The following is a 48,682-nucleotide window of genomic DNA, read 5'->3' as shown; positions in this document are numbered from 1 at the left end:
TTACAGATTTGTAAATATATTCAAAGCATTCGTCAAACACGGTACTAGTTTAAATAAAAAATGTTCTTACAGATTTGTAAATATATTCAAAGCATTCGTCAAACACGGTACTAGTTTAAATAAAAAATGTGCTTACAGATTTGTAAATATATTCAAAGCATTCGTCAAACACGGTACTAGTTTAAATAAAAATGTGGTTACAGATTTGTAAATATACTCAACGCACTCGTAAATGTAATTTCGATCGTTTGACTAAACAGCTTCACCGAAGTGCGTCAAACACGGTACTAGTTTAAATAAAAATGTGCTTACAGATTTGTAAATATACTCAAAGCACTCGTAAATGTAATTTCGACCGTTTGGCTAAACAGCTTCACCGAAGTTAGCCAAACGCAATATTAACTGCCGATTAAATTTCTTCTTTTATACGTTCGATCAGATAATGGGGATAGCCCATTGAAGCCATCATGTGCGTGATGATAATTCGTTTTCTCCCCGTATTGGCATTGGTTATTACCCAAAATGGCGTATGGGGAATGTTACGGGGTTTGCTGGCTTTAAATAAATGCTGCTCTTCCTCGCTATCCGCTGCCAATAAAGCATTTAAATTCCGGCCGAGATAATCCCGAGTGCGTCCTTTGGTTTTATCCGCAGCTTCTTCAAACGCATGGGTATTTTCGTAATACATAGTCGCCAGTAACATCATAAATTTATTAGTAACAACGGCTTCTGTCTTAAATACTTCACTATCAAATAATGCATTAACACCGTGAGCAAGCGATGCTGGCAATGAGCTATTCTCACTGTTATTATCACAAGGCGTAACCGTCTCAAAAAGAGGGGACTCATCTTTAACAGTTTCTTGACGGGGAGGTATTGATGCTACGGATGAGGTCATTGAGGGCGGATTGCCTGCAGATGCATCAGGCAAAGATAACAATCTGCGCAGAATCTGCGAGGGTGTTTCTCCAAAGGCTTCTATATTAGCCAAAATATATTTATAAAGGTCATCTTCTATCTCTATATTCTTCATTCTTTCACCATGCGATATTCACCACTTCACTAGTTATTTTGCTTTATTCTATTCTATTTCAATCGAAAAATTAAAAAAATTCTTAAAAAGATTACTAATAACAAATTTTACATTGGAAATGCGCTTTCCTAAAAAATAAACCGCTGCTATTGAGATCATATTAAACCAAAAAAAACATTGTTTTTTTGATCTATCTTGTTTCTTCTTAAAAAGGCCAGTGTTTGTTGAATTCAACTATTTTCATGGGCCATAATGCAATATTTTGCTCATTTACAGATGATCTGCAAACATTATTATTTCTCATATGTAATAATGTTTGCCCGTATATTTAGCTTTAAGAAAAAATCCGATGATCCTTAATTACCGACAGAAAAAATCGACTTTACCTGAATCAAAACAATCATCTGAATACATTTTCATCATACACGGATTATTTGGCAGTTTATCAAACCTCTCTGGTTTGGCGAGTGAATTACAAGAGCTGCATCACACTATTTCTGTTGATTTGAGAAACCATGGTAACAGCCCCCATGATGACTCGATGACTTATCATGAAATGGCGGCTGATATCTTTGCATTAGCCGATCATCTTAATATTGAACGCTTTTCTATTGTCGGTCATTCGATGGGTGGTAAAGTGGCCATGGCCTGTGCTTTATTAAATCCGCTGCGGGTTAATAAAATAGTCGTCGCGGATATTGCCCCTGTCACTTATCCGGATAAACATAATGATGTTTTTGTCGGCTTAAAGACGCTTACCAGGGAACCAATAAAAAACAGAAAAGAGGCGGATTTAACGTTAAGTACTTCTATTACAACACCTGAAGTTCGTCAATTTTTACTTAAGTCGTTAATAAAACGCGGAGAACACTATAATCTGCTGTTTAATTTAGCAGCACTCAGCGCAAACTATGCGAGCATTAGAGCCTGGCCGGAATTCAATAATATTTTTAACCAGGAAGCGCTGTTTATAAAAGGTGAAGATTCTGATTATATCCGCCCTGAATATCAGCCTGATATCTTAAAATACTTCCCCAAGGCCAAAGCTAAAATGATTAAAAATACCGGTCATTGGTTACATGCCGAGAAACCCAAGACCTTTAATAGGTTAGTGAAAGCGTTTTTCAAATGAAAGAACAAAAGCATTGTTTGCCACGGCGCAGCAAAGTGCCCAAAATCTTACTCCCAATAGCCCAAGGTATATGTTATATTCCCTCCTCTTTTTTGAATGGGGGTTAATGTGTTACAGGAATATACTGAACAGATTGAGACAATTGGCCTTTATGGATTTTACCTCCTCCTTTTTTTATTTATAGGGCTTTCCATTCAAGATGTATTAAAGCGTGGTAATGTTCCTAAATTTGGTCGCCAAGTGGTTTGGGCAGTGCTTTTTTTTGGTTGCATCGGTTTTATCGCCAAAGCAATTATCGAAATAATCTGGACTAGCAGAGGTTTTGGTTAGTAACAAAAAAATAGACTAATACACTGAACTAATGATTTATTATTTATCTATTAGTTGATCCTATTAGCAGAACATAGCAGTTTTAGGTAAAATAATGGCAAAAGAATCATTTGATCGCATAACACACGATCTTTTTGCTGATGAGGTGCGTCCAGGCAGACCGAAAAGCAATCCCTATTGTCGTCAAGTGCAGCTTAAGATTAATAAGAAGAAGCAGATACTACGGGACAAGCAAAAAGGTTTAAAACGTATTGAGTTAAAAGTTGATAGTGAATTATTTGAAAAACTAAATGAGCTATCAAAAAAGCAAGAAATTAGCCGTGGAGAGTTAATTAACCAGTTACTTCACGAGCTATTAATTTAATTTATAAATAAAGGTAATCGACTATGGCTAGCGTAGGTATTTTTTTTGGTAGTGACACGGGCAACACAGAAGCTGTTGCTAAAATGATCCAAAAAGAGTTAGGTAAAAAATTAGTTGAAGTAAAAGACATAGCAAAAAGCACCAAGGAAGAAATTGCAGAGTTTAGCCTGCTTCTATTTGGTATTCCAACTTGGTACTACGGTGAAGCGCAGTGTGACTGGGATGATTTTTTCCCGGAATTAGAAGAGATTGATTTTAACGACAAGTTAGTTGCTATTTTTGGTTGTGGTGATCAGGAAGATTATGCGGAATACTTTCTTGATGCGATGGGTCAACTCGGTGATATAGTAGAAAGCAAAGGTGCTATTATCGTTGGTCACTGGCCCATAGCGAGCTATGATTTTGAAGCATCAAAAGCGCAAATCGATGATGACAATTTAATCGGTCTCGGCATTGATGAAGATCGCCAGCCTGAATTAACCGCTGCCCGTGTAAAAGAATGGTCAAAACAGGTTTATGATGAAATGTGTCTTGCTGAACTTGCAGATTAATTATTAGCAGCTCAAACACCAGGAATCCAGCATGTCGATAGAAAATGATGCACTAAAAGAAGCCGGACTAAAAATAACCTCACCACGAGTGAAGATTTTGGGTTTATTACAACGACCCGAAAATCAACATATCAGTGCCGAAGATCTCTACAAAAAATTGCTTGAACAAGGCGATGAAGTGGGTGTGGCGACGGTTTATCGAGTATTAAATCAATTTGACGATGCAGGAATAGTCACTCGCCATCATTTTGAGGGTGGAAAATCTGTCTTTGAACTTGCCAATCAAGAGCATCATGATCACATTGTCTGTTTAACCTGCGGAGAGGTGATTGAGTTTAATGATGATCTAATAGAAAAACAGCAAAAGCTCATTGCCGAAAAATACGGTATTAAGTTAACTAACCATAGTCTTTACCTGTTCGGTGAATCCATTGATGGTAAATGTAAGCACCAAAAATAGCGTTGATTTATGATATTTAAAGCCCCGTTTAGTCTATGCTAAACGGGGCTTTTTGATAAATAATAAGTTAGCGGATCTTACGTATTAAGATTCTGGAATTACGTTTAAGGTTATAAAGCTCTTTTTTAGCAGCAGGTAACTGGTTGAGCTCAGCAAATTCAAATCCCCGTTCTCTAAACCAATGAATACTTTGTGTGGTCAAAACGAAAATAGACTCTAATCCCAATTTCCTTGCTTTGCGCTCGATATGCGCCACCAGATTATCTGCCCTTGCACCTCTTCGGTATTCAGGATGACTGACTAAACAAGCCAGTTCGCCCATTTTTTCAGCAGCAAAGGGATAAAGTGCAGCACAGCCAATCACCATGCCGTCTCGTTCTACAATTTGAAAATAAGCAATTTCATTCTCTAACAGTTCACGCGAACGTTTGACTAAAATGCCCTGTTCTTCCAGAGGCCTTATCAGTGCCAATAGGCCACCAATATCGTCAATAGTGGCGGTTCTTATTCTCTCATAACTCTCTTTTACTATCTGAGAGCCAACCCCGTCACGGGTAAAAAGCTCTTTTAATAAAGCGCCGTCTTCGTAATAACTGATCAAATGACTGCGTGCCACACCGGCTTTACACGCCGCTAGCGCTGCACGTAAAAAGCGTAATGTACCCGAAGCCTGTCCGGACTCCAGCTCCATTAAATCAACGTGCTGTTGTGCTTGCTCTGGTAATAATTCAGTAATGACCTCTCCCTCATCATCCAGCACCCCGATATTAGAGCAAAAACCGATTAATTTGTCAGCTTGTAAGCCGACCGCAACCTGTGTCGCCACTTCTTCAGCCAGGAGATTAAAAACCTCACCGGTGACCGAATAACCAAGAGGTGAAATAACCGGAATAGCGCCTGCTGCAAGTTGTGTTCTTATACCTACAACATCAATTTTTCTGACCTTGCCCGCATGGCAGAAGTCGATACCATCTTTGATCCCTATTGGCTGTGCGGTAACCACATTGCTGATCACCGTGCGTATCGCAGCACCCTGCATTGGCGAGTTAGTCAGCCCCATTGATAATCGTGATTGTAATTCAATCTGCACCGCACCAACAGCCTGCTTGATAAGGGTTAGGCTTTTGTCGTCGGTAATACGCAAATCATCGACAAATTGACTGGTGTGACCATTTAAGTCTAACTGTTTTTGAATTTGCGGTCGCACACCATGCACTAAAACAAGCTTCACGCCTAAGCTGTTTAATAATGCTATATCATTAATAATATGCTGGAAATTATCCGTTTCTAAGGCTTCTCCCCCGAGCATCAGTACAAAGGTTTTGCCCCTATGTGCATTAATATAAGGAGCCGAATTACGGAACCAATCCACCAACTGTTTTGAATCTTGTAGCATTTCCATTTCAATACCTGTTTAAGCGCCTATGGGTATTATATTATCAATCAGTCTGCAGAAATGCATTAATATTTAATGAATGTCGTTCATTAGCGATACACTTTGGGAAATCTGCCGGGTTGTTGGCACGGTGGTTATTGCCAAATGTATTAAAGATGCGCTGTTCTGCCGTTTTGTTATTCTGATTATCATGTTACATTAGATAAAACTAATAATAGGGTAAAATAATGATCGTTAAAAATATTCTTAAAGTGCTCACTTTAGTATTATTTAGCAGCTTTTGTCATGCACAAGTTACACAGATAGAACCACAACAACTTATTCAGCAGATAGAAAATGAAAAGTTGTTAGTTATTTTTGATGTGCGCACAGAAGATGAATATAATCGAGGACATATTAAAGGCGCAATTAATATCCCCTATAACCAATTACTCAAAAACCAGGACAAGATAACGGCTTATAAAGACCAGCCGGTGATTCTGTATTGCCACTCTGGAAGGCGCGCAAAAATTGCAGCTGGCACCTTACAGAAACTGGGATTTACAAAACTTATCGACTTAAAGGGGCATATGATTTTATGGGAACAATTACGCTACCCGCTGGTTAAATAATTGCTTTACTCTCCCCTTTATAACTCATTAGGCTTCTTTGTCCGTCGCAAATACAGGCAGGGAAAGGTGCCAGTAGATAGCACACAAGCGTAATGATAATGTTCCGCTGATTGCAATGATCATTGCTAAAATGGGCGTAAATTCAAGATATTTACATAACACAAACAATACTCCACCCAGAATAGAAGCCGTAGCATAAATTTCTTTTTGTAAAACAAAGGGTATTTGCCCGCTTAACAGATCCCGAATCATACCGCCCACCACCCCGGTTATACATCCCATGCCAATAGCGACAGGTCCGCTAAAACCTAATGCCAGTGCTTTTTGTGCACCCACAATAGTAAATATTGCCAGACCAAAGGCATCCAATATAAGCAGCAGATAAGGGGGAGCCCGATGAATATGCTTTAACCAGAAAACAGTTAAAATAGCCGTCATTAAAATCACATAGATATAATTATTATCAACGATCCAGAATACCGGTGTTGCTCCCATCATCATATCGCGAAGCGTGCCGCCACCTATTCCCGTCACACCTGCAAGCACAATAATACCAAAGGGATCCATGCGTAACCGAGTCGCAACCAGCACACCTGAAACGGCACAGGAGGTCACACCAATCATATCGGCAATATAGATAAATTGTCCTAACATATTAAACTATCCCTTATATTATTCTCTATTTTGTAAAATTCGCACCGCATTATATACATAAACAGCTTTCAGGTGCTTCGTTAGTTGGGTTTATTTCGGCAGGTTTTTGCAGCACCAAGCGACCTTACTTTAAGGGGCTGTTGGCCCTAGACTTTTTTGCTTACCCTGCGCTTAAAAGCAAGCAGGTATTTTGCTGAATTAGCACCAATCATTAATAAACAAGGGGTTAAAACAAGCGTCAACAGGGTTGCAAAGGTCAACCCTCCCGCAATCGCAGTCGCCAGTTGAGCCCACCACTGCGTAGAAGGTGCACCAAACTCAATACTGCGGGTAAAAAAATCAAGGTTAACTTTTAAAACCATGGGCATCAAGCCCAAAATAGTGGTGACAGTGGTCAGTAATACCGGTCTGATCCGCTGTGCTCCGGTTCTTAATATGGCATTTTCGGTCGTTGTTTCAGTGTTTTTTAAAACATTATAAGTATCAATTAAAACAATATTATTGTTGACCACTATCCCGGCCAACGCAATAACACCGATCCCCGACATCACTATGCCAAAAGCACTTTGGCTTAAAAATAATCCAAAAAAGACCCCCGTGGTAGAAAAAACAACCGCGCTCAAAATTAAAAAGGCTTGATAAAACGAGTTAAACTGCAGTACTAAAATCAGCGCCATCACGGCTAAGGCAACTATAAAAGCATTTTTTAAAAACGCGGCAGCTTCCTGTTGATCTTCATTTTCGCCACGCACTTTCAAACTAATACGAGGATCCAGGGCTAAACCAAGTAACTCTTTTTCAAGCTCCGGTAATATAAGACTTAAGTTATAACCCTCGGCCATGTCTGCACTTACGGTCATCACAATGCGGCTATCCACTTTTTTTATTGAGGATTGTTTTACGGAAGGAATAAGCGCCACAAAATGACTGACCGGCACCTGCCCTGCAGTTGTTTGTAATCGCAGTGCCGAAAGTTTACTTAAGGTTCTTTCATTTTCCGGATAACGGACTCGAATATCTAACTCGTCATCAACGTCATCGGGACGGTAACTGCCGAGCATTAACCCGTTGGTTAAAAACTGCACGCTGCTTCCCAGCAAGGTCGCATCAGCGCCATAACGCGCTGCATCGGCGCGATTAATGATAAATTGCCATTCAACTCCGGGTTTTTCACCATCATCTTCAATATTAACAAAATACGCTTTTTTGAGCAGCGCATGGCGAATTTTATCGGCATTTTCCGCTAGCAGTTCCGGGTACCTTGAGCCTATTTCTATTTGCAGGGCCTTGCCCGTGGGCGGGCCTGACTGATCTTTTTTTATCTCAATCTCAACCCCGGGAAGATTTTTTGTACGCTCAAGCAGATCGGCAATAATGTCAGTTGCACTGCGCCTGTCTTGCCAATCAACTAAATTAATCCGCATACGGCCAATCGATTCCCCGGTGGAATCACCCGTCTTGAGGTAAAGCGTATCAATTTCATCCTGCAGCGGTAATATTTTTTGCTCTATGACAGACATAATTTGATCTTGTTCATGGATTGAAAAATCGCCATAGGAACGCACTTTAATATTAATACCCGACGGCTCAACTTCCGGAAAAAACTCTACGCCTAAATTTGCTTTTGCAAACAAAATAACGCCGGAGATGGCAATAACAGTAGTTAAAAATAAGACTATCCAGGGACTTTTAATGGCTTTATTAAGTGTCTGCACATAAAAACCGGTAAAACCGCTTAACTTTAATAAATCACCGTTTTCTGCCAATAACGCATTGTTTTTTTCTTTTGTCGATAATAAGCGTGGTTTTCCAAAGACACTGCCCAGAACAGGCACAAAGATCAGCGCCATCGCCAGAGATGCCGACAGGGTTGCAATTAACGTCAGAGGCAGATACTTCATAAATTCACCGGTAATACCGGGCCAGAACAATAATGGGGCAAAAGCTGCCAGGGTAGTTGCTGTTGATGCAATAATAGGCCATGCCATGCGTTTGGCTGCCTTAAGATAAGCACTATGACGGGGTGTCCCGGCGGTCATCTCCCGATCGGCAAATTCGGTGACCACGATCGCCCCGTCAACTAACATACCCACCGCCATAATCAGCGCAAATAACACCACTATATTAACCGTGATGCCGGACATCCAAAGCACTAGAATGCCGGTTAAAAAGGAGCCGGGAATAGCTATTCCCACCAAAGCCGCCGTTCTTACGCCAAGAATGGCGACAATCACAATAACCACTAATAATACCGCGCTAAGGACATTATTTTGCAGGTCGTTAAGCATGCTTTTTACATCTTTTGCGCGATCTCCTGCGTAACTTATACGGATATTATTGGGCAATAGGGCTTCATTCTCTACAATAAAAGCTTTCACTTTATCCACGGTAGCAATGATATTTTCACCCGGACGTTTAACCACTTCCAGAGAAATAGTCGGCAAACCATTCACTCTGACAAAACCCGACGGATCTTTAAAGGTGCGGCGAATTTGAGCAACGTCAGCAAAGGTAATCACCCGGTCAGCGCTTACCTTAATCGGCATCTCCATCACATCTTTAATGGTTGAAAAAACTGAGGGGACTTTAATTGGGAAACGCCCCTTACCGGTATCCATGATACCGGCGGCAACGAGGCGGTTATTGCGGGAAACCAGAGTGTAGATATCGTTCATATTAAGCCGGTAACTTGCCATTAACAGCGGATCAACTAAAATCTCCACCATCTCTTCACGATCGCCACCTATATTAACCTCTAAAACTTCTGCAAAGCCTTCAATATTATCGCGCAGCGTTCGTGCCAGCGTCACCATCGCCCGCTCCGGTGCGCTGCCGGATAATAAAATAGTCAACGCGGGATTTTCCGTTGCCAAGGTCACTTGCTTAACGATCGGCTCATCCCCTCCCTGCGGCAATTTACCCTTTGCCTGATTGACCTGTTCACGCACATTGGTCAACGCATCTTTGATATCAGTCCCCACATAAAACTCCAAAACAATCGAAGCATAATCGCTGCTGGCCGTGGATTTCATCTCCTTGATTCCCTCAATGCCGCGCAATTCCTGCTCTAGGGGACGTAGCAATAAACGCTCGGCATCTTCCGGTGAGATCCCCTCATGGTGAACAGATATATATATAATAGGAATAGGCACATCGGGTTCAGCTTCTTTAGGAATATTAATATAAGCGGAAAGACCCGCGGTCAATAAAAAAGCTAACAACATTAAGACCACGCGTTTACGTGATAATGTTCCTTCAATAATCCCCAGCATGATTATTTCTCCGCTATCGTCGCCTGCACGCGGTCGCCCGACTGCACAAACCCCTGCCCTAGAGTAATGATATCGACTTCACTCACAAAACCCGTCAACCAGACACCATTAATATCGGCCTCAACCAGCTCAATTTTTTTAAAAACAACCTGCTCATTCTCTACTAACTTAACCCCTAAATTTCCCTCTTTATCCAATGCTAAAGCGGCAGGCGAGAGATAAATCGCTGCGACAGAATAAAGAGGAATAGAGAGTTGCGCACTAATGCCGGAAAATATATTCCTATGCGGATTGGCAAACTCCGTCTCAACACGAAAAGTACTGCTTTGCGGATCAGACACCGACGCTATATAGGTCAATTTACCGGTTAATAACTCACTCGATAATAACGTTGCTTGAACTTCTTGGTTTAATCTTAATTGCTTCACATAATGTTCAGTGGTATCGCCGCGGAAAATGATAGGGTCGGTATTTTCAATACTAAAAAGAGGATCTCCTACTTTGACATAATCCCCCTGTTCAACAAATTTTTCCTGCAGAATGCCCGTCAAGGGCGCCACAATCTGAGTGCGTTTTAACATTAAATCCAATAACGCAACCTCGGATTTGACCGCTAATAATAAACTTTTTGCTTCCGCTAAACGAATATCAGCTTGTAATCCTTTGGCATATAACGATTTGACTGCGTTATAATTTAACTGCTTTTCATATAACAGGGCTTTAGCCTGTTCAAGTCTGAAAGGTAATTCGTTTTTATCTATCTCCGCCAAGTTATTTTTAATGTTTACATAGTCGCCCTTTTCAGCATAAGTTTTACGGATTAAACCTGCAACCTCGGCCCTCACTGTTACTCGACTTTCAGCTTCACTGCGTGCATATAAGGTTAATGACTTAGTCATTTGTTGAGGGATAAAATGGGTTATTTGCACTTGTGGAAGTATTTCTTGTGGTTTTTTTTCTGTTGCAGGAGAGCTGCTTTCCCCGCTGCCGGAAAACATCCATAAAAATAATAAGACGCTGATAAGCACAGCCAGCCAATAAGGACGCAACGAAAAAAAATGGACAATACGAGCAAACATAAGAGAGCCTCAATTTTACTAACAACTTATAACTTAGTTGATAAAAAAACACTGCGCGAGTTAATAACCGAGAAAGGCTAAGAATGAAGTCATGTTTTTATTAGGAAGGGTCTTGTTATTGGAATAGAGCCGATCTATTAGTTAGGAATAGCATTATTGGAATGGCAGTAATGACTGAAGAGGCAGAACTGGTTTAGGCCCAATCTACCTCAAGATGCAAATTCAGCAGGTCCGGAGGTAATCAGATTCAAGGTATGAAGTGAAGGTATGGTTATAAAGGTTACATTGAAAAAGAAGAACCACAACCGCAAGTCGCCGTTGCATTTGGGTTATTAACAAAGAATCGAGATCCTTCTAAGCCGTCGGTGTAATCAACAATACCACCGACTAAATATTGCAAACTCATGGAATCGATTAATAAAGTAACACCGCTATTTTCGATTAATGTATCACCTTCATTTACTTTCTCATCAAAAGTGAAACCATATTGAAACCCGGAACAACCACCACCGGTCACGTAAACACGTAATTTTAATGCTGGATTTTCTTCTTCGGCAATCAGTCCTTTGACTTTATTTGCAGCACTGTCGCTGAAATAGATTGGCATTGCCATTTCGACTTCGGATGTCATCGTAACCTCTTATAATGTGTAAGCATGACTAACATTATCCAGTACCTGACTAATTAGTTCAAGTATTAACTCAATCAAATAAAGTTAAATTATCTTCCTTTAAAAGAGCTGAAAAAGTTATTAAAAATTATCGTTGGTTACGCTCGAGATGAACCATTGCTTTGCGCACCTGCTCTTGACGTTTCTGGCGCATTGAAAGTCGCATTGTCCGTTCTAATAATTGCGTATAAATTGGACGTCCGCCAAGCGTTTGCGCGACCATAGTAGCGCCTAAACAGGTCACTATTAAAGGTAGAATCATCTCATAATTACTGGTCATTTCAATCACTAACAATATTCCGGTAATCGGGGCACGGACCGATGCGGCAAATAACCCGCCCATACCGGCAATCGCAAACCTGCCCGGCTCAGTCACAAGTTCGGGAAATAAAGCATGGCATGCGAGCCCAAATAACATACCAAATAATGTTCCCAGAGCTAAGGTCGGTGCAAAAACACCGCCTGGCGCACCTGAGCCAAAACTGGCTAACGTTGAGATTATACGAAATACAAAAATAATCATCAGAGCACCGGAAAGATAATGTCCGCCGGCGACCTTGGGAATCAACTCCATACCGCCATAAGCTAACTCCGGTTCGATCACCGATAAAGCGCCAAAAACGGCTCCCAAAAACAAACCCACGGCAACAAAACGCCAACGTTTGTTCTGGTGTACAAACAGATACATATCTTGCGTTGCAAGCAACATCTTATTAAATAAAAGCCCAATCACACCAAAACAAAAACCTAACAGTAAATATAACCATAATGCCATTAAATCGGGATGTGAATAGCGTATTACGCTGATCACCGCATCTTGACCCGACATAAAGCGCATCACTATGGTTGCCATTACAGCGCTCATAAAAACACTTTTAGTGGAGGTTAAACTGTAGTTAAATTGTGAACGCATCTCTTCGATAACAAACATAATACCTGCAAGCGGGGCATTAAATGCAGCGGCTAACCCACCCGCCGCACCGGCAGCCAAAAGCGCCTGAGCATCTGCTTGATCTACTTTGAAAATGTCAGAAATCATGCGCCCGATATTAGCGCCCAATTGCACCGAAGGCCCCTCTCTTCCCAAAGCCATACCACTGCCGAGCGCAAATAGGCCGCCAAAAAACTTCACCGGAATTACTCTTTTCCAACGCACCGGTCGCATTCCTTCCATTGCACCTTCTATTTCCGGAATACCACTGCCGCCCGCTTCCGGTGCAAATCGATGGGCAAGGTAAAAAGCAAAACCTGCCATAACTGAAGAGATCGGGATAGCCACTATCCACAGCGGGATATTAGAGTCACCATAGGAAGCAATTAAGTCTAAGCGTTCTGCGTTGATCCAGAAAATACTATGGTCAAAAAGTGCCGAAATAGCGCCCGCTAAAGTACCGATAATGGCAGATAACCAGATCAGTAAGGCACTGCTTTTACGGGTGAAAAAATGAGTAATAAATCGCTTTGGAAGACTGGAAGGGACGGTTTTTTTTTGATTCATTAAATAAAGACAACTATTTTTAAGATAAAAAAAGTGCGACTCATCGTTCAAAATCCTCAAACGTGAACACAAGGTAAACATTATATAAAAACATTCCCCTAAAATAATATGATTTAGCTCAAAAAACAACTTATCAGGGTAATAAATAACAAATTAATCAGTAACTAAAATAAAAAATGCCAATTAACTCTCATATATACTTAAAGAGAGGATTTGTTATCATAGCAGACTAATTTAATGATCTTTGATAGGACTTTTATGAGCATCTCCCAGCAACTTTTCGATCGCGCCCAGACAATTATTCCAGGAGGCGTTAACTCTCCGGTTCGCGCATTCAATAGCGTTGGCGGTGGCCCTCTATTCATTGAAAGAGCTCAGGGTGCTTATATTTATGATGTTGATAAAAAACCCTATATTGATTATGTCGGCTCATGGGGTCCAATGATTTTAGGACATAATCATCCGGATATAAAAGCGGCCGTTATTGCTGCTGCTGAAAATGGTTTAAGTTTTGGCGCTCCTACCGAAATAGAAATTATCATGGCGGAAAAAGTAAAAAGTTTAGTGCCGTCAATGGAGCTAATGCGCATGGTTAGCTCAGGGACAGAAGCCACCATGAGTGCCATACGTTTGGCACGCGGTTACACCGGTCGCGACAAGATTTTAAAGTTTGAAGGTAATTATCACGGCCACTCTGATTCATTATTAGTAAAAGCCGGATCCGGCGCACTGACATTAGGCCAGCCAAGCTCTCCCGGTATTCCGGCGGATTTTGCAAAACATACCCTGACAGCAACCTATAACGATTTGACCTCGGTGCAGCAACTATTTACTGAGTATAAAGATCAAATCGCCTGCATCATCGTCGAGCCGGTTGCCGGTAACATGAACTGTATACCTCCTCAAGAGGGGTTTTTACAGGGACTGCGAGAAATCTGCGACGCTAATGATGCCTTATTAATTTTAGATGAAGTCATGACCGGTTTCCGTGTTGCGCTGGGCGGTGCACAGGCTTATTACGATATCAAACCGGATTTAACCACTTTGGGCAAAGTGATCGGTGGCGGCATGCCGGTTGGTGCCTTTGGCGGCAGTAAAAAAGTGATGCAGCATATAGCGCCTACGGGCCCGGTATATCAAGCGGGCACACTGTCGGGCAACCCGATTGCGATGCATGCCGGTTTAGCGGCTCTGACCGCACTTGATACGCCGGAATATGCACAGCTTGCTATAAAAACAGAAAAATTAGCTTTAGGTTTGCAGCGCGTTGCCAAAGAAGAAAATATCCCCTTAGCGGTCAATTATGCGGGTGGCATGTTTGGTTTCTTCTTTACCGAAGAGAAGCAGGTTAGCAATTTCACCCAGGCTTGTGCCTGTGATGCAGAAAGATTCAAAAAATTCTTTCACTTGATGCTCGAACAGGGTATTTATCTTGCGCCCTCTTCCTTTGAAGCCGGATTTTTATCGTTAGCCCATAGTGATCAGGATATCGACGATACTATAATGGCCGCTAAAAAAGCATTCTCAATGCTCTAAAATGGATAAGCGCTTCTTAATCTGGACTGTAAGTTTTCAAGCAAATGATCAGTTCTTCGAACGCTATGCGATGAAATCGCATAAAAAGCGGTTTTTATCGGTTAGGATCTATTGATCCCTGGCCGATAAAATTGCTTTATTTTCTCTTATAAGATCATTTGTCTTTTTTCCTTACAACGCATTTACGTTATAATGAGCGTTTTTGCATTCCAATAAACAGGGTCGTTCCACATGAGTAATCTATTAGATTTAAGCTTAGAAGGTGTTGAAAAACTACCTCTGGCTAAATTTACCGAGGATGCCTATCTCAACTATGCCATGTATGTGATCATGGACAGAGCACTGCCGCATATTAGTGATGGTTTAAAACCCGTTCAAAGACGCATCATATATGCCATGTCTGAACTGGGATTATCGGCACTTTCCAAGCATAAAAAATCAGCCCGTACTGTCGGTGATGTATTGGGTAAATACCATCCCCATGGTGACAGCGCCTGTTATGAAGCCATGGTATTAATGGCACAACCCTTCTCCTATCGTTATCCTTTAATAGATGGACAAGGTAACTGGGGGGCACCGGATGATCCTAAATCCTTTGCTGCGATGCGTTACACCGAATCCCGTTTATCGGCGTTTTCAGAATTATTACTCTCAGAAGTATCCCTGGGTACCACGGATTGGAAACCCAATTTTGACGGCACCATGAAAGAGCCGGTATTATTACCGGCACGTTTACCGCATATACTGTTAAATGGTATCAGCGGCATTGCCGTTGGTATGGCAACCGATATTCCGCCGCACAACGTTCGCGAAGTCGCTGCGGCTTGCTGCCATTTGATTGAACATCCCAAAGCAAATCTGGATGATTTAATGGCTTTTGTGCAGGGACCTGATTATCCCACTGAAGCTGAAATTATCACCCCTAACAGTGACATAAAGAAAATTTACGAAACCGGTCGGGGCAGCTTCAAAAGTCGTGCCGTCTATACCGTAGAAAACGCTGAAATAGTTATTACGGCCCTTCCCCATCGTGTGTCCGGCGGCAAAATTCTCAAAGAGATAGCCAAACAGATGCAGGATAAAAAATTACCCATGATTGCCGATTTACGCGATGAATCTGACCATGAAAATCCGACCCGATTAGTTATTATCCCGCGCTCCAATCGAATCGATATTGAAGGATTAATGCACCACCTGTTTGCTTCAACGGATTTAGAAGTTAATCATAAAGTTAACCTTAATATGTTGGGCTTAGATCAGCGTCCACAGGTTAAAGGCTTGGTGAAAATATTAAACGAGTGGTTAGTGTACCGGATGAAAACCGTGCGTCGCCGCTTGCAGTTTCGATTAGACAAAATTTTAGCGCGCCTGCATATTTTAGAAGGTTTATTAGCCGCCTATTTAAACATAGATGAAGTCATTGAAATCATTAGAACCTATGATGATGCAAAGGCGGAACTAATGTCCCGCTTTGAGCTCTCTGACATACAAGCACATGCCATTTTAGAAATTAAACTTCGCCAACTCGCCAAGTTAGAAGAAGTCCAAATCCGTGCGGAAATGGGGACGCTTAGCGATGAGCAAACAAAATTAGAGCGTTTATTAAGCTCAGAGCGACGTTTAAATACTCTGGTAAAAAAAGAAATTCAGGCAGATGCACAAAAATATGGCGACGATCGCCGTTCTCCGCTGATTGAACGTCTTGAAGCAAAAGCACTTACTGAAAAAGAGTTAATGCCCAGTGAAACCGTGACTGTGGTCTTATCAACCCAGGGTTGGGTGCGCTCGGCCAAGGGATTTGATGTTGACGCAGAGGCATTAAATTACAAATCGGGTGATGAATTCCTGACCAAGACACTAGGACGAAGTAATCAAAGCTGTATCTTTATTGATGCCAGCGGCCGCGCCTATTCATTGGACGTACACTCCCTGCCATCCGCTCGTTCACAGGGTGAGCCGCTAACGGGACGATTTAATCAAAATGAAAATGTTCCTTTTGTGTGTGCATTGATTGGCGATGATGAGGATCGTTATCTTATCAGCAGTGACCATGGTTATGGATTTATTGCCAAATTTAGCGATATCAACAGCCGCAACAAAAATGGTAAAACGCTCATTAATCTGACTGCCAACGCGCAGTTAATGCCCCCTAAAAAATTGACCGGTGCCGACGATGACTGGTGTTTAACCATCAGCAATGAAGGACGTTTATTACTCTTTCCGGTAAACAGTTTACCCAGCCTGAGTAAAGGTAAAGGAAACAGAATGATCAACATCATCTCTGCCAAAGCGACTAAACGTGAAGAGTTTGTTACTATGCTGGAAATTATCCCGCAGACAAGTTCGGTCACGCTACACGCGGGAAAACGTAAACTTACTTTAAAAGCCAGTGAGTTAGCACATTATCAAGGTGAACGCGGCCGACGTGGTAGCAAACTGCCGCGCGGTTTACAACGTGTAGATAAAATCGAAGTTATTGAAGCAGCGCCACTACATCCAAGAGACTCTTAATATTATGTTATTTATAATCCGCGCCATAATGCTTTTAGTGATCATTATACTGATGACCCTTTATTCATTATTTTATTGCTTATTCAGCCCGCGCAATCCCAAGAACACTTATCATTTTGCCATATTATTTGGCAAACTATCCTGGTTGTTCGGCTTAAAAGTGACTATACGTATTCCTGAAAGTGCCAAAAATAACGGCTCGGTGGTGTACCTTGCAAATCACCAGAATAGCTATGACATGGTCACCGTATCCGGTGCTATGCAGCCCGGCTCAGTGACTATTGGTAAAAAAAGCCTGGTGTGGATCCCCTTTTTCGGAATCATCTACTGGCTAACGGGTAATATATTGATTAACCGAAATAATAAAAACAAATCACGTAATACTATTAACGAAGTAGTAGAGCAGATGCGCGCTAAAGACTTGGCTGTATGGATATTCCCCGAGGGTACCCGCAGTCGCGGTCGTGGTTTATTACCTTTTAAAATGGGGGCATTTCATACGGCATTACAAGCCGGTGTCAATGTTGTACCAACGGTAACTTCAAATACCCATAATCAGGTTAATCTAAACCGTTGGAATAATGGTGAAGTGATTGTTGAAATGTTAGATCCCATTGATATTACCCAGTATAAAAAACGTGAAATAAGACGTTTAATGGAAGACTCTCACGCTATTATGTTAAAAAAATACCAGCAATTAAATCAAGAAGTAAACCGCCCTGATACCAACTCAGACAGCAGCGATTAAGAGGAATTAACAATGGAAAAAGCATTAAGTTTAGAAGAGTTACTGGCAGAACATCGCGAAGAAACGGAAGAAATTGTAGAAGCTATTTTAGAAGATGGCAGCAATCCCGATGCGGTGTATATGATCGAGCATCATCTTTCCTGCAGCGATTTTGATCTTCTCGAAAAAGCCGCTGTTGCCTGTTTTAAAAAAGGTTATGACGTTACCGATCCTGAAGAATGTGAATTAGAAGATGGTTCAATCATTCTAAGTTTTGATGTGACCGTGGAAATGAATTTAGATGAAGAAGCAATTATGGAAGATGTTGAAAAGTTAGTAATACTCGCACAGTCACTGTCCATTGATTATGACGGCTGGGGAACCTACCCGGAAGAATAAAAATGTGTCGACAGCGCCTTCATTGCAGAACAACTTTGGACTTGATTTAAGTCCAAAGTTGTTAATTCCGGCGCCACTATAAATCAGATATGTCCTTTTAATTATTTATCAAGTTTCCTCCCTTTGACCATCTTCACCCTGCAACATAATAATTTAATTAAACAATATTATTTTATTCGTTTGACTTTGCAATCCTGACATCTATTCTCACAGATTAACGTCACCACTCAGGTGACCTCATTTTACTCTAGGAACTGAAATGAAAAAAACAACTTCACTTGATGATCTTCGTGATTGCTACAACGTGCGCCACTGGGGTCAGGGCTACTTTGATATTAATGATCAAGGTGATGTTTACGTCGCACCTAAAAGTGGTCATCCAGAGCAGACTATTATTATCAGTGAGATTGCCGCAAAAATACAGGCACAAGGATTATCTCTTCCTGCTTTGGTGCGTTTTCCGCAAATTATCCATCAAAGAGTGAATGGTTTGTGTGAAGTCTTTAACGATGCCATCGAGCAGTATCAGTATGATCAAAAATATTTATTGGTTTACCCTATTAAGGTCAATCAACAGCGTGAAGTTGTTAATGAAATTTTAGCCAGTCAGGACAATAAAGAAGTTAAACAGCTTGGCCTTGAAGCCGGCAGTAAAGCCGAATTATTAGCGGTACTCGCGTTGGCACAAAAAGCCTCTTCGGTGATTGTCTGTAATGGTTATAAAGACAGAGAATATGTCCGTTTAGCACTGATCGGTGAAAAACTGGGCCATAAAGTACATCTTGTTTTAGAAAAAATGTCTGAACTGGAAATGATTTTAAGTGAAGCAAAAAACCTCAATGTAGAGCCACGCTTAGGGATCCGCGTGCGCTTGGCATCACAGGGTAAAGGTAAGTGGCAGGCAAGTGGTGGCGAAAAATCCAAATTCGGTTTATCCGCGTCACAGGTATTAAAGGTGCTGGATATTCTAAAAGAACACAATAAACTTAATACCTTACAGCTGGTTCATTTCCATTTAGGTTCACAAATTGCAAATATCCGCGATGTCCGTTTAGGGGTCAGTGAAGCGGCCAGATTTTATTGTGAATTACGCGATTTAGGAGCTGAAATTAAATGCATGGATGTCGGCGGCGGACTAGCCGTAGATTACGATGGTACGCGCAGTCAATCTCATAATTCAATGAATTACAGCCTGGCGGAATATGCGAACAATATCGTTTATACCATAGGTGATATTTGTAAAAGCTACGCTCAACCGGTGCCGATGATCATTTCCGAATCAGGACGCTCGCTGACAGCACATCATGCGGTATTAATTTCCAACGTGATTGGTGCTGAGTCTTATGCGCCGGAGCAATTGATAAAACCCCAGGTGGACGATTCGCTGCTGCTCAAAAACATGTGGCAATCCTGGGAGCAATTACATACGCGTAATGACGATCGCGCACTGATCGAAATTTACCATGATACGCAAAATGACCTTGCAGAAGTGCACAGCCAATTTGCGTCGGGCTTAATTAACTTGTCACAACGTGCATGGGCTGAGCAGGTCAATTTACGTGTTTGTTATGAACTGAACGCGTTAATGGATAATAAAAACCGTTTCCATCGTCCTATTATCGATGATTTAACCAATAAATTAGCCGATAAATTTTTCGTTAATTTTTCACTGTTTCAATCACTGCCGGACAGTTGGGGAATCAATCAGGTTTTCCCGATTTTACCCTTAAACAATTTACAATCTACACAAAAAAAGCGGGCTATTTTACTCGACATTACCTGTGATTCCGATGGCGCAATTGAGAGTTATGTAGACGGTCAAGGCATTGAAAGCACTTTATTAGTGCCACAATGGCAGGCAGATAAACCCTATTTGATGGGCTTTTTCCTGGTCGGGGCTTATCAGGAAATTTTAGGTGATATGCATAATTTATTTGGCGATACACACAGCGCGGTGGTAACGGTAAACGATGCCGGTGAAGCTGAACTCACGGAAATAAATGAAGGTGACAGCGTTGAAGATATGCTCAGTTACGTAAATTTAAATGCCGAAGAGTTCAAACAAACCTATGCGCAATTAGTGAATAGAAAATTACCCTTTGAAGAGCGCGAAAGTGTCATTAATGAATTAATCACCGGTTTACAGGGTTATACCTATTTAGAAGATTTTTAGGGTGGAAAAACGATGCTAATGAATGCAATTTTTAACCAGGTGGATAATTCCATTTACTCAAATGCGATGACTTTTTTGCGTCTGCCGATGCCGGTCGATCCGCTTTCTGCGCAGGCTGATATTGCGGTCTTAGGTTTACCCTTTGATTTAGCCACAACGGGACGCTCCGGGGCTCGCATGGGGCCAACGGCAATCCGTCAGGCATCAATCAATCTGGCATGGGAGGGTAAACGCTTTCCGTGGAAATTTAATCTTCTCAAAGAAACCAAGATCATTGATGCCGGAGATTTGGTTTACAGCACCGGGGATGCTAATGAGTTTACCCAAAAAGTGGAAGCGGCAGCAACGCAGTTACTGTCTTCCGGAAAAACCGTTTTATCACTGGGAGGGGATCACTTTGTGACCTTACCCCTGCTGCGTGCTCACCATCAAAAATTCGGGAAAATGGCCCTGATACATTTTGATGCGCATACGGACACCTATAATAACGGCAGTGCTTACGATCATGGCACGATGTTTTATCATGCGCCCAATGAAGGTTTGATTGATCCGCAAAAGTCCGTACAGATTGGCATTCGTACGGCTTATCATCAAAGCGGTCACGGTTTTAATGTGATTGATGCCCCTCAAGCGAATGATATGTCCGTGGCGCAGATAACCTCTTTGATTAAAGAGAAAGTCCAGAACATGCCTGTGTATCTTACCTTTGATATTGATTGTTTAGATCCGGCCTTTGCCCCCGGTACGGGCACGCCTGTCTGTGGCGGATTAAGCACAGATAAAATATTAAAAATATTACGCGCATTAACGGATATCAATATTATCGGGATGGATGTAGTGGAAGTTGCACCCGCCTATGATAATAGCGAGATCACCGCATTAGCGGCGGCGACAATAGCAGTGGAGTTGCTGCATTTGTGGACGATAAAAAATAAACACATCGAATAACACGCATTAAGCGCTTAAATAAAAAATAAAATCCGATGATGCCTATTAACGTTATCTATTATCGGATTTTATTTGTTCCAAACGATATTGCGTTTAGTCAGTTAACTCTTGCGCTTTCTCAAATAAGGAATTTTTCAATACCATGGCTTCAATTTCCAAACCATATAAATCTTCATCCCAGTTAAGACCTGCAAATACCTGCTGCTTCTGCATTCCATCCAACCAGGACTCTATAAAGACAGACAGCGAAATTTCCTGAACCTGATAGTTAGCCCATTCTTCATTTTGTAATTTTTTAGCCAATGCGGCCTTCGACCAGAACAGATAAACAGCCGTTGCATCTTTATTATCATGAGCATGGCAATTAGCCCAACCTTGCGTTTCTTCATATAAACCGAATAATTGCCCTTCTGCAGTTACCTGCTCAACAAACTTTTCCGCATTTTTTAAATATTGCTCTTTCATCTTATTTCTCGATATTTTCTTGAGTTGTCTTGGTCAGATCAAGCTTATCCTGGTCAAGCTTTTTTTCAAACTCAGCAAGCTTTGCTTCCATCTCTGCCAGTTTTTCACGCGTGCGTAATAAAACATGGGTTTGCACATCAAACTCTTCACGGCTAACCATATCTAGCTTGCCCAATTGTGCTTGTAACACCTGTTTGATTTTACGATCCGCTTCTTCGCCAAAACTTTTTACACCAGCAGGCATAGCATCACTTATCTGTTTAGCTATCTGTTCTAATTTTTGAGGGTTAAACATGGTTTCTCCTTAAATTTGAACTCCATTGTAAACTGGCCCTTTGTTAAATTCTATGTAAATTTATCAAGCATTCACCAATCATTTGGAGAATCACCAAAGCGTATACCCACAAAAAAATAACGTGATCAAATTCAAAAATACATTAATTAAGGCAAACCTAATTAAGCAAATACAACTAAAGATTGATCTAATACAGCTTTTGCTTAATTAACTGACGGCACAATCATAACAAGCGCTTATTCGCTACTACTATTGAATTATATCTCCTTACCGGCATATGGAAATAGCTATGAAATACAAACTTTTTTTATCCGTAATACTGCTAATCTGGCCTGGATTTATCTTTGTTTGCAATGCAGAAAACGCTCAACTGCCCGATCAACAACGCGCCACAATGACCGCTGATCATTCAAAATTTGAGTCTCTGGATCAGGATTTTGATTATGCGCCTGATGTCACGGAAGCCTGCCTTGAATGTCATACGGAAGCGGCCAAACAGGTCCATCAAACCTTTCATTGGAAGTGGGCTGCCAAGGTTGACGGGAAAAAGGTTGGTAAAAGCCAAAATGGCTTTAATAACTACTGTGTTGCCGCACGAGGTAATGCAAGTTGTACGCAATGTCATGCGGGTTATGGCTGGCGTAACGATGACTTTGACCTTGAAGCGGAAGAAAATGTCGATTGTTTAGTCTGTCACGACGGCACAGGCACCTACAAAAAATCAGCGGCTATGTCCGGCCATCCCTATTATGAAGATACCCAGTTAGGAGACTTCCTGCAACCGGCTGTTGATTTAAAAGCAGTGGCGCAAAGTGTCGGCGCGCCTAAACGGGAGAACTGTTTAGCCTGCCATGCTAACGGCGGCGGTGGCAACGGTGTTAAACATGGTGATACCGATATGTCACTGGTTGATCCGGTGCATTCCCTTGATGTTCATATGAGCCCTGAAAAACTTAACTTCAGTTGCCAAACCTGTCATAAAACCAGCGGCCATGAGATTGCAGGTCGCTACAACGGTAAAGCATCCTTTATCGATCATAAAAAAGATATGGGCCGAATTGAGCGTGATGGCAAAAATGTCTCCTGCGAATCCTGTCACGGTACAAAACCCCATGAAATTCGCGAGATTGATAATCACACTGCGAAAGTCGCTTGTACCTCTTGCCATATTCCGGAAATGGCGCGCGGCCCTTACCTCACAAAATTAAGCTGGGACTGGTCGACGGCAACCAAATTAAAAGACGGTAAACCTTTTACGGAAGAGAAAATTTTCGACGGCGTAGAAGCGCACAGCTATATGAGTATAAAAGGATCCTTTACCTGGGGACGTAATGTGACACCACAATATCGCTGGTATAAAGGTGAGTTAAAACAGAAAACCCTGCAAACCGTCATTGACCCCAGTGCGGCGCCCATTGATATTAATCCGCCAACGGGGGATTACAACGATCCCGATGCGCGAATTTGGCCATTCAAAGTGCATCGGGGCAAGCAGCCCTATGACACCCAATTTAATCGTATTTTACCGATTAAACTATACGGCAAAAAAGGCACTGGCGCGTTATGGACTGAGTATGACTGGGAGAAAGCGTTAGCGGCAGGTGCGCAAAGTAATGAAGTCGAGTTTAGTGGAGAATTTGATTTTATTGAAACCAACGGTTTCTGGCCTATTAAACACATGGTAGCCCCGGCAAAAGATGCGCTTAAATGTGTCGCTTGCCACTCTCGAGAAAGCCGTTTAGCGGGTTTAAATGATTTCTACCTGCTCGGACGAGATAGTAATAAGTGGGTTGAACTGTTTGCTTTACTGGCCGTGGTTGGCGGACTGGGCGGTGTTGTCGGGCATGGTGCTTTACGTTATATAACCACTCGCAGAATAACAAAACGCAGAAAAAAAGCACAAAAACAACAGGCTGATTCACAGGGAGAGCACCATGAGTAATACAAAAAGCAGTAAAATCGTAGTGATTTTTAAACGTTTTGAACGCTTTTGGCACTGGGCTCAAGCTTTGATGATTTTAATCTTACTATTAACCGGACTGGAATTACATGGACTGTTTCAGTTGTTTGGATTTGCGCCTGCCGTTGCAGCGCATAACCTCATTGGTTTCGTCTGGACCGGGTTAGTGGTACTTATTTACAGTTGGATCTTAACCACCGGAGAGTGGCAGCAATATTTCCCCACTCTAAAAGGGGTCGAGGGGACGTTACGTTATTACTTTTACGGCGTATTTAAAGGTGAAAAACATCCCCACCATATGACCGTCGACGATAAATTTAACCCGCTACAACGCTTGGGTTACATTGCTATTTTGTTTGGTCTGTTGCCATTGCAGGTGTTAAGCGGTTTCGCTTTTTATTTCTTCCCTGATTTACGGACGCTCGGAGTGATAGGTCAGGTTGACTTGATTGCCATTTTTCACACCTTTAATGCCTACGCCCTGCTCAGTTTTGTGGTCATTCATTTATACATGATCACTTTCGGCGAGAAATTATCAACGCACATAAAAGCAATGATTACCGGAAAAGAGAAAATTGAAGAGTAACTAATTTTAAACACACCAAGGAAATCGATATGAAAAAACTAATTATGCTCACACTGGGTTTAATACTGACCTTTAATGTGTCTGCCGACGCCGCGAAAGGACAGAAATATTACCTGAAATACATGCGCCCTCATTTTGAGATAAATGGCCAGGAATTTGCCAGCCAGCACCTTAAAGTTGAGTGGAAGCACCTCTTTAAAAAAGATTCTAAACGATTTATTAAGGAATACACAAAAAAATACCCGCAGTCAGCTGAATTTTTAAACAGTGATATTTTTCAGAAAATAGCCCCGGATGTACAGGATTTTGCAACTAAATATGCAGCCGACAGTGGTGAGCTCGCGACCTGTAATTAAAACAGGAAATTTGTTATTTAGTTGAAACTTTTAAAAATGAATTGATTATAGCAACAGCATAGTTGCCTGACATATTTTTAATATAATAAGGAATAAATACTATGAATAATAAATTAACCGTTATTGCAGCGTCCTTACTGGTCGCTTTTTCCGCGCCCCTTTTTGCCGATCAGGCTGAGGATATTGCAAGCTTAAAAGAACAAGTCAGGGAATTACAGAAAAAGGCGGGGGGCAACAATTTAAAATTTAGTGCGGATTACCGCGTTACCATGGACAGCATTGAATATAAGATGGCCGATGGGACAACGGCTAAAAACGACGGATTACTGTCTAACCGTCTGGAGATCGGCATGGGTTACCAGCCCTTTGATAACCTGGTTTTTCACGGTTTACTCTCCTATAACAAAGCCTATGGTGAAAGCTTAGGTGAAACTGGGATGGGTGATTTTGACTGGGTTACTAATGAAAACCTAAGTGATAACGGCCTTAATGTAAAAGAAGTGTATATGTTATATCTGGGTGATCAGTTTTTCGGTAACGAGCAAATCCCCTGGACAGCAAGTCTCGGCCGCCGCCCTTCTACTAATGGTTTTATCGCCAACAACCGTGAAGGTTACGATCAGCCAAAATCCCCGCTTGGGCATTCTATCAACGTGGAATTTGATGGTTTAAGCATTAGCGCGAAACTGGATCAGATTACCGGCGTGAGCGGCATGGATGCGAAGATCTGCGCAGGCCGCGGTCTTAGCTCCGCCACTTTTCCAAGATTTTCCAGTACAGGCACGGACTATGCGGATAGCGACGGTGGAATTGATAATATTGATATGATTGGTTTTATTGTCACACCCTATAATAACGGTCAATATGATATTAAAGCGCAGTATTATTTTGCTAATAATATGATCGGTTATGATAAAGATAATACGGCCGCAGGATTCCAGGACTTTGGTAACCTTCAGAATATGACCCTGTCGATGCAGGTAAACGGCGTCGGGGAATTTATTAATGATTTCCTGGATGATACGGTGTTGTTTGCATCCGCTTCTGCATCTCAGACCCTGCCTAAGGATGGCATGGCGATGCTCGGTTCAACGGATAAAGAAATCGGCTACTCATATTGGGTAGGCGCAACCTTCCCGGCTTTTTTTGAGGGAGATCGCTTTGGTTTGGAATACAACCACGGCTCGAAATACTGGCGTTCATTCACTTACGGTGAAGATACCTTAATAGGCTCAAAAATAGCGGCACGCGGTGATGCCTATGAAGCCTATTATAATATTCCCATCATAGGTGAATCACTGTACTTCCAGCTGCGTTATACCTACATTAACTACGATTACACCGGCAGTAACGGCTTCTTTGGCAGTGCAAGCGGCACACCAACGGCAATGGCTGACATTGCGTCTGGTTATGGCGGTTATTATGTAGAGAGTGCTCAGGATCTGCGCGCGATGATCCGTTATAACTATTAATATCAGCCATTAAAGATCATCTGCAACACTGTAATATTAAGGCATAAGCAACTTTTAGTGAAAACCTTGTTTATGCCTTTTTGGTTGTTGCACTAACACCAAACAATAAAAGTGCTTTTTAGCTTTTGATGCAAACTTAGTCAAACATCTTATCACCAATCTGATCGATAAATATTTTACATTTTATCAGGGTTAATTCGGCGGTTTTTTCACTGCTTGCCTGACAATCAGAGCGGATAAACTGATGCTGTTTAAGCGCTTCACCTGCCCCTTTTTCGATCGTGGCGGCAACACGAAACTGACCGTTATCTTTCATTGGTTGCGGCGTAATCTTAAAACCTTTGTATTCAAGCGTTGGAAAAACCGCAGCGGGAGCCGGTTTGCTGCTAAATGATTGCGCTATTTTTTTAAAAAATCCCATTTTATATTCTCATTTTTATCTGTTTTAATAAAATCAGAAGCTTCTGACATTGCCCTGATCAACACTTCTTTCAATTAACGCTGGAAGCTATTTTACATATTATCTTCACGCTCGGTAATGCATTCATAGGATCCCATGTCGAATGCCCGGCAAATCCACGGGCGCAGCTCGTAAATACTGCACATTAGAGTATTACGATCTAACGCGGCGCACCAACCATCTTCTAAACGATGCATGGTTTCACTGCCCCACTCGTCTCGTGCAATATACTCTTCAGGCACGCCGGTATCTGAAATGATCATCACTTCCAGCCGGCAACAGCAAGCCTGACAATTACTACAGCTTATTTCGGCCGGCGCGATGTTTGTAACTTCGATCTTGCTCATAAACGGATACCCTTATTTCAATGACTAACAGAGTAACCGAAAGCAACTCGTATATCGACATGCAAATACTTTGCTCATAGCAAAGGAATTAATGAAGTGAGCAAGTATTGCACGGGAAAAATTAACACTAACAAGGCGTGAGTTGCAGAAGATAGTTGTTCTCACTTCCAAATTCACAACACAGTTAGAGTTGATTTTAACAAGCTAGACTGATCACCTTTTTAGTTCTTTTGGTATTAACCTTCGACACAACCGATGAAAGCACTGATTAAGGCTTCATTTACTCGAGTTTTATAACAGCAAATTCCTAAATCAAAAGACTGCAGACGGACCGGGGTAAATATATTTTTGACCCGATCCCGCACCGGGCTATTTTCAACCACCACATCGGGCGCAATACCCACACCACAGCCCAATGCAACCATACTGACCAAAGCTTCATGCCCGGCCACCGTGGCATAAATTTGCGGTTTACCGATTTTTAAGAGTCGATACCAATTATCAAAACGACGTCGAATAGCACCGTGCTCTGGCAAAATAAAGGTAATATTTTGCCAGTCAATTTTGCTTTGATTCACCTGCTGCGTGACCGCACAGGGAGTAGTTGGCGCAATAATCGAGAGCGGTATTTCGGCCAGTTTTATAAAGTGCAAACGTGACGATAAATTATCCGGATGCGCGGTGATTGCAAAATCCACCTGTGCACCTAAAACCTGATCAATCGCCCGTTCACTGTCCCCGGTGCTGAGCTTTATTTCAACCTTAGGATGTAAGCGTCGAAAACGTTCTAAAATGGGCGGGAAATGGCTATACACCGCAGTCACTGAACAATATAAGTTGATCTGCCCTTCCAGTTCACTCTTACTCTGATTAATAGTGCGTTTTAACAGCAGCCACTGTTCAATCTGCTGCATTGCATAATGTTTAAACAGACTTCCTGCTTCGGTTAACACCACCGAGCGATTGTCGCGAATAAACAGAGCCGTACTTAACTCCTCTTCAATACGTTGAATATTACGGCTCAGGGTCGACGGGCTAACGTGCATCGCCTGTGCCGTTTTAGAAAAATGCAGGCTACCGGTCAGATGCATAAAAAGTTGCAGAGATTTAATATCCACTTATTGACTGTCTTCTATAATAGGAAGATCGTCTCGACTTCCCCATTCAGCCCATGAGCCATCATATACCCCAATATTTTCATAACCTGCGAGGCTCGCAGCCAGTGCTAAAATACAAGCCGTTACTCCCGAACCACAACTGAAAATGACCCGTTGTTCTTTTCCTGAAATGGCCTCAAAAATCAGCGCCAGTTGATAAGCATCCTTCATCTTATTATTTTCAAGGACGCTGCTTGAAGGTAAATTTTTCGCATTAGGCATATGTCCTACGCGTATACCGGCTCTTGGATCGGCCTGTTGTCCCGAAAAGCGTGCCGCTGGGCGGGCATCAATAACATTCTCCTGAGCACTGCCCGATGCGTGCAATACATCCTCGGTCGTACAGATCCGCGCCTTTTGATAGTTGGCGATAAAATCGCCCTGCACAGCAGGCCGGCTGATATTTCCACTTTCAATGGGTAAGGATTTTTCTAACCAGGCAGGAAAACCACTGTCCAATACTGCGATATTTTCAAATCCCATGGCTTTAAACATCCACCAGACGCGCGGGCTGGAGAATATCCCCACGGTATCGTAAACAACAATGGCGCTGTTTTGGTTGATCCCAAGGTTTTGTACCGATCCTTGAAAGTCCGATTCGCTGGGCATCATATGCGGCAGGCTGCTGCTCTGCAGACAAATCTCACGGTCAAAATCAAAAAACAGCGCACCGGGTATGCGCTGCTTCTGGTATTCTAATTTGCCATCACGTTTGACGCTGGGCATATGCCAGCTACCGTCTAGAATAACCAGATCAGGATGACTAAGGTGTTTTTCTAACCAGTTTATTGAAACCAGCGGGCCAGGTATTTTTAACGATGGCATAATAATTCCTTGTGTGAGAGATAGTGGCGAGTTCAAAATGAGAACAATAATAACGTCTTTTTGAAAATGGATTTGTCGAACATCAATCCACTCTTGTTACTCTAATGCTATGTTTCATTATCTGCAACACAGTATTGTAAATATATCATTTTGTGCAATATAAGTTATAGGCTATAGTGGTTGTTGAAAATTAAAAGCAATTATTTTTATGCTTTAATCCCTATCAACTATATTTGGAGTGTCAAGCAATGGCTAACTATTTTAATACTCTTTCTCTACGTGAGAAGCTAAATCAACTGGGTCAATGTCGTTTTATGGATCGTAGTGAATTCACTGACGGTTGTGAAGCTTTAAAAGGTAAAAAAGTAGTCATTATTGGTTGTGGTGCACAGGGTTTAAACCAAGGTTTAAACATGCGCGATTCTGGTCTTGACGTATCTTACACGCTGCGTGCACAAGCCATTGCTGAAAAACGTCAATCATGGAAAAATGCCACTGAAAACGGCTTTACCGTTGGCACCTATGAAGAACTTATTCCTGAAGCGGACCTTTTATGTAACCTGACACCAGACAAACAGCATACAGCGGTTGTTGGTGCGGTCATGCCGTTAATGAAAAAAGGCGCAACACTGTCTTACTCGCACGGTTTTAACATCGTTGAAGAAGGTATGCAGGTCCGTGAAGATTTAACCGTTATTATGTGTGCGCCTAAATGTCCAGGTTCTGAAGTACGTGAAGAATACAAACGTGGTTTTGGTGTACCAACACTGATCGCGGTTCATCCGGCAAACGACCCTCAAGGTCACGGTTTAGCATGGGCTAAAGCATACGCAAGTGCAACGGGTGGCGATCGCGCCGGTGTGCTTATGTCATCATTTGTTGCAGAAGTTAAATCTGACCTGATGGGTGAGCAAACTATCCTTTGCGGTATGTTACAAACTGGTGCAATTCTTGGTTATGAAAAAATGGTTGCCGACGGTCTTGAGCCTGCGTATGCATCAAAACTGATTCAATACGGCTGGGAAACGGTAACAGAAGGTATGAAATACGGCGGCATCACTAATATGATGGATCGTTTATCAAATCCTGCAAAAATCAAAGCATTTGATATGTCTGTAGAGCTGAAAGAAATTTTACGTCCGTTATTTAACAAGCATATGGACGACATCATTGAAGGTGAATTTTCCCGCACTATGATGGAAGACTGGGCAAATGATGATAAAAATCTTTTACAATGGCGTGCAGCAACAGCAGAAACCGGTTTTGAAAAACAGCCTGCAGGCGATATGAAAATTGATGAGCAAGAATTCTACGACCACGGTATTTTCCTGGTTGCTATGATTAAAGCGGGTGTTGAACTGGCCTTTGAAGCGATGACAGCTTCCGGTATCATTGCCGACTCTGCTTATTACGAATCACTGCATGAAACACCGCTGATCGCTAATACTATCGCACGTAAAAAACTTTACGAAATGAACGTTGTTATCTCAGATACGGCAGAATACGGTTGTTACCTGTTTGACCATGCCGCTAAGCCGCTGCTTGCTGATTTTGTTAAAGCATTAAACCCTGAAATGTTAGGTAAAGCTTTAACAGTGAAAACTAACTCGGTTGATAATGCGCGCCTGATCGAAGTTAACGAAGCAATTCGTTCTCATCCTGTAGAAATCGTTGGTAAAAAACTACGCGGTTACATGACAGAAATGAAAACTATCGTGACAGTTTCTTAATAAACTCACTTTGCTTAAAAAAAAAAAAGCCAGAATTTAATTCTGGCTTTTTTATACCTGCAATTTAATCAATTTTATTTAACACCAATTCCACTAATTAGTTATTCTAATTATAAGATTAATAACAGAGACTAAAACGTAGTTTTATGTCTAGCTTGCATGTGTTTTAACAAGCATAAATGGGCATGAATTTAATGGATTTGGTATAAGCCAATAATGCCATTAGCGCCATGATCACAGTAAACATCCTCTCCCTAAAGATAGTCATACCAAACGCATTAATAAAATGATCTGATTTACTATTTAAAATTGATCATGATTTTAATGGCTGTCTTATTTGAACGCCAACTAGCACCAACCATGACAACAAACGCATAGCTCGTAGGGTGCATTCTATGCACCGATTTTCGCTGTCCGCGGTGCATAGAATGCACCCTACCGATAACACCATATCAAATTCATACCAACACCCGCCCTATAACCTTGCGCTTCAAACGGAAATTTAACTCAGGGTTATCGCCTCTTTTTGTGGATTGAACTTATTCATTACCTTAGCACCAAGCATGTGTATCTCATGGTGAATGAGTAACAGTGATGGAATAAGCACCAGGGTTATCAAGGTGGCAAACAAAATGCCATAACCCAGAGCAGCCGCTGCCGGAATCAAAAATTGCGCCTGCACGGATGTTTCACTGAGCAGTGGAGCAAGGCCTGCAAAAGTGGTAAAGGAGGTTAACAGTACCGCTCTTAGTCGGCTGGTACAGGCTGTATATATAGCGTCTTTCACCGCCATGTTTTGTTCTTTTCTCAGCTCGTTATAACGGGACACCAATAACAGACTGTCATTAACTACCACTCCGCTCAGCGCCAACACACCGTTTAAAGAAAGAATACTGATGGTCAGATCATTAAACACATGCCCTAAAATAGCCCCCACGATACCAAAGGGGATAGCCATCATAATAAGCAGCGGCTGGGTATAAGATTTTAACGGGATTGCCAGCAATACATAGATAGCAATAAGCGCTATTAAAAACATATTGCTCATGGAGCTGGTCGTCTCAGCCTGATGCTCGGCTTCCCCGGCGAAATCAATCTGCAGGTTTGAATACTTTGCCATTAGTTCAGGGACAAGCTGCGCTTGGATCTGCGCCACTAACTCATTCGAGGCGATCACCTCTTTATCAACACTGGCGGTCAGATAAACCGCTCTTAAATTATCAATACGGGTGATTTCTGACGTCTGATACTCGCTATACACTTTAGCCACACTGCTTAAGGGCAACACAGTGCCATCTGAGGCTCTGATCTGCGCATCCATAATATCAGCAAGTGTTTGCCGTTGTACCTGCGGATAGCGTACATTAACATCAACTTCATTGCTGTCTCTTTGAAAGCTCTGCACCGTGGAACCACCAAATGCGCGCAGGATTTGTGTCGCCAAGCTCGCGGTATCAATGCCCATTGAGCGCCCCTGCTCGGTCAATTCAAAGCGATACTGTGGCTCTCCCGGACTCATGTTATCATCAATGCCACTCACTCCATCGATGCTCTGCAGCTTAGCTTTCATCGCCTTACCCGCCGCGAAGACAGTTTCGCTATCCCAGGCTTTTATCTCCACTTTAAAGGTATCACCCATGGATTTCTTGGATTCGATACTTAACTTTTTAACGCCTTCAGGATTACCTGCTAAGCGCTTCCACTCTTTGATAAGTTCAGTTGATTTGTACACACCGTCGCTATCAAGTTCAATCATGATATTGCCGCTATCGTCACCTTCCGCCGTAACCTGCAGGTTTAAAATTTCACTCTCTTGTTTCCCGTACTTAGCCATCAGATTGGCATCCGCCTCAAGCGCGGTACTTTCAAGCCACAGCAAGCTGCTTTTGGTCTGCCCGAAACTGGCATCATCGTACATAGAGATTTCACCGCGTACCGTGTCCCCGGCAATGTCCGGGAAAAACGAGACTCTAACCTTACCGGTCAGCGGCAGTCCAACCACGAACACAAAGACAGATAAAAACAAAATCAACACGGCATAACGGTATTCCATCGCTATCCCGATCACTTTTGCATAAATCTTGCGGCTAAACCATTGCAAGCCAGAATCAGCACCGTGCTGAATGTGCGACCAGATACCTTTCCCAGACTCTCGGTGGGTATTAAGATGGGCAAGGTGAGAAGGCAGAATAAGCTTTGACTCAATAACCGAAAGCAGCAGACAGATCATCACAACGGTACCGAATTGCGAATAGATCTCCCCCATCCGCCCTTCCACATTGGAAATGGCAAGAAAAGCAACCACGGTGGTCAATACACCAAAAATAGTCGGTACCGCCACTTTTAATGTGCCGCGCACGGTACTGCTGATGGTGTCGCCCTCTTCCTTGCGGGTTGAATAAATACTCTCGCCGACGACGACGGCATCATCGACCACTATCCCCAGCGCCATAATAAAACCAAAGGTGGTCATCTCATTAATGGTTAAACCGGCATAGCTGTCGGTCATAAAATAAAGGGTGCCGAAAAACACAAAGGGCAAACCGGCCGCAACCCAAAAAGCGACCCTTAAATTCAAAAAAATTGCCAAAATAATAAAAACCAGCGCGATCCCTGACAATGCATTTTTCATTAACAGGCTAAGCCTGTCTTTAATCAGGGTACTGGAGTCATACCAGGTCGTGAGCTTGACGTTTTCGGGCAGATAATTGCTGGCATTCCAGTTATCAACAACTTCATTCGCCTGCTCGACGATTTTGGTAATATCGCCGTATTCGTCCATTACAATCTCAATGCCCATGCCGCTTTGCTGATTAAAACGCGAAAAATTAAAGGTATCCTCGGCAAAGGTGTCTTGTACGTTGGCAATATCACCCAGATAGATATTGGTGCCATCGGCTAAGGTCAGCAGACGGATATGCGCAAACGCCTGCTGCTGATAAGCCTGTTGCGAGACTTTCAGACGCACCGCTTTTTCACCGTTGCGCAAACTGGACGTTATGGAACTGGCAGATTCTGCATTAATCGCATCGGAGACATCGGATAAGGTCAGTCCATAGGCCTGCAGCTTAGCTTCATTAAGTTCGACGGAAATCATGGGATCCGCTTTTGCTGTGATCGAAAGATCGCGAATAGCGGGTTTAGTGAGCAAGTCTGATTTCAGCTTTTCTGCCAGATTTTGAAAAGTGGCTCTATCGGCATCGCCATAAAGCTGTACCCAAATCGCATGATCTGCTCTCGTAGCCTGTTCAATGACCGGATTGTCCGCTTCAGAGGGAAAATCATTGATGGCATCGACTTTAGTTTTAATATCACTGAAAAGTGTCTCTAATGGGTAGTCACTGTTTTTTTCGACCACCACCGTACTGCCACTGGCGTTCGAGGTCGAGGTGATAGCGTCGATACCGGCAACACTTTCCAATGCTTCCTCTATTTTTATGGCTATCCCCTCTTCAGCCTGATCAGGATCACCACTGTCATAACTGACCGAGATGGTCACTCTGTCGGGAGCGAGACTGGGGAAACCTTCTTTACGAAGCTCATTAAGCGACATCACCCCTAACACTATAATGGTAACTAAGAGCAGATTGGCGGTCACAGAGTTGCGCGCAAACCAGCCGATAATACCTTCATTGAAATCTGCTTTTGAATGAGTCATTAGCCTTCCACCTTAGGTTTAACGAGCATACCGACAATATAATTGCTTAACGGCCTTTTAATTATTTTAGCGGAGTCCAGCGCGGCAATTGGCGTGACATAAACCAAACCGTCTTTTTCAAACACCTTGTTTGCCGCTACTTTATTTAACTGATTATCTTCACTTATAAACCACAGGTCACCCTGCTGAGAGATAGCCGATGCCGGTAGTTCCCAGGTATTATCAAGTAAAGACCCTTCAATATGCGCCTGCACAAAAGTGCCGGGAAATAATCCCACGTCCGAATCAAAGGGATGATCAACAGCTACAATCAGAGAGCGTTGACGGGAGGTCAAATCGACGTTCAGCTCAATACGCGTGACATAACCCTGCCAACTTTTATCACTGTCTGTGCTGTACAGCATTACCGGCCATTTTTGGGCATTTTTTTGGGACAATTCTTTATTGCTCAGTTGCGGCAAATTCGCCCACTGCTGAGCTGAAAGCGGGATATTAATTTCGACCCGGTCAATACTATAAAGCTCGGCAATGGTGCTACCGGCCTGCAGATAACTGCCCGGCTGAATACTTCGCTCAACAATAAGTGCATCAAAAGGCGCTTTGATAACGGTTTTATCAAGATCCTGTTGCGCTTTTTTGAGGCTATATTGCGCATTTTCAAAGGCCGCTTTTTCGGCTGCCAGTTGTGGCTGACGTAAAACCAGTAACGAGTTAGGCTCACCACTCAACCCGGAACGCTGCCATTCTAAACGCGCCTGTGCACCGGTTCGTTGCTCTTCAAGCAAGTCCAGCTGTGCCTGAGCCAGGTCAGATTTAGCCTGCGCCAGCGCCTGCTGATATGAGGTGTTTTCAAGTTTGGCCAGAATATCACCTTTTTTTACAATGTTACCCGTCTCGAAAATCGACATTAATGCAGCAACCCGCCCGCTCACTTCCGATACATAGGTAATATCGTAACGTGGTACGGCTTCGCCATAGCCTTTCACTAATGCTTGATACTGATCAGCTTGAACTTCCAGTACCACCACACTGGGGGCTTGAGCAGTGCGGATTGCAGCTTTCATCTCTGCTGTTATTTTTTCGCTGGGTATGTCTGCATTGGCCTGCATCTGCACTGCATTATAGGTAACGGCTCCTGCTAAACAGGCAACTGACCCCAGTGTTAATAGGATGGCAAGCGAGGGTTTAAATTTCATAGTGATACTCCAAGGCCTAACGCAAGACCTAAATCAATGCGGTTTGTCAAACGGTTATATTTAACTTGAATAAGCTCGGCTTCAACATCAAAGCTGGTAGTTTGTACGGAAATAAGATCCGCGATATCGACTAACCCTTCGCGAAATTTTGCCTGATAATTGACAAAACTGCGCAGTGCGCTGCTAAGGGCATCCGTTAAATGTTGCTGCTGCAGGGCTAAAGACTTTTCCTGTCCCAGGGCATTTTCAACTTCATTGACCGCAGTTAATAAGGTCTCTTGATAAATCCAATAAGCATTTTCGGCGGTCAATTGTGCAATTTCGGCCTGGGATCGTAGATAACCGCCATCAAAAAGCGGTGCGGATAACTGCCCCAGAATACTCCACAGCGGACTGGTTAATAAATCGGCACTGCTCGAGCTGGTTAGCGCGACTTCTAAACTAATGGAAGGAAGCAACGCCTTATAGGCCGCTTTGGTTCTGAACCCTTCAGCTTCTAAATTAAAAAATGCACTTTGCAGATCCGGTCGGCGAGATAAGTCTTGGTTGGGTAATGACACAAGCGGCGTTAATACTTGCGGGAATTGATCGCTAACAGAAAAGCTTTGTTCACTGCCGAGCTGCCCGAGCAATAGAGTCAAACTGCGCTTATTTTGCGCCAGCGTCTCAGTATATTCCGCCAGTGTTGAACGTGTCGACGCACTGTCCGCCTTAGCCGTATCGAGATCTTCTAACTCCCCCAGTCCGGAACGATATTTTTCCAGAATCAGGCTTTCATTATTTTCCAGAACGGCCAAACGCTTAACTTCAATATCAAGGAGCTGCTTATCCAGACTGATTTGCAGCCAGGCGCGCATAATATTAGCGGCTAAGGTGTCTTTGGTACTTTGCAGGCTTGCAATATTGCTGGCGATATCTTTATTCGCGGCGCTTGTACTGTTACCAATGGCATTCCACAGATCCAGCTCCCAACTCACGGTTAAGTCCGCATCATAGGAAGCATTCGAACTTTCCTCTTTGTCACCGCTTAAATTGGCTGTTAACTCAGGAATGCTGTCACTGTTAGTGGCTATGCTATCGGCATAAGCAATCTTCAAGGCCATTACTGTCTGCTGCAAACTAGGATTAGTTGCCATTGATTGTTCAATAAGCAGATTTAACGCCGGAATATTCATCAGATCAGTAAGCTCGACAACTTCAACCGCCTCAACCTGTTCACTCTTCCAGCTAATCTGCTGTTCAAGGGATTTTTTTGCAAGCGCTTGAAAATTTTTATCCGATGATGAACTGCATCCTATTAAGCCGAATATGGCTAAAGCAAGCAAGTTACGTCGATATGGAACCATCTTCTTCCTCCTAGTTTATATCCAGGGAGAATAAAAGAGAGGAGGTTAAGGCAGGGTTAAGAATGGCTTAAATTAGCTAAATATAGGTCCATAAAATGCTATACAACGAAAAATAAAAGCTTATTTGCTATGACCAGACAGCCGTTAAGTTAGGATTTACTGCAAGTGTAAACGGACAGTCACCTTACACAGGGGCAACTGCCTGATTAATAAGCGCTTAGATTAAGATTTAATAATAGAAATCAAGGCCTCGGCAAGGGTTCTTATTTGCGATGTCTGCAACCCTGCGACGTTGATTCTGCCATTTGCAGTCCCATAGATAGCAAACTCTTCGCGCAAAATAACCATTTGCTCCGCTGTTAATGGAAGCAGAGAGAACATGCCTTTCTGTTGAGATATTATCTGCACAGAAAGCGGCGCATTGAGCTCTCTAAAAACAGCGCCTAATGACTGGCGAACATTAACGATACGATTCCGGCACGTAGATAATTCATCAAACCAGGCTTTTTTGTCATCAAATAAAAGCGATGCAATGGCAGCACCGTGCTCAGGAGGCATTGAATAGTTGGCTCTGGTAATACGCTCTAATACGGTACGGATATTCTCCAGCTGCTGCGTATTGTCAGTAACGACCATCGCCGCCCCGGTACGTTCACAATAAAGACCCATATTTTTTGAACAACTTGCAGCAACCAACACCAAATCGAGCTGATTTATAAATAATCTCAGCCCGGCAGCATCATCTTCCGGATTATCACCAAATCCCTGATATGCCATGTCGATAAAAGGGATAACAGCGCTGCGTTTACAATAGTCAGCTAATGCTTGCCATTGTTTCAATGTCGGATCGATTCCGGTGGGGTTATGACAACAGCCATGAAGAAGAATAATATCACCGGCCTTAGCCTTTGAAAGATCAGTAAAGCAGGCATCGAGATCAAGTTCTCCGTGTTTTTGCTGCCAACGAAATTTTTCAACTTTTAATCCGGCCGCTTCCATAATCGGGCGGTGATTAATGTAACCCGGATCGGTATTCCAGATAACCGCATTGGGGGAAAGATAAGTGATAAAATCCGCCAATACCCGCAGAGCCCCTGAGCCGCCGACCGTTTGAATCGTACACTGAGTATCGATTTTTTTACTATCACCCAGTAGAAATTGCGCAATTTGAGCATTAAATTTAGTGTTGCCGGAGAGCTGTTTATAGGCTTTGGATTCGGCTTTATCGACCAGGCGTTGTTCTGCATCCTGTACTACCTGCATAACCGGCGTCTTACCTGATTCATCCCGATATACACCAACCAGCAAATCAATTTTGTTTTCCCGCTGGTCGGCATGAAATTTATTTAGCAGCCCCCAGAGAGGATCCGCTTCAAGTTGCGGTAAATTTTTAAGCATGTTTTCATTTCCTTATAGAAGATATTGTTAACAACGATTTGAGAGAATAATGCCAAAGGTTATAAGAGCAATTCCAAACAGAGTAGGCATCGATAATAACTCATTAAAGACAGGAACGGCTAATAAAGCAGTTAATCCTGGTGACAGTGCGCAATCGTTGAAGCTTGTATCGAACTAAGCTGATTAACCGCATAGGAGTATCCGATGGTCGCTACCACGCCGACGCCTACTCCTTGAATCAGGATAAATGGAAGCGCCTGTTGAAAAGAAAAAGTGCCAAAATTAGTGGTTACTGAGTCGCTCATGATCAGCACAATAATAATCACAAAAGAGCAGAACGACAAAATAATAGCGATGCTTATCGAATCTAAACCTGCGTGCCTGAGCCCCATGGTATAACCTGCCCATACTAAGCCTCCTTCGATCAAAAATAAAACCCCCTGCACTATTTCTTTTGATAGCATAGTCGATTGACCGACGACCATCACCAGTACCCCCACCAACATGACAAACAGTGCGAAACCACGTTTTTTTGAGATTAACTGACCGTCAAAAAACCAAGCTAAGAACGCCACAAAAAAGGCCGGAGTGCCCGCTAATATAGTCCCCATATAAGCAGTCGGCACTGTTGTCGCGCCGGCAGCGGCAAACAATAAAATTGCACAGGCTAAAAAGTGTTAAAGATATCCATACGCATTTTTCCGTAAGACAAATAAAAGCGAAAAGCGCATTACCTATCTTTAAATGATTAACGAAACGACAGTCTCTCGTATTATTATTTACATCAGGTACAATGTGGCCGCTATATTGTGGAGTTTTACATGTCTAATTATCAAAATCGCTTTGGCGGTATACAACGCTTATACGGCACCCAAGCACTTAATAAATTTCAACAAAGCCATATTTGCGTGATCGGAATTGGTGGTGTGGGCTCATGGGTTGCGGAGGCGCTGGCACGCTCCGGTATTGGCCAAATTACGTTGATTGATATGGATGATATCTGCGTCACTAATACCAATCGTCAGGTACATGCATTAGCAGACACCATAGGTGAGATGAAAATCGAAGCCATGGCAAAGCGTTGCCGTTTGATAAATCCGGACATTAAAATGAATTTAATCGATGATTTTATTGATAAGGAAAATTGCTTTGAATATTTATCAGACGAATTTGATTATGTGTTTGATGCGATCGACAGTATCAAAGCCAAAGTGGCCTTAATTGCACACTGTAAACGTAATAAATACCCGCTACTTACCTGCGGAGGTGCGGGCGGTCAGTTAGATCCAACGCAAATTCAAGTGGCTGATTTAGCACGTACCGTTCAGGATCCTCTGGCTGCTAAAGTGCGTTCGGAATTACGCCGATTTTTTAACTTCACTAAAAACCCGAAGCGCAAGTTTAGAGTGGATTGTGTGTTTTCCACCGAGCAGTTAAGTTACCCTAATCAGCAGGGTGAAGTGTGTCAGCAGAAATCCGAAGCAGATGGCAATATGAAGATGGATTGTGCAAGCGGATTTGGCGCATCAACCATGGTCACCGCCAGTTTCGGCTTTGTGGGCAGCGCATATATGCTCAAAAAAATAGCCCAGAAAGTGTGATAAAAAAGCTTGTAGCTGTCAGCAGTCAGCTATCAGCTATCAGCTTCGAGCCCTGCCGGGTTAATGCTGTTAAGCAACAACTGCAGTTTATTCCAATATTTAATATGCACCTGCTCTGTTATCAACTGGGGCTCGGCAGCAAAAGTGCGCTTCGAAACAAAATTTGCTCCTTCTAATACCGATTGATACTCATCCCTGAGCCTTTTAACCCTGTCTTGTAATGCTAAATATCTTAACCACACCCTTTGATAATCTTTATAGGTTTCAAAGGTCCACAAGCCGGTGATAATAGCGCAGAGAACCACTATCACGTTTGCCCAAAGCAGCTCCAAATAGTAAAACTTCAAACCAACAAAGATAGTGGACGCCACAGACAATACAATTAAAACCCCCTGCAGAGAAAGCGCTCTGTAACGGCTCTTATCCGCTTTTTCTTGATATCTTTTGATGATCAGAATAAAGGCACTCTGTAGTTGACTTTTAAGCGCTGCACTTTGATCCACGGCAGACAAAATTGTAGTGTGCGCAGGCAATATAACCTTGAGTAATGCAGGTTCAATCATAAGCTTAATTCCGCCTAAAATTGTACGCGAGAATCAGAAGCTATTGCTACCGACTAGCACATACCGGATGTGATAAACCACTTTACACTCGCAGAGTCGCCCTCGATTTCAATACAGGCAACCGCGGCATTTTGAAATTTAAGCGCAGGTTTATTTTGCTCACCGCCGATAAGCTCGGTGACCACATTGGCAATATTAGGTAAGTGTCCGACATACATAACCGCATCTTCCGTGAGTTGGTTTATGAGCAGAGCGGGATTGTCATTTGGATTGAGAGTATTAATTTCAGCGATATTATTAACAGCCAGAGTTTCAGAAAATAGCCTGGCAGTTTGCTGCGCACGAAATTTACCGCTGTGGTAAATTTTATTAATCACAACATGATGATCTTTTAAATAAGCAGCAACCCGGCACACTTGATCAATGCCAATCTCTGACAAAGATCTTGTTGGGTCAACATCTTGCGGGTGTGCGCTACCGTGTTGGACGAAATAAAGCGTTTTCATTTTATCACCCCTATTTATAATCAACTTAGCAATGAGTCCATCTTCAGGCGCGGTGGTTATTTGTACCCATCGGCCAATTTGCCGACAGATACAAAAGTTAGCACTAAGTCTGTGATAGATCCAGCAACTCACGTAAAGCAACCTGACACATACTAAATTCGGGGCTGCTAACCGCCAATAATGCATCTGCCATACGCTGCCAGCGATCAAAAAGCATATGATTTGAGGTGTGCCAGTCAACATAGGCATCGCCAATATCGGTACTTTCTTTGACCATTTCTAAGATACTTTTGGTGATCCGCATATGCTGCCATTCCAGATCATCACGCATCGCTTCTTTAGCCAGTGATTGCCAATTATTATCTGCTGGTAAAAGGCTAAGCTGCTTCGCCACATCAAATAATTTCAAATGATCACCACAGTGGAAATAAACCTGCACGGCAAGCTGAGGTTCAATTTGAACCTTTGCGGCAACTGAAATAACACCCAACATCGCATAAATTTTAGCCACACTTGCCAGAGAATGTGACAATTTTTCCGGTACATTATTGGCGCTTAATTCTGCGATTGATTTTTGTCGGTGAACAAGAGATGAGCCGGTTAAGATATTATCAAATTGTTCCGTTAGCGTACTCAGCGGCTCCTGATATTGTTTAATCAGTGAGCTGATATCAAGATCCGTACGGTGAGTGCGAAGAATCCAACGTGTGCCACGCTGCAGCATACGTTTTAATTGCAGCATCAAACCATTTTGCACTTCGACAGTAACTTGATTATCTAATGCTTCAATCTCTTCCAGCAGCGCGGTCATAGTGAAAATTTCTCTTGCCGCCACCCACGCTTTACAGACATCTAAAAATGAGCAGCCCGCGCTGGACATTAAACGATGTACAAAGGTGGTGCCCATACAGTTGAAAATATCATTACTGATTTGCGTGGCAACAATTTCATTGATCAGCGGGTGCTGATGAACTTCATTTTTATATTTATCCACCAAGGATCGAGGAAATATTTTTTCGGCCTCTTTAATCAAACAAAGATCAGCTGCAACATGCTCAGTGACCAGCGCTTCTTTCAGTTCATTTTTTGCATAGGCGAGCATCACCGCAATACAGGGGCGAGTTAAACCAAGATGGCTATTTTTACGTTCGTTAAGCAGATCATCCGTAGGAATAAATTCAAGTGCACGGTTAAGTTTGCCTTTTTCTTCTAAATTACAAATAAGACGACGGTACTCTTCAATACGTTTATAAGCTTCAACATAAGAAAGGCTGATACTCTGGGCTTGGCGATAATTATTTTTAAGCACCAGTTGGGCAACCTGATCGGTCATGGTGACCAACCAATTATTACGTTGCTTAACCGTTAAATCTCCCTCGGAGACCAGTTTATCGAGCAGGATCTTAATATTAACTTCTAAATCTGAACAGTTAACGCCTCCGGCATTATCAATGGCATCGGTGAAACATAAACCGCCATTTAATGCATATTCAATACGTGCAGATTGGGTTACGCCTAAATTGCCCCCTTCACCAAGCACACGGCAACGCAGCTGTTTAGCATCAACACGCAATACATCATTGGCTTTATCACCGACATCGGCATGACTTTGACTGCTGGCTTTTATGTAGGTGCCGATACCCCCATTCCAAATCAAGTCAACCTGGGCTTTTAATAACAGCGAGATCAATTCATTAGGTGTTATTTTATGTTGTTGAATATCAAAACGTTTGGCCATTTCAGGCGACACGGTTATTGACTTGGCGCGGCGTTCAAAAATCCCGCCTCCGGCAGAGATTAAGGCTTTATTGTAATCATTCCAACCCGTTTTCGGCGTATCAAATAAGCGTTTGCGCTCCGTAAAGCAGGCGGCCAGATCCGCAGGCTCCGGATCAATAAATATATGCAAATGGTTGAAGGCTGCCACTAAGCGAATAGATTGTGAACTTAACATACCATTGCCAAAGACATCACCCGCCATATCACCTATGCCTATTACACTGATAGGATCCTTTTGTACATTAACCCCAAGCTCACGAAAGTGACGCTGTACACTAATCCATGCACCACGCGCAGTAATACCCATTACCTTATGGTCGTAACCATGGCTACCACCCGATGCGAACGCATCATTTAGCCAGAAATTTCTTGCCACCGCGAGTTCATTGGCAAAATCAGAAAAAGTGGCGGTGCCTTTATCTGCGGCGACAACAAGATAAGGATCATCTTCATCATAGCGAACCACATCAACTGGCGGTATTACCCGGCCTTGATCTAGATTATCGCTAAGATCAAGCAGCGCGCTGACAAATAACTTGTAACTGCTAATACCCTCCTTCATAAAGCTATCTCTATCCATCGCAGGATTGAGTTTTTTAGCGACAAAACCACCTTTAGCACCGACCGGCACAATCACCGCATTTTTAACTTGCTGTGCTTTCACTAATCCTAAGACTTCAGTGCGGTAATCTTCACGACGATCAGACCAACGTAAACCACCACGGGCGACTTTACCTCCGCGTAAATGCACTCCCTCTACACGCGGTGAATAGACAAAAATTTCAACATTCAAACGCGGTAACGGAATCTCAGATAATTTAGCATGATCAAATTTAAAACTGATATAGGGTTGATTTTCCCCCTTACTTTTCTGGAAATAGTTGGTACGAATAGTGGCCATGATAAGTTCAACATACTGCCTTAATACACGGTCTTCATTGAGATTAGTCACGTCATTTAATGAGGTTAGAATTTTTTCTTCTAATTTTTGCTGTTTTTCTAAATCAATTGCGTTGCTCGGGTCAAAGCGTAACTTAAACAGTTGCACCAACTCTATCACTAGCTTGCTATGGTCTAACATTGTTTTTGCTATTGCAGATTGACTAAAACCAAAACGTATCTGTTTTAAATATTTGGCATAAGCACGCAGCATGGCAATCTCACGCCAGGTCAATCCGGTCCGCAAAATCAGTTTATTAAAAGAGTCATTTTCGGCTCTTCCGTACCAAACAGATAAAAAAGTATCGACAAAAACATCGTGGTAAGCATTCGGATTAAAATCAGTAACGCGTGAATAAATTAAGGTAAAATCATATACCCAGAACGATTTTTCTCTATTCGGGGTCACTTTGTAGGGGTACTCTTCTGCGACTTTAAGCCCCAGATTTTCTAGAATAGGGATAAGATCCGATAATAATAAAGCACCATCCTGGTGGAAAAGTTTTAATTTCAACTGGCTGCCATTAGGATCCAGAGAACGATAAAAACGTAATGCCATAGACCGTTCTTTATCTGCATAGACGGACTCGATGCGCTCAATATCGGACACTGCGACGCGGGCACTAAAACTATCTTTATAACTTGTTGAGAATGAAGACTGGTATTTTCTAATCAGTTTTATACCACGTTCCTCACCAAAATTTTCAATTAAAGATTCTTGTAAGCCATCGCTCCATAGCTTGGTTAACTGTTTCATGCGATCTTGTATGGCCTGCACTTCTAAGGGGTTTTCAAGGGGGGCTTTTAAGCGTAATACCAAACGTAACCGCGCTAAATTTGATTCGCTTAAGTAGGTTTGGAAATCGCGGTCGGTGACCTCCAGAGTACGGCAGATCAACTCTTCAAAATCAAGTCTTACCTTAGTATTATAAACATCACGGGGGACATATAAGATGGCCACCACAAATTGATTATTACCATCCATACGTAAGAACAATTTCAGCTCTTTACGCTCCTGAGCATGCAGTACTTCGGTGGCATTTTGTAATAATCCAGTTTCATCACATAACAGCAAATCTTCAATCGGGTAGGTATACAATATTTGTGACAGCTCTTTATAATAGTGTCCCCCTTGACTAAAAGCCGATTGTTTTAACATATTCGCTAATTTATCACGTATTACGGGGATCTCGGTGGGTGTGCCACTGTATACGGAAGAGGTATATAAACCGACAAAACGAAAACCGGAAATCAGCTCTCCTGCTGCATTAAAACGTTTGATATAAACAACATCAGGAAAAGCTCTGCGGTGAACCATGGCACGTTGAGAGGCTTTGCTGAAATGGATAAAGGTCATCTCATTGAGCAATGAAAACGATTCAAAATCCTGGGCTTTAGTCATAAAATCAGGGCGTTTCAATAAACCTAACTGACTCCCTTCAATGACTTTAAGCGTCCCGTTTTTAACACTGAATTGATCACAACCAAGAAAAGTAAAATGATCCTTTAACATCCATAATAAATAGGTTTGCTGTTCTTTTAAGTTCTCAACATGGGCTTTTAAATTATCCGCTTTGCTGGTTTCTATCGTCTCTTTCAGGGTGTTTTTTAATGCGTCAAAATCATTACCCACCAGAGCCACATTTTCTAATGCAATTTGAATTTTAGTGGTTATTTGATCACGTTCTTTTTTTGAACTGGTTTGATCAATTTCAAAATACAGTAACAACTCATTTAAATTTTCGTCATCGAAAGAGATTAATTTTCCGCTTTTATCCCGTCGGCTGGACATTTCTCCATAATAAACACGATGCAATTTAATATTTTGCTCATTGATAACCAATTTTAGCGTATCAATCACAAAGGGAGTATTACGGCATAATACGGTCAATACTGTGTGGGTAGATTTCCATTCATCTTGCTCAACGTCGGGATTAAAGACACGTACTTTTGCTTCGTTGCCTTTCCACTTAACCGTTTGTCGCCATAATGAAACCGTCAGACCGGACAAATCAGTTAATGAGACGGGAGTTAAATCGGTGATTGCAACGTCACGAAAAATAGTTTGAATAAACTGCTCTACGGTTTTTTGTTCTGGTTCAGAAAAATAGCTTTTTAATTGAGAAAAAATCTGACCTAAAATATCGTTTTTTTGGTTGAGTATTGATTTCATGTACACCACCTCTATTAAGTACTTATAAACATCGTAACTATAGGTTGGTGCAAACTAAAAGGCTATGCAAAAACATCAAAAAAATGAGAGGTGATAGAGAGTTACTGAATTTTTTTACAAATTTGCAACATATCAATTAAGGCAGCAAGAATGATTACCTTTTTAGTTCTTTTGATGTTTCTGAAGAAGGGGATATCTTCCGTAAATTCACAATATGTATCTATGGGATATATACTCGATAATTTAATATTTCTGTAACAAACTAATGTTTAAATTGAAATGCAAGCCCCGTTTCATGCATTATCAAATTGTATGAATTTGTCTTTTTTATATTAAATATGCATCAATAATCAATATAAAAGGAATGACAACATGGAAACTCAAGTTATGTTCAATCATCTTTTAGATGCGAACAAAGGCGCGGCTGACATGGAAATTGCAGTTGGCAAAGGTGAGTTCTTTGTCCACGCGACTCCTGCAGGTAATAGATTCAGTATCTGTACCTTTGAGCATGGTGGCCTGAATCTGCCCTGCTTTTTTGCGACAGAATCTGAGGCACTGGAAGAGCGGGATGATATTTCAGAATTATATAATCAGCAAATCATGGTCGGCGACCGGGTTGAAACTGACGTGTGGCATGGCGTAGTGTTGAAAGCCAAAAGGCATCGGCAAGGAGATTTAATTGCTTTGTACCAGGGGGATAATTTTATCGGCAGCGAAACGTGGAGGTCTTTATCGGGTCTTTAATTTTAATACATATAGCACAGAGCAACCTTTATGTGCCGTTCTGTGCTACTTACGAATCTTCTCTTTTCATACCAAAGCATTGATAAACAAGATCCTTTATTAACTCTCCCCCTCGCCCGACACAAGAGCTTCGAGGCTAGAAAGCCGCAAGGCTACCAAACCCATGGAATGAAAGCTTTATTACTTTTTTGATATTCACTGTACTCGGGGTAATGCGCGCATAAAGCTTTTTCTTCAAAACGCGCTTTTAAAGCCAGCACAACAATCAGTAATAACCATGCGCCTAATTTCCAATAACTAAACTGACAGAAAATAATGCCTAAACCGCCAAAGAAAAGAGAGCTGTACATAGGGTGGCGAATAAATTTATAAGGACCGTGAACAATCAATGTCCCGGTTTTTTTTGGATGCGGTCGAACATTAAAATTACCGGGACGGTTAGTCATTAAGGCAGACAAAGCAATAAAGACAGCAAGTAAAATGAATAATAAACCGGCAATTGAAATCTTTAAACTTACCAACGGCCAAACAATCACCACCAACAGTAAAAATTGCGCAAGCACATAACCCATAATATCCCCTCTATTTTGAAGAAATCAGAAATAACCAAGTAGCTAATTGTTGAGACAAATAAAATAATCTCTGCAAAGTCTTTTTATGCGTAAGAACGTTAGCCGTTTACCACCCTTCAGATTCTAAACCTATTACGTTAACATCACAAAAAAGTCGAGGATATGATGCGTCAGGTCACTATTAGCCGGCTCAAATAATATTACAAGCGGTTTAGAAGGCTCCGTATTACTGGAACCTCTGCGTTGATAATGTACAGATATCCTCTCGTTTTAAATTGGAAATCCGCGCTGTACAGCCCTCTATATTATTTGATCAGGGAATGATGAACTTTATTACCTAAAACACCCCCTGCAAGTAAAAATACCAAGTAAATCCAACCGGATAATGAAAGATTGGCAATGGGTGTGAATAAGGCGCCGACATTACAGCCGTTAGCAAAACGAGTACCGAAACCCATCAGTAACCCCCCTACAGCAAAAAGAGCAAATTGTTTGGCTGAGTGATTGATTTTAAATGAAAATGAAAATTTACCCATCAGCAGCACCGCAATTAATGTCCCCACTATAAGAGCAAAATTCTGCACTGAAATACTATGCTCAAAAAATGGAGTGGTAAACAAAGCGGCGGGTCGAGAAGTAAAGTCAGCAATATCATTTGCGCTCATGCCAAACACCATTAACACTTTACCAAACCAAATACCGAAGGGTGTTGATGCCCCCCACCCAGCACCCGTTGAGACCATCATAATACCGAAGATCAAAGATATCACCAGCGCCGCCGTTTTCATTTCCCAGAGATTACCAATCCATCTATGGTAGGTTTCAACACTGAATAAAGTAAAGTGTTGCTGAGGTTGTTTTTGGTGCATTTCTTGACGTGCAGTTTCACCGTCAACACCTAAGAATGAGCCTTTTTCATGACGGTAATTTTGATATTTTTTAGCGAAAAAAACCACGATCAAAGCAAAAGCGATGCTCACTAGAATTGAAATAAAATAGCCGTTCAAAGGCCCCCAGATAAACAGATCCGGCAGATATACCCCTTTCCCGGCAAAACTACTGGAAGAGAATGATGTGGTGGTGATCCATGTTTGTGTCGCCTGCAATGGAAAACCAAAAAACACCCCGGCACCAAAAAAGAATAAGGTCGTCAAAGCACGCGGAACATCGCTCACCATTTCAACCATCACGCCCGTCGCACAGCAGC

The 48,682-nt window shown here is 42.2% G+C and carries 43 protein-coding genes; 20 read left to right on the top strand and 23 right to left on the bottom strand.

Annotation, left to right across the window (positions count from 1 at the left end; all coding sequences use genetic code 11):
- Positions 1 to 211: hypothetical protein (locus ACJAZP_RS14260; RefSeq protein WP_415231410.1), on the top strand; the 211-nt coding region annotated here is incomplete at its 5' end.
- A gap of 198 nt (positions 212 to 409) precedes the next feature.
- Here ACJAZP_RS14260 and ACJAZP_RS14255 read toward each other — a convergent pair.
- Entirely contained in the window at positions 410 to 1,033 is a 624-nt protein-coding gene (locus ACJAZP_RS14255; protein WP_415231409.1) for a replication initiation regulator SeqA, read from the bottom strand.
- A 349-nt stretch (positions 1,034 to 1,382) separates the two neighbouring features.
- On the opposite strand from ACJAZP_RS14255, the gene ACJAZP_RS14250 reads away from it, so the two are divergent.
- The 5 genes from ACJAZP_RS14250 to fur all read left to right on the top strand — a co-directional run bounded on the left by ACJAZP_RS14250 (position 1,383) and on the right by fur (position 3,870).
- Entirely contained in the window at positions 1,383 to 2,165 is a 783-nt protein-coding gene (locus ACJAZP_RS14250; RefSeq protein ID WP_415231408.1) for an alpha/beta fold hydrolase, read from the top strand.
- A gap of 108 nt (positions 2,166 to 2,273) precedes the next feature.
- A complete protein-coding gene (locus ACJAZP_RS14245; protein ID WP_415231407.1) occupies positions 2,274 to 2,495 on the top strand; it encodes a DUF2788 domain-containing protein in 222 nt (73 codons plus the stop codon).
- A gap of 94 nt (positions 2,496 to 2,589) precedes the next feature.
- A complete protein-coding gene (gene ybfE / locus ACJAZP_RS14240) occupies positions 2,590 to 2,859 on the top strand; it encodes a LexA regulated protein (protein ID WP_415231406.1) in 270 nt (89 codons plus the stop codon).
- A 23-nt stretch (positions 2,860 to 2,882) separates the two neighbouring features.
- On the top strand, positions 2,883 to 3,410 hold the full coding sequence (gene fldA / locus ACJAZP_RS14235; protein WP_415231405.1) for a flavodoxin FldA: 528 nt from the start codon (positions 2,883 to 2,885) through the stop codon (positions 3,408 to 3,410).
- A 31-nt stretch (positions 3,411 to 3,441) separates the two neighbouring features.
- Positions 3,442 to 3,870: a ferric iron uptake transcriptional regulator gene (gene fur / locus ACJAZP_RS14230; protein ID WP_415231404.1), complete on the top strand. Its 429-nt coding sequence runs from the start codon at positions 3,442 to 3,444 to the stop codon at positions 3,868 to 3,870.
- Between the two features lie 67 nt (positions 3,871 to 3,937).
- On the opposite strand, the gene argA is transcribed toward fur, so the two are convergent.
- Complete coding sequence (argA, locus tag ACJAZP_RS14225) at positions 3,938 to 5,272, bottom strand: amino-acid N-acetyltransferase (protein WP_415231403.1); 1,335 nt, start codon at positions 5,270 to 5,272, stop codon at positions 3,938 to 3,940.
- 221 nt (positions 5,273 to 5,493) lie between these two features.
- On the opposite strand from argA, the gene ACJAZP_RS14220 reads away from it, so the two are divergent.
- Complete coding sequence (locus ACJAZP_RS14220; protein WP_415231402.1) at positions 5,494 to 5,877, top strand: rhodanese-like domain-containing protein; 384 nt, start codon at positions 5,494 to 5,496, stop codon at positions 5,875 to 5,877.
- 27 nt (positions 5,878 to 5,904) lie between these two features.
- Here ACJAZP_RS14220 and ACJAZP_RS14215 read toward each other — a convergent pair whose 3' ends face one another.
- From ACJAZP_RS14215 to clcA, 5 genes are all read right to left on the bottom strand, one after another.
- On the bottom strand, positions 5,905 to 6,531 hold the full coding sequence (locus ACJAZP_RS14215) for a trimeric intracellular cation channel family protein (protein WP_415231401.1): 627 nt from the start codon (positions 6,529 to 6,531) through the stop codon (positions 5,905 to 5,907).
- A 146-nt stretch (positions 6,532 to 6,677) separates the two neighbouring features.
- Positions 6,678 to 9,803, bottom strand: coding sequence for an efflux RND transporter permease subunit (locus ACJAZP_RS14210; protein WP_415231400.1), 3,126 nt, complete (start codon positions 9,801 to 9,803; stop codon positions 6,678 to 6,680).
- 2 nt (positions 9,804 to 9,805) lie between these two features.
- Positions 9,806 to 10,882, bottom strand: a complete 1,077-nt coding sequence (locus ACJAZP_RS14205) for an efflux RND transporter periplasmic adaptor subunit (protein WP_415231399.1) — start codon at positions 10,880 to 10,882, stop codon at positions 9,806 to 9,808.
- Positions 10,883 to 11,162: 280 nt separating this feature from the next.
- Positions 11,163 to 11,513 carry an iron-sulfur cluster insertion protein ErpA gene (gene erpA / locus ACJAZP_RS14200; RefSeq protein ID WP_415231398.1) on the bottom strand — a complete coding sequence of 117 codons (351 nt, stop codon included), beginning with the start codon at positions 11,511 to 11,513 and terminating at the stop codon, positions 11,163 to 11,165.
- Positions 11,514 to 11,640: 127 nt separating this feature from the next.
- On the bottom strand, positions 11,641 to 13,050 hold the full coding sequence (gene clcA / locus ACJAZP_RS14195; RefSeq protein ID WP_415231397.1) for a H(+)/Cl(-) exchange transporter ClcA: 1,410 nt from the start codon (positions 13,048 to 13,050) through the stop codon (positions 11,641 to 11,643).
- A gap of 258 nt (positions 13,051 to 13,308) precedes the next feature.
- Between clcA and hemL the strand changes: the two genes are divergently transcribed.
- From hemL to speB, 6 genes are all read left to right on the top strand, one after another.
- Positions 13,309 to 14,586, top strand: a complete 1,278-nt coding sequence (hemL, locus tag ACJAZP_RS14190) for a glutamate-1-semialdehyde 2,1-aminomutase (RefSeq protein ID WP_415231396.1) — start codon at positions 13,309 to 13,311, stop codon at positions 14,584 to 14,586.
- Between the two features lie 231 nt (positions 14,587 to 14,817).
- On the top strand, positions 14,818 to 17,097 hold the full coding sequence (parC, locus tag ACJAZP_RS14185; protein ID WP_415231395.1) for a DNA topoisomerase IV subunit A: 2,280 nt from the start codon (positions 14,818 to 14,820) through the stop codon (positions 17,095 to 17,097).
- A gap of 4 nt (positions 17,098 to 17,101) precedes the next feature.
- Complete coding sequence (locus ACJAZP_RS14180; protein ID WP_415231394.1) at positions 17,102 to 17,845, top strand: 1-acylglycerol-3-phosphate O-acyltransferase; 744 nt, start codon at positions 17,102 to 17,104, stop codon at positions 17,843 to 17,845.
- Between the two features lie 12 nt (positions 17,846 to 17,857).
- Positions 17,858 to 18,223: a ribonuclease E inhibitor RraB gene (gene rraB / locus ACJAZP_RS14175; RefSeq protein WP_415231393.1), complete on the top strand. Its 366-nt coding sequence runs from the start codon at positions 17,858 to 17,860 to the stop codon at positions 18,221 to 18,223.
- A gap of 259 nt (positions 18,224 to 18,482) precedes the next feature.
- Positions 18,483 to 20,396, top strand: a complete 1,914-nt coding sequence (speA, locus tag ACJAZP_RS14170) for a biosynthetic arginine decarboxylase (protein WP_415231392.1) — start codon at positions 18,483 to 18,485, stop codon at positions 20,394 to 20,396.
- Positions 20,397 to 20,414: 18 nt separating this feature from the next.
- Positions 20,415 to 21,344, top strand: a complete 930-nt coding sequence (speB, locus tag ACJAZP_RS14165) for an agmatinase (RefSeq protein WP_415231391.1) — start codon at positions 20,415 to 20,417, stop codon at positions 21,342 to 21,344.
- Between the two features lie 93 nt (positions 21,345 to 21,437).
- Here the strand turns inward: speB and ACJAZP_RS14160 are convergent, their stop codons facing one another.
- Positions 21,438 to 21,809, bottom strand: coding sequence for a DUF2750 domain-containing protein (locus tag ACJAZP_RS14160; RefSeq protein ID WP_415231390.1), 372 nt, complete (start codon positions 21,807 to 21,809; stop codon positions 21,438 to 21,440).
- A 1-nt stretch (position 21,810) separates the two neighbouring features.
- Positions 21,811 to 22,104, bottom strand: a complete 294-nt coding sequence (gene ubiK, locus ACJAZP_RS14155) for a ubiquinone biosynthesis accessory factor UbiK (RefSeq protein ID WP_415231389.1) — start codon at positions 22,102 to 22,104, stop codon at positions 21,811 to 21,813.
- Positions 22,105 to 22,393: 289 nt separating this feature from the next.
- Between ubiK and ACJAZP_RS14150 the strand changes: the two genes are divergently transcribed.
- From ACJAZP_RS14150 to ACJAZP_RS14135, 4 genes are all read left to right on the top strand, one after another.
- On the top strand, positions 22,394 to 24,046 hold the full coding sequence (locus ACJAZP_RS14150; RefSeq protein WP_415231388.1) for a tetrathionate reductase family octaheme c-type cytochrome: 1,653 nt from the start codon (positions 22,394 to 22,396) through the stop codon (positions 24,044 to 24,046).
- A complete protein-coding gene (locus tag ACJAZP_RS14145; RefSeq protein ID WP_415231387.1) occupies positions 24,039 to 24,650 on the top strand; it encodes a cytochrome b/b6 domain-containing protein in 612 nt (203 codons plus the stop codon). Before ACJAZP_RS14150 ends, ACJAZP_RS14145 begins: the two co-directional genes overlap by 8 nt.
- Before the next feature lie 29 nt (positions 24,651 to 24,679).
- Positions 24,680 to 25,006, top strand: a complete 327-nt coding sequence (locus ACJAZP_RS14140; protein ID WP_415231386.1) for a hypothetical protein — start codon at positions 24,680 to 24,682, stop codon at positions 25,004 to 25,006.
- A 101-nt stretch (positions 25,007 to 25,107) separates the two neighbouring features.
- On the top strand, positions 25,108 to 26,478 hold the full coding sequence (locus ACJAZP_RS14135; RefSeq protein ID WP_415231385.1) for a DUF3373 family protein: 1,371 nt from the start codon (positions 25,108 to 25,110) through the stop codon (positions 26,476 to 26,478).
- A 136-nt stretch (positions 26,479 to 26,614) separates the two neighbouring features.
- On the opposite strand, the gene ACJAZP_RS14130 is transcribed toward ACJAZP_RS14135, so the two are convergent.
- From ACJAZP_RS14130 to sseA, 4 genes are all read right to left on the bottom strand, one after another.
- Positions 26,615 to 26,899 (bottom strand): HlyU family transcriptional regulator, encoded by a 285-nt coding sequence (locus tag ACJAZP_RS14130; protein ID WP_415231384.1) that lies wholly within the window; start codon positions 26,897 to 26,899, stop codon positions 26,615 to 26,617.
- Between the two features lie 92 nt (positions 26,900 to 26,991).
- A complete protein-coding gene (locus ACJAZP_RS14125; RefSeq protein WP_415231383.1) occupies positions 26,992 to 27,285 on the bottom strand; it encodes a YkgJ family cysteine cluster protein in 294 nt (97 codons plus the stop codon).
- A 236-nt stretch (positions 27,286 to 27,521) separates the two neighbouring features.
- Positions 27,522 to 28,403 (bottom strand): HTH-type transcriptional activator IlvY, encoded by an 882-nt coding sequence (ilvY, locus tag ACJAZP_RS14120; protein ID WP_415231382.1) that lies wholly within the window; start codon positions 28,401 to 28,403, stop codon positions 27,522 to 27,524.
- Entirely contained in the window at positions 28,404 to 29,267 is an 864-nt protein-coding gene (gene sseA / locus ACJAZP_RS14115) for a 3-mercaptopyruvate sulfurtransferase (RefSeq protein ID WP_415231381.1), read from the bottom strand.
- A 248-nt stretch (positions 29,268 to 29,515) separates the two neighbouring features.
- Here sseA and ilvC point away from each other — a divergent pair, with 248 nt between their 5' ends.
- Entirely contained in the window at positions 29,516 to 30,997 is a 1,482-nt protein-coding gene (ilvC, locus tag ACJAZP_RS14110) for a ketol-acid reductoisomerase (RefSeq protein ID WP_415231380.1), read from the top strand.
- A 502-nt stretch (positions 30,998 to 31,499) separates the two neighbouring features.
- Here ilvC and ACJAZP_RS14105 read toward each other — a convergent pair.
- The 5 genes from ACJAZP_RS14105 to ACJAZP_RS14085 all read right to left on the bottom strand — a co-directional run bounded on the left by ACJAZP_RS14105 (position 31,500) and on the right by ACJAZP_RS14085 (position 39,221).
- Positions 31,500 to 34,655: an efflux RND transporter permease subunit gene (locus ACJAZP_RS14105; protein ID WP_415231379.1), complete on the bottom strand. Its 3,156-nt coding sequence runs from the start codon at positions 34,653 to 34,655 to the stop codon at positions 31,500 to 31,502.
- Positions 34,655 to 35,851 carry an efflux RND transporter periplasmic adaptor subunit gene (locus ACJAZP_RS14100; protein ID WP_415231378.1) on the bottom strand — a complete coding sequence of 399 codons (1,197 nt, stop codon included), beginning with the start codon at positions 35,849 to 35,851 and terminating at the stop codon, positions 34,655 to 34,657. Before ACJAZP_RS14100 ends, ACJAZP_RS14105 begins: the two co-directional genes overlap by 1 nt.
- Entirely contained in the window at positions 35,848 to 37,197 is a 1,350-nt protein-coding gene (locus ACJAZP_RS14095) for a TolC family protein (RefSeq protein ID WP_415231377.1), read from the bottom strand. Before ACJAZP_RS14095 ends, ACJAZP_RS14100 begins: the two co-directional genes overlap by 4 nt.
- A gap of 222 nt (positions 37,198 to 37,419) precedes the next feature.
- Positions 37,420 to 38,595, bottom strand: coding sequence for an aromatic amino acid transaminase (locus ACJAZP_RS14090; protein ID WP_415231376.1), 1,176 nt, complete (start codon positions 38,593 to 38,595; stop codon positions 37,420 to 37,422).
- A 131-nt stretch (positions 38,596 to 38,726) separates the two neighbouring features.
- Positions 38,727 to 39,221, bottom strand: a complete 495-nt coding sequence (locus ACJAZP_RS14085; protein ID WP_415231375.1) for a hypothetical protein — start codon at positions 39,219 to 39,221, stop codon at positions 38,727 to 38,729.
- A gap of 195 nt (positions 39,222 to 39,416) precedes the next feature.
- On the opposite strand from ACJAZP_RS14085, the gene tcdA reads away from it, so the two are divergent.
- Positions 39,417 to 40,196 carry a tRNA cyclic N6-threonylcarbamoyladenosine(37) synthase TcdA gene (gene tcdA / locus ACJAZP_RS14080; protein ID WP_415231374.1) on the top strand — a complete coding sequence of 260 codons (780 nt, stop codon included), beginning with the start codon at positions 39,417 to 39,419 and terminating at the stop codon, positions 40,194 to 40,196.
- 32 nt (positions 40,197 to 40,228) lie between these two features.
- Here tcdA and ACJAZP_RS14075 read toward each other — a convergent pair whose 3' ends face one another.
- The 3 genes from ACJAZP_RS14075 to ACJAZP_RS14065 form a co-directional block, all read right to left on the bottom strand.
- A complete protein-coding gene (locus tag ACJAZP_RS14075) occupies positions 40,229 to 40,759 on the bottom strand; it encodes a DUF4231 domain-containing protein (protein WP_415231373.1) in 531 nt (176 codons plus the stop codon).
- Positions 40,760 to 40,812: 53 nt separating this feature from the next.
- Positions 40,813 to 41,265, bottom strand: a complete 453-nt coding sequence (gene sixA, locus ACJAZP_RS14070; protein WP_415231372.1) for a phosphohistidine phosphatase SixA — start codon at positions 41,263 to 41,265, stop codon at positions 40,813 to 40,815.
- 103 nt (positions 41,266 to 41,368) lie between these two features.
- Positions 41,369 to 46,156 carry an NAD-glutamate dehydrogenase gene (locus ACJAZP_RS14065; protein WP_415231371.1) on the bottom strand — a complete coding sequence of 1,596 codons (4,788 nt, stop codon included), beginning with the start codon at positions 46,154 to 46,156 and terminating at the stop codon, positions 41,369 to 41,371.
- A 372-nt stretch (positions 46,157 to 46,528) separates the two neighbouring features.
- On the opposite strand from ACJAZP_RS14065, the gene ACJAZP_RS14060 reads away from it, so the two are divergent.
- A complete protein-coding gene (locus tag ACJAZP_RS14060) occupies positions 46,529 to 46,903 on the top strand; it encodes a hypothetical protein (protein ID WP_415231370.1) in 375 nt (124 codons plus the stop codon).
- Between the two features lie 152 nt (positions 46,904 to 47,055).
- Here the strand turns inward: ACJAZP_RS14060 and ACJAZP_RS14055 are convergent, their stop codons facing one another.
- Complete coding sequence (locus tag ACJAZP_RS14055; RefSeq protein WP_415231369.1) at positions 47,056 to 47,475, bottom strand: methyltransferase family protein; 420 nt, start codon at positions 47,473 to 47,475, stop codon at positions 47,056 to 47,058.
- 305 nt (positions 47,476 to 47,780) lie between these two features.
- Positions 47,781 to 48,682: YeeE/YedE thiosulfate transporter family protein (locus tag ACJAZP_RS14050; protein WP_415231368.1), on the bottom strand; the 902-nt coding region annotated here is incomplete at its 5' end.

The sequence above is a fragment of the Psychromonas sp. genome (genome assembly GCF_047632955.1).
Lineage (GTDB): Bacteria > Pseudomonadota > Gammaproteobacteria > Enterobacterales > Psychromonadaceae > Psychromonas.
This window is presented reverse-complemented; position numbering and strand designations above follow the sequence as displayed.

Bases quoted from the DNA above. Each gene is read 5' to 3' on its own strand.
- sseA (WP_415231381.1), bottom strand. From the start codon at position 29,267: ATGCCATCGTTAAAAATACCTGGCCCGCTGGTTTCAATAAACTGGTTA.
- ACJAZP_RS14150 (WP_415231388.1), top strand. From the start codon at position 22,394: ATGAAATACAAACTTTTTTTATCCGTAATACTGCTAATCTGGCCTGGA.
- ubiK (WP_415231389.1), bottom strand. From the start codon at position 22,104: ATGTTTAACCCTCAAAAATTAGAACAGATAGCTAAACAGATAAGTGAT.
- speB (WP_415231391.1), top strand. From the start codon at position 20,415: ATGAATGCAATTTTTAACCAGGTGGATAATTCCATTTACTCAAATGCG.
- speA (WP_415231392.1), top strand. From the start codon at position 18,483: ATGAAAAAAACAACTTCACTTGATGATCTTCGTGATTGCTACAACGTG.
- ACJAZP_RS14215 (WP_415231401.1), bottom strand. From the start codon at position 6,531: ATGTTAGGACAATTTATCTATATTGCCGATATGATTGGTGTGACCTCC.
- argA (WP_415231403.1), bottom strand. From the start codon at position 5,272: ATGGAAATGCTACAAGATTCAAAACAGTTGGTGGATTGGTTCCGTAAT.
- ACJAZP_RS14135 (WP_415231385.1), top strand. From the start codon at position 25,108: ATGAATAATAAATTAACCGTTATTGCAGCGTCCTTACTGGTCGCTTTT.
- tcdA (WP_415231374.1), top strand. From the start codon at position 39,417: ATGTCTAATTATCAAAATCGCTTTGGCGGTATACAACGCTTATACGGC.
- ACJAZP_RS14140 (WP_415231386.1), top strand. From the start codon at position 24,680: ATGAAAAAACTAATTATGCTCACACTGGGTTTAATACTGACCTTTAAT.
- ACJAZP_RS14075 (WP_415231373.1), bottom strand. From the start codon at position 40,759: ATGATTGAACCTGCATTACTCAAGGTTATATTGCCTGCGCACACTACA.
- ACJAZP_RS14055 (WP_415231369.1), bottom strand. From the start codon at position 47,475: ATGGGTTATGTGCTTGCGCAATTTTTACTGTTGGTGGTGATTGTTTGG.
- ACJAZP_RS14145 (WP_415231387.1), top strand. From the start codon at position 24,039: ATGAGTAATACAAAAAGCAGTAAAATCGTAGTGATTTTTAAACGTTTT.
- ACJAZP_RS14255 (WP_415231409.1), bottom strand. From the start codon at position 1,033: ATGAAGAATATAGAGATAGAAGATGACCTTTATAAATATATTTTGGCT.
- erpA (WP_415231398.1), bottom strand. From the start codon at position 11,513: ATGACATCCGAAGTCGAAATGGCAATGCCAATCTATTTCAGCGACAGT.
- ACJAZP_RS14250 (WP_415231408.1), top strand. From the start codon at position 1,383: ATGATCCTTAATTACCGACAGAAAAAATCGACTTTACCTGAATCAAAA.
- clcA (WP_415231397.1), bottom strand. From the start codon at position 13,050: ATGAATCAAAAAAAAACCGTCCCTTCCAGTCTTCCAAAGCGATTTATT.
- ACJAZP_RS14060 (WP_415231370.1), top strand. From the start codon at position 46,529: ATGGAAACTCAAGTTATGTTCAATCATCTTTTAGATGCGAACAAAGGC.
- ACJAZP_RS14125 (WP_415231383.1), bottom strand. From the start codon at position 27,285: ATGAGCAAGATCGAAGTTACAAACATCGCGCCGGCCGAAATAAGCTGT.
- ybfE (WP_415231406.1), top strand. From the start codon at position 2,590: ATGGCAAAAGAATCATTTGATCGCATAACACACGATCTTTTTGCTGAT.
- ACJAZP_RS14210 (WP_415231400.1), bottom strand. From the start codon at position 9,803: ATGCTGGGGATTATTGAAGGAACATTATCACGTAAACGCGTGGTCTTA.
- ACJAZP_RS14160 (WP_415231390.1), bottom strand. From the start codon at position 21,809: ATGAAAGAGCAATATTTAAAAAATGCGGAAAAGTTTGTTGAGCAGGTA.
- ACJAZP_RS14205 (WP_415231399.1), bottom strand. From the start codon at position 10,882: ATGTTTGCTCGTATTGTCCATTTTTTTTCGTTGCGTCCTTATTGGCTG.
- ACJAZP_RS14090 (WP_415231376.1), bottom strand. From the start codon at position 38,595: ATGCTTAAAAATTTACCGCAACTTGAAGCGGATCCTCTCTGGGGGCTG.
- fur (WP_415231404.1), top strand. From the start codon at position 3,442: ATGTCGATAGAAAATGATGCACTAAAAGAAGCCGGACTAAAAATAACC.
- ACJAZP_RS14095 (WP_415231377.1), bottom strand. From the start codon at position 37,197: ATGGTTCCATATCGACGTAACTTGCTTGCTTTAGCCATATTCGGCTTA.
- ilvC (WP_415231380.1), top strand. From the start codon at position 29,516: ATGGCTAACTATTTTAATACTCTTTCTCTACGTGAGAAGCTAAATCAA.
- sixA (WP_415231372.1), bottom strand. From the start codon at position 41,265: ATGAAAACGCTTTATTTCGTCCAACACGGTAGCGCACACCCGCAAGAT.
- rraB (WP_415231393.1), top strand. From the start codon at position 17,858: ATGGAAAAAGCATTAAGTTTAGAAGAGTTACTGGCAGAACATCGCGAA.
- ACJAZP_RS14100 (WP_415231378.1), bottom strand. From the start codon at position 35,851: ATGAAATTTAAACCCTCGCTTGCCATCCTATTAACACTGGGGTCAGTT.
- ACJAZP_RS14180 (WP_415231394.1), top strand. From the start codon at position 17,102: ATGTTATTTATAATCCGCGCCATAATGCTTTTAGTGATCATTATACTG.
- ACJAZP_RS14220 (WP_415231402.1), top strand. From the start codon at position 5,494: ATGATCGTTAAAAATATTCTTAAAGTGCTCACTTTAGTATTATTTAGC.
- hemL (WP_415231396.1), top strand. From the start codon at position 13,309: ATGAGCATCTCCCAGCAACTTTTCGATCGCGCCCAGACAATTATTCCA.
- fldA (WP_415231405.1), top strand. From the start codon at position 2,883: ATGGCTAGCGTAGGTATTTTTTTTGGTAGTGACACGGGCAACACAGAA.
- ACJAZP_RS14105 (WP_415231379.1), bottom strand. From the start codon at position 34,655: ATGACTCATTCAAAAGCAGATTTCAATGAAGGTATTATCGGCTGGTTT.
- ACJAZP_RS14065 (WP_415231371.1), bottom strand. From the start codon at position 46,156: ATGAAATCAATACTCAACCAAAAAAACGATATTTTAGGTCAGATTTTT.
- parC (WP_415231395.1), top strand. From the start codon at position 14,818: ATGAGTAATCTATTAGATTTAAGCTTAGAAGGTGTTGAAAAACTACCT.
- ACJAZP_RS14130 (WP_415231384.1), bottom strand. From the start codon at position 26,899: ATGGGATTTTTTAAAAAAATAGCGCAATCATTTAGCAGCAAACCGGCT.